This window comes from Pseudomonas sp. GM25, assembly GCF_000282255.1.
Taxonomy (GTDB): domain Bacteria; phylum Pseudomonadota; class Gammaproteobacteria; order Pseudomonadales; family Pseudomonadaceae; genus Aquipseudomonas; species Aquipseudomonas aphyarum.
The window spans coordinates 1-56796 of sequence record NZ_AKJQ01000004.1 but is presented as its reverse complement, the minus strand read 5'-3'; the positions used below and the strand labels follow the sequence as shown (position 1 = coordinate 56796).

Below are 56796 nucleotides of genomic sequence, written 5' to 3'. Positions count from 1 at the left end.
GTTTCGGTGTTTTGCCCGGTGCTGGGCTGGGTGGATTTCGATCCGACGAACAATGTGCAGCCGGCACTGGAGCACATCACCCTGGCCTGGGGCCGGGATTTTTCCGATGTCTCGCCGTTGCGCGGGGTGATTCTGGGGGGAGGGAGCCATGATCCGGAGGTGCGGGTCACGGTGATGCCGCTGGAGTAAGTGCGATCCATCGTGGGAGCCAGTCAGCTCCCACAATGGAGGGTGTTCAATTTCGCGATTCAGCTCAGGCGTCGGGTGCCTGGTCTTTCGGTGCCTCAACATCATCATCGGTCGCCACTTCACCGTCAGGGTTCAGTGCCGCTTCTTCAGCCATCTGTTTCTTGCGCTGAAGCTTTTCCTCTTTCTTCTGTTCCTTGGCCAGGTCACGTTGACGTTTGGCGAAGGAGTAATTGGGTTTGGCCATGGGCGATCCTCTGGGGTCGAAGGTGAGGTTGAGCGGCGCGTATTCTGCCCTGTATCGGTGCCCGGCGGTTAATCGGGTTTCTGGTCGACCCATTTTGGGGTGACGGTGGGCTTCCAGTTGTCGAGGGCTTCGAGCAGCGTTTGCGGCGATTCACTCACTTGCAGCATGTCACGGTGCGGCGCGCGAACGAAGCCTTCGCCGACGATGTGATCGAGAAAAGCAGTGAGTTTGCTGTAGAAACCGTTCACTTCCAGCAGGCCCAGCGGCTTGCCGTGGTAGCCGAGCTGGCCCCAGGTCCAGACTTCGAACAGCTCCTCCAGGGTGCCAAGGCCACCGGGCAGGGCGATGAACGCATCGCTGAGTTCAGCCATCCGCGCCTTGCGCGCGTGCATGCCGTCGACCACTTCCAGACGCGTCAGGCTCTTGTGACCGATTTCCTTGTCCATCAGGCTCTGCGGGATGATGCCGATCACTTCGCCACCGGCCGCTAGCGCGGCGTCCGCGACAATCCCCATCAGGCCGACGGCGCCACCGCCGTAGACCAGCGTCAGCTTACGCTCGGCGAGAGCTGTGCCGAGGGCGATCGCGGCTTCGGTGTACGCCGGGGTGGTGCCGGCGTTGGCACCGCAAAATACACAAACGGATGTGAGAGACATGCCTTCCTCCTGGGTCAATCGGTCACAGGGTAATGGCTGGCACGCCTTGATCCAAGGGCTAGACTTCGCGTTTCGGGGTTTCATAGGTGCCGCTGGCACCACAGGCATAGGCGGCGAGCAGACTGCACCACAGGCTGTTGAAGGACATGACGGATGCTCCAGATGAACGTTGAGCCCTGAAGATACGGCCCGGCCAAACGTCTGGCTGTTAGATTGTTTCGATGAGTGTCATAGCCTGAAAGTTGTATACAATTTTTGACTCAAGTCATAGGAACTTGCGAAGATTTCAGGCAGTCTTCCAACCATTCGTGTTTTTGTTAACCCTGCCTTGGAGATTCACCATGTTTTCCAAAGTTGTTGCGGTATCCCTGCTGGCGCTGGCCAGCAGCCAATTGATGGCTGCCGAGTGCAAAACCACCGTTGATTCCACCGACCAGATGTCCTTCAACACCAAGGCCATCGAAATCGACAAGAGCTGCAAGACCTTCACCGTCGAGCTGACCCACTCCGGCAGCCTGCCGAAGAACGTCATGGGCCATAACCTGGTGATCAGCAAAGAAGCCGACATGCAGCCGATCGCCACCGACGGCCTGGCCGCCGGCATCGACAAGAACTACCTGAAGGACGGTGACGAGCGCGTCATCGCTCACACCAAGATCATCGGCGCCAAGGAAACCGACTCGCTGACCATCGACGTGTCCAAGCTCAAGGCTGACGAGAAGTACGGCTTCTTCTGCTCGTTCCCGGGCCACATCTCGATGATGAAAGGCACCGTGACCCTGAAGTAAGCAACACAAGGTCAAAAAAAAGCGTCCCGAAGGACGCTTTTTTTATGCCTCGGATTCAAGGCGCAAACGGCATGACCCGCTTGTGATGAGTCTTTTTGTAGGTGTTGACGATGATGTCGAACGCTTCCTGACGCACCGGCTCGCCGTGCAGGAACGCGTCGATCTCGGCGTAGGTCACGCCGTGGGACGCCTCGTCCGGCTTGCCTGGCGAAAGGTCTTCCAGATCCGCCGTCGGCACTTTTTCCACCAGCGATTCCGGTGCGCCGAAGCTGCGGGCGATGGCCCGGACCTGGTTTTTCACCAGACCGCTGAGCGGGGCCAGGTCGCAGGCACCGTCACCGAACTTGGTGAAGAAACCCATCACCGCTTCCGCCGCGTGGTCGGTGCCGATCACCAGGCCATGGGCCGCGCCGGCGATGGTGTACTGGGCGACCATGCGCATCCGCGCCTTGGTGTTGCCGAGCACGAAATCCACCGACACCGCGTGCTTGCCTTCGAAGGCCGCGACTTCGCTGGCCAGGGATTTCACCGCCGGGCCGATGTTGACGGTGTGGCGCTCGTCCGGGGCGATGAAGTCCACCGAAGCCTGGGCGTCGTGTTCATCGAACTGCACGTCGTACGGCAGGCGCACGGCGATGAACTTGTAGGCCTCGTCACCGGTGCGCTCGCGCAGTTCACGCATGGCGCGCTGGGCCAGCAACCCTGCGGTCAGAGAATCGACGCCGCCGCTGATGCCCAGCACCAGGGTCTTGAGTCCGGAACTGGTCAGGCAATCCTGGATGAAGGTGATGCGTCGGGCGACTTCCGCTTCGAGGGCCTGGTAATCGGCGAACGGCGGCTGAACGTTGAGCTGTTCAGCAATCTCACGCTGTACGGCTTGCATGAATTCACTCCTTGCTAGAAAGGCTGGAAACGGCAGGAACCTGGAAAACGTGTCGCAAATAGGCGACGAAATTCGGGTCTTTGCAGTGGGTCTTGCCCGGCTCGTCGGAGATCTTCGCCACCGGTTGGCCGTTGCAGGCGGTCATTTTAAGCACGATGCTCATCGGTTCGACACCCGGAATGTCACAGGTCAGGTTGGTGCCGATGCCGAAGCTGACATTGATCCGGCCGCGCAGCGCCCGGAAGATCTCCAGCGACTTGGGCAGCGTCAGGCTGTCGGAGAACACCAGGGTCTTGCTCATCGGGTCAATGCCGAGTTTGTGATAGTGAGCGATGCATTTTTCACCCCACTGCACCGGATCCCCGGAGTCATGCCGCAAACCGTCGAACAGCTTGGCGAAGAACAGATCGAAATCGCCGAGGAAAGCGTCGGTGGTGATGCAGTCGGTCAGGGCGATCCCCAGCAGGCCGCGATATTCGCGGACCCAGCAATCGAGGGCGGCGATCTGGCTGTCGATCAGTCGCGGGCCGAGTTGCTGGTGAGCCATGATCCATTCGTGGGCCATGGTGCCCAGCGGTTTCATGTCCAGTTCGCGGGACAGGTGCACGTTGCTGGTGCCGACGAAACGCCCGGGGAAATCGTGCTTGAGCACATTCACCACTTCTTCCTGCACACGGTAGGAAAACCTGCGACGGGTGCCGAAATCGGCTACTTGCAGTTCAGATAATTCATCGGCTGAGGCGTTGGCGGTCAGCCAGTCGAACTTGCGGTAAAGCTGTTCACGGGCCTGTTCCAGCACCGTTTCACGGTAGCGATAGCGGTTGCGCACTTCGCTGACGATCGCCAGCAGCGGCACTTCAAACAGGATCACATGCAGCCACGGCCCGCGCAGGCGGATGAACAGCTCGCCGTTCTCGATGCCGGTGTGCAGGTAGCGCAGGTTGAAACGGAACAGACCGAGGAAGCGCAGGAAATCCGGCTTGAGGAACGAGATGCGCTCGAGAAAGCTCAACTGATCGGCGCTCAGGCTCAACTCGGCCAGACGCTCGATCTGGAAGCGGATCTCCGCCAGGTACGGGCGCAGATCTTCACTGTTACGGCAACGGAACTCCCATTCGACTTCGACGTTGGGGTAGTTGTGCAGCACCGCCTGCATCATCGTCAGTTTGTAGAAGTCGGTGTCGAGCAGGTTCTGCACGATGCGATCGGCAAACACACTCTCGCTCATAACGGGGTCTCCAGGCGGACCGCGCGTTGGCGCGGTATCAATCAATGGCGCTAGTGGCGCATATCCGGGGTGGGGATTGCCAGCGATTTTTATCCCGGCGCAGCGCCTCAGACCGCGTCGGGACTGTCGATCTGCTCCAGCATCCATTTCACGAAATCGCGCACCTTGGGCACTTCTGCCGCGTGTTCCGGGTAGGCCAGGTAATAGGCGTCGGTGCTGGGCATTGCATGCTGCCAGGGAATGACCAGTTTGCCGTCGGCCAATTCCTCCTCCACCAGAAACCTCGGGAGCAGGGCGACGCCGCAGCCGACCTGCGCGGCGCGGATGCACATATAAAAGGTTTCGAAACGCGGGCCGTGGTAGCTGTGTTCGGTCTGGTAGCCCTGGCTGTCGAACCAGTCGTGCCACGCTTGCGGGCGCGAAGCATTCTGCAGCAGGACCAGATCGGTGAGTTGCGTTGGATCAGTCAACGGAGTGTCCGGCAGGCTGCTCGGCGCGCAGACCGGCACCAGCTCTTCGCCGAACAGCTTCAGGCATTCGGTGCCGGGGCGTGAACCCTGGCCGAAATAGAACGCCAGGTCGCTGCGCCCTTGCAGCAGGTCATCGGCCTCCTGCTCGTTGCACAGGTCCAGATGAATTGACGGATGACGCAGGCGCCAGCCCTTGAGGCGCGGCACCAGCCAGCGAGCGCCGAAGGTCGAGGGCGTGGAGACGCGCAGGACTTCGGTTTCGCCGCCGTAGGAACGCAGGTAATGGGTCGACATCTCGACCTGGGTCAGGATTTTTCTGACTTCCACCAGGTACAGATCGCCGGCCGGGGTCATCTGCAAACGGCGGCGCACCCGGCGGAACAACAAGTGCTGTAACAATTCTTCGAGCTGCGCCACCTGTTTGCTGACAGCGCTCTGGGTCAGGTTCAGTTCCTCGGCAGCCCGGGTGAAGCTCAGGTGCCGGGTCACGGCCTCGAAGCACTGCAACGCGGTGATCGACGGCAAGTGGCGTTTGTTCAGCATGGGCGATCCTTTTCTTGTCTTTCTGCGCAGCATGAATAAACGGAATGATATCTCGCGTAAAGGTCGTTTGTTGCACAGCCTTCCTGACGCTACAACTAAAGGTCTGCCCGGTCGTGAAAACGCGCCCGCACACATTCAGTTTTTTGCTCGAGGAGTGACCCATGGTTGCCGCATTGCTTGATCGTCTAGGTGTGAACCCGGCCCTGTACCAGAACGGCAAAGTGCCGGTGCATTCGCCCATCGACGGCAGCCGCATCGGCGCCGTGAACTGGGAAGGCCCGGCCGAAGTCGAGCAGCACATCAGTCGCGCAGATCATGCGTTCGAACAATGGCGCAAGGTGCCGGCCCCGCGTCGCGGCGAGCTGGTGCGTCAGTTCGGCGAAGTGCTGCGTGAATACAAGACCGAACTCGGCGAACTGGTGTCCTGGGAAGCGGGCAAGATCACCCAGGAAGGCCTCGGTGAAGTGCAGGAGATGATCGACATCTGCGATTTCGCCGTCGGTCTGTCCCGCCAGTTGTACGGCTTGACCATCGCCTCCGAGCGCCCGGGCCACCACATGCGTGAAACCTGGCACCCGCTGGGCGTGGTCGGTGTGATCAGTGCGTTCAACTTCCCGGTCGCGGTGTGGGCGTGGAACACCACGCTGGCGCTGGTCTGCGGCAACCCGGTGGTGTGGAAACCGTCGGAGAAAACCCCGCTGACCGCGCTGGCCTGTCAGGCGCTGTTCGAACGCGTATTGAAGAACTTCAGCGATGCCCCGGCGCACCTGAGCCAGGTGATCATCGGCGGTCGCGATGCCGGCGAAGCGCTGGTCGATGACCCGCGTGTCGCACTGATCAGCGCCACCGGCAGCACCCGCATGGGCCGCGAAGTGGCGCCGAAAGTCGCCGCACGCTTTGCCCGCAGCATTCTCGAACTGGGCGGCAACAACGCAATGATCCTCGGCCCGAGCGCCGATCTGGACATGGCCGTGCGCGCCATTCTGTTCAGCGCCGTCGGCACCGCCGGTCAACGTTGCACCACGTTGCGTCGCCTGATTGCCCATGAATCGGTGAAAGAAGAAATCGTCACCCGCCTCAAAGCCGCGTACTCCAAAGTCCGCATCGGTCACCCGCTGGAAGGCAACCTGATCGGCCCGCTGATCGACAAGCACAGCTTCGAAAACATGCAGGATGCACTGGAGCAGGCGCTGAGCGAGGGCGGTCGGGTGTTCGGCGGCAAGCGCCAACTGGAAGATCAATTTCCGAATGCCTACTACGTGGCGCCGGCCATCGTTGAAATGCCGGAGCAGAGCGACGTGGTGTGCAGCGAGACTTTCGCTCCGATCCTGTACGTGGTCGGCTACAGCGATTTCGAAGAGGCGTTGCGCCTGAACAACGCCGTGCCGCAAGGCCTGTCGTCGTGCATCTTCACCACCGATGTGCGCGAGGCCGAGAAATTCATGTCGGCGGTCGGCAGTGACTGCGGCATCGCCAACGTCAACATCGGCCCGAGCGGCGCTGAGATCGGCGGTGCGTTTGGAGGTGAAAAAGAAACCGGTGGTGGTCGTGAGTCGGGCTCGGATGCATGGCGCGCGTACATGCGTCGCCAGACCAACACCGTGAACTACTCGCTGGAGTTGCCGCTGGCGCAGGGCATTACTTTCGACTGACAGTTGGATATTCCCCCTGTGGGAGCGAGCTTGCTCGCGAATGCGGCGGTTCAGTCGACATCAGTGTTGGCTGAAACGCCGCTTTCGTCGGAGCGCCGCCCGGAGCAGGCTCGCTCCCACATTGTTGAACTGTGTGTTTGTTAGGTTTCTGTTGGAGTCTGGCAATGCCGTTACGCGAAGAATGTCTGTGGGAAAAACTCACGCCGCAACGACCGGATAACTCGGCGCTCAGGGGCGAAGTCAAAGTCGATGTCTGCGTGATCGGCGCCGGGTTTACCGGGCTGTCGGCGGCGCTGCATCTGCTGGAAAAGGGCAAGAGCGTCTGCGTGCTCGAAGCCCATCGCGCCGGGCATGGCGGGTCCGGGCGCAACGTCGGACTGGTCAACGCCGGGATGTGGATTCCGCCGGACGAGATCGAGGCCGGGTTCGGCGAGGCGGTCGGCAGTCAGCTCAACCGCATGCTCGGTGCGGCGCCGGCGCTGGTGTTCAGCCTTGTGGATAAATACAACATCGATTGCCAGTTGCGTCGCGAGGGCACCCTGCACATGGCGCACAACGCCAAGGGTGAGGCGGATCTGCGCAGTCGCGAAGAACAGTGGAAACGCCGCGGTGCACCGGTTGAACTGCTGACCGGCAAGGCCTGTGAACAGGCGACCGGTACACAGAAGATCGCCGCCGCATTGCTCGACCGGCGCGCCGGTACGCTCAATCCGATGGCTTATGTCACCGGGCTGGCCAACGCTGTGATCGGGCTCGGCGGACAGATGTTCGATCACTCCCCGGTCACGCGTCTTGAACGGCAGGGTCAGCAATGGTCGGTGCAGACCGAGCAGGGTTCGGTGCTCGCTGAACAAGTGGTGATCGCCTCCAACGCCTACACCGAAGGCGACTGGACCGAACTCAAGCGCAACTTCTTCCCCGGTTACTACTATCAGGTCGCTTCGGTGCCGCTCACCGAAGACGCCGCCCATGAAATCCTCCCGGGCGGGCAGGGCTCGTGGGATACCCGTCAGGTGCTGAGCAGCATCCGCCGCGACAAGGATGGTCGTCTGCTGCTGGGAAGTCTCGGTAACGGCAATCAGAAACCGACCTGGTTCCTCAAGGCCTGGGCCGACCGGGTTCAGCAGCATTACTTCCCCAACCTCAAACCCGTGGAGTGGGAATGCACCTGGACCGGGCGCATCGCTTTCACTCCCGATCACCTGATGCGCCTGTTCGAGCCTGCACCGGGACTGGTGGCCGTCACCGGCTATAACGGCCGTGGCGTGACCACCGGCACCGTGGTCGGCAAGGCCTTCGCCGATTACCTGTGTAACGGAAATCCTCAGGCGTTGCCGATTCCCTTCGCACCGATGCAGCCCCTGGCGGGTGTGGGCTTGCGCAGTTGTCTGTACGAGGCCGGGTTCTCGCTGTATCACGCGGGCCAGTGCCTGCGGATCGTCATTTGAGTGTTGAAATATGTTGCCGGAAGCGGCGCTTTTCGATGTAGCGACTAGCCTGTAATGGTGCGGGTTGTAGCAGTCCCGCACCAGCAGTGTGCAGTTCGGTGACGCGGGCTGTTACAGGCTGGTTGCACGTCGTTTGGCGCCGCGGTTGCAATGATGGCGCGTGCGGGTTGCGCCTGAAAAAATAATTGGTTTCACCTTCCGCGGTTTAGACGGTTGCACGCCCAATGAAAATGGGAACGAAACAGTCGAAATAACAAGAAAGCAGCGACTTTTTGAAGAATAAAAAACCGATGGCACGGCCCTTGCTCTGAGCATTCAAGTGAAGTCGCAGTGCCAACTAAAAAAAACCTTGGAGCACCACCTCATGTCCCAGACGTTTTACAAGAAAGGCTTTCTGGCCCTCGCAGTGGCTACTGCGCTGGGTGTTTCTGCGTTTGCACAAGCTGATGTGAAAATCGGTGTGGCGGGTCCGATGACGGGCGCCAACGCGGCATTTGGCGAACAGTACATGAAAGGGGCACAAGCGGCGGCCGACGCGGTCAACGCGGCGGGCGGCGTCAACGGGGAGAAGATCGTCCTGGTCAAGGGCGATGACGCTTGCGAACCGAAACAGGCGGTGACGGTCGCCAAGGACCTCACCAACCAGAAAGTCGCCGGTGTGGTCGGCCACTTCTGCTCGTCCTCCACCATTCCTGCGTCGGAGATCTACGACGAAGCCGGCATCATCGCGATCACTCCGGGTTCCACCAACCCGCAAGTGACCGAGCGCGGCCTGAGCGCCATGTTCCGTATGTGCGGCCGTGACGACCAGCAAGGCATCGTGGCCGGCGACTACATCGTCGACGTGCTCAAGGGTAAGAAAGTGGCCGTGCTGCACGACAAGGACACCTACGGTCAGGGCCTGGCCGATGCGACCAAGGCTCAGCTGGAAAAACGCGGCGTGAAGCCGGTGCTGTACGAAGGCCTGACCCGTGGCGAGAAAGACTTCAGCGCCGTGGTCACCAAGATCCGTGCGGCCGGTGCCGACGTGGTCTACTTCGGCGGTCTGCACCCGGAAGCCGGTCCACTGGTCAAGCAACTGCGTACCGAAGGCCTGAAAGACGTGAAGTTCATGTCTGACGACGGCATCGTGACCGACGAACTGGTGACCACCGCCGGTGGCCCGCAATACGTCGACGGCGTGCTGATGACCTTCGGCGCTGACCCGCGCATGCTGCCGGACAGCAAAACCGTGGTGGACGCGTTCCGCAAGGCCGGCACCGAGCCTGAAGGCTACACCCTGTACGCCTACGCCTCGGTTCAGGCACTAGCCGCCGGTTTCAACGGCGCCAAGTCCAACAAGGGCGAAGACGCTGCCAAGTGGCTGAAAGCCAACCCAGTGAAAACCGTGATGGGCGAGAAGACCTGGGACGCCAAGGGCGACCTGAAAGTCTCCGACTACGTGGTTTACCAGTGGGACAAGGACGGCAAATATCACCAGCTGGAAAAACAGAAGTAAGGGCTGACGCGATCGGCTGACCTCTGCAGAACTTCTGTGGGGGCCAGCCCGGTCGTGGCTGACATTGCTCCGACGTAAATCTGTATTTTTCCTAGAAGAACCGCGCGCTCCAGGGTGTGCAGGTTCTCACTGCGTGAGATTGCGTTATGGATGGTATTTTCCTGCAGCAACTGGTCAACGGCCTGACCCTCGGGTCGGTCTATGGCCTGATCGCCATCGGCTACACAATGGTCTACGGCATCATCGGCATGATCAACTTCGCCCACGGCGAGGTTTACATGATTTCCGCTTACCTCGCGGCAATCAGTCTGGCTCTGCTGGCTTACTTCGGTATCGAATCCTTCCCGCTGCTGATGCTCGGCACCCTGGTCTTCACCATCGTCGTCACGGGGGTGTATGGCTGGGTCATCGAACGCATCGCCTACAAACCACTGCGCAACTCCACCCGACTGGCACCGCTGATCAGCGCCATCGGTATCTCCCTGATCCTGCAAAACTATGCCCAGATCAGCCAGGGCGCCCGCCAACAGGGTGTTCCGACGCTGCTCACCGGAGCCTGGCGCATCGACGTCGGCTCGGGCTTCGTCCAGCTGACCTACACCAAGATCTTCATTCTCGTCGCGGCGTTCGTCGGGATGGGCCTGCTGACCTATGTAATCAAGTACACCAAGCTCGGCCGCATGTGCCGCGCCACCCAGCAAGACCGCAAGATGGCCTCGATCCTGGGGATCAACACCGACCGGGTGATTTCCTATGTGTTCATCATCGGTGCAGCGATGGCGGCCCTGGCCGGCGTGCTGATCACCATGAACTACGGCACGTTCGACTTCTACGCAGGCTTCGTCATCGGCATCAAGGCATTCACCGCTGCGGTGCTCGGCGGGATCGGTTCGCTGCCTGGCGCCATGTTGGGCGGGATCATCCTCGGGATCTCCGAGTCGCTGTTCTCGGGCCTGGTCAACTCCGACTACAAAGACGTGTTCAGCTTCTCGCTGCTCGTACTTGTTCTGGTCTTCCGGCCTCAGGGCCTGCTGGGCCGTCCTCTTGTGTCGAAGGTGTAAGCGATGTCTTCAACCACTACAAAATCCATTGATGTCAAAAAAAGCCTGGTTGAGGCGATTCTCGCCGGTCTGATCGCCCTGATCGTGTTCGGGCCGATTGTCGGCGTGGTACTCGACGGCTACAGCTTCAACCTCGAACCGACCCGCGTGGCGTGGATCATCGCCATCGTCATGGCTGGCCGCTTCGCCCTCAGCCTGTTCCTGCAAACCCCCAAGGGCCTGCGCATTCTCGAAGGATTCGAGAGCACCGGTTCCGGTGTGCATGTGTTGCCCGCCGATCACAAATCCCGCCTGCGCTGGATCATCCCGCTGCTGATCGTGCTGGCCGTGGCCGTGCCGTTCGTGTCCAACTCCTACCTGCTGGGCGTGGTCATCCTCGGTTTGATCTACGTGTTGCTGGGTCTGGGGCTGAACATCGTGGTCGGTCTGGCCGGCCTGCTCGACCTCGGTTATGTGGCGTTCTACGCCATCGGCGCCTACGGTCTGGCGCTCGGTTATCAGTACCTCGGGCTGGGCTTCTGGACGGTGCTGCCGCTGGCGGCGATCACCGCCGGGCTGGCCGGTTGCATCCTCGGTTTCCCGGTGCTGCGCCTGCACGGCGACTACCTGGCGATCGTGACCCTGGGCTTCGGTGAAATCATTCGTCTGGTGCTCAACAACTGGCTGTCCCTGACCGGCGGCCCGAACGGCATGCCGGCACCACTGCCGACCTTCTTCGGTCTGGAATTCGGCAAACGGGCGAAGGATGGCGGGGTACCGTTTCACGAGTTCTTCGGTATCGCCTACAACCCGGACGTGAAGTACTACTTCATCTATGCGGTGCTGTTCCTGGTGGTACTGGCCGTGCTGTACATCAAGCATCGTCTGGTGAAAATGCCGGTTGGCCGCGCCTGGGAAGCCCTGCGTGAAGACGAGATCGCCTGCCGCTCGATGGGCCTCAACCACGTGCTGGTCAAGCTCTCGGCGTTCACCATCGGTGCGTCCACGGCAGGTCTGGCGGGTGTGTTCTTCGCCACTTACCAAGGCTTCGTCAACCCGACCTCGTTCACCTTCTTCGAATCGGCATTGATCCTCGCCATAGTGGTACTCGGCGGAATGGGCTCGACCATCGGTGTGGTGATCGCAGCGTTCGTGCTGACCGTCGCCCCGGAACTGCTGCGCGGCTTCGCCGAATACCGCGTGCTGCTGTTCGGGATCCTGATGGTGTTGATGATGATCTGGCGACCTCGCGGGCTGATCCGCATCAGCCGCACCGGGGTCACTCCACGCAAAGGTGCCATTCACTATGAGAGGACTGCGCCATGAGTGAAGTCGTACTCTCTGTTGAAAAACTGATGATGCATTTCGGTGGCATCAAGGCCTTGAGCGATGTCAGCCTGAAGGTCAAACGCAACTCGATCTTCGCCCTGATCGGCCCCAACGGCGCCGGCAAGACCACGGTGTTCAACTGCCTGACCGGGTTCTACAAGGCCTCCGGCGGCAAGATCGAACTCAACGTGCGCGGCCAGCAGACCAACGTCATCCAGCTGCTGGGCGAGTCGTTCAAGCCGACCGACTTCGTCTCGCCGAAAAACTTTGCCAGTCGCCTGTACTACAAGATGTTCGGCGGCACCCATCTGGTAAACCGCGCGGGCCTGGCCCGGACGTTCCAGAACATTCGTCTGTTCAAGGAAATGTCGGTGCTGGAAAACCTGCTGGTGGCCCAGCACATGTGGGTCAACCGCAACATGCTGGCCGGCATCCTTAACACAAAGGGCTATCGCAAGGCCGAAAGCGACGCGCTGGACTGCGCGTTCTACTGGCTGGAAGTGGTGGATCTGGTGGACTGCGCCAACCGTCTGGCCGGTGAGCTGTCCTACGGCCAGCAACGCCGTCTGGAAATTGCCCGGGCCATGTGCACGCGGCCGCAGATCATCTGCCTCGACGAACCGGCCGCCGGCCTCAACCCTCAGGAAACCGAAGCGCTGAGCGCGATGATCCGGCTGCTGCGCGACGAGCACGATCTGACCGTGGTGCTGATCGAACACGACATGGGCATGGTAATGAGCATTTCCGATCACATCGTGGTGCTGGACCACGGCATCGTCATCGCCGAGGGCGGGCCGGATGCCATTCGTAACGATCCGAAAGTGATCGCTGCCTACCTGGGCGCCGACGAAGAGGAAGTCGTATGACGCAACCCATCCTCGAACTCAAGGATCTGGACGTGTTCTACGGCCCGATCCAGGCCCTCAAAGGCGTTTCGCTGCAGATCAACGAAGGGGAAACCGTCAGCCTGATCGGCTCCAACGGTGCCGGCAAATCCACCCTGCTGATGTCGATCTTCGGCCAGCCACGGGCGGCGGGCGGGCAGATCCTCTATCAGGGCGTGGACATTACCCACAAGTCATCGCACTACATCGCTTCCAATGGCATTGCGCAATCGCCGGAAGGGCGGCGGGTGTTCCCCGACATGACCGTCGAGGAAAACCTGCTGATGGGCACCATCCCGATCGGCGACAAGTACGCCAAGGAAGACATGCAGCGCATGTTCGAGCTGTTCCCGCGGCTCGAAGAGCGCCGCACTCAGCGTGCCATGACCATGTCCGGCGGCGAGCAGCAGATGCTCGCCATCGCCCGGGCGCTGATGAGCCGGCCCAAGCTGTTGCTGCTGGATGAGCCGAGCCTGGGCCTGGCGCCGATCGTGGTGAAACAGATCTTCGCCACCCTGCGGGAACTGGCGAAAACCGGCATGACCATTTTCCTCGTCGAGCAGAACGCCAACCATGCGCTGAAACTGTCCGACCGGGCGTACGTGATGGTCAACGGCGAGATCCGCCTGACGGGCACCGGCAAGGAGCTGCTGGTGAACGAGGAGGTGCGTAACGCTTACCTCGGCGGTCACTGATCGCTTGAAGTTGTCCACAAGCCCCGATGCGTGAGTGTCGGGGCTTTTTTGCGTCTGCTCGTTCGCTGAACACCAGGACTTTCGGGAAATTGTGGAAAACAAAATCGCCAACCTGGCAAAGCGCGACATAAAGCCGCTGCAAATGGCTGTTTTTCCACAGTTTTGACTTGTCCCCGTTTGCTGTGGAGCTGGCTGTGAATAACGTGGGTGTAGCTGGCTGAAAGCCTTTGAAACCGTGGCTTTCAGCGCTGTGGTTGTTTTTTGAGCAGTGTGTTTTTGCTGAGGGGAAGGCCTGTTTGTCAACCTTTTTATGGGCGTGCAAAAAGGTGAGGATCCGTGTGGTCAATCCTGTGGATAAGTCTGTGACTAAACTCTGGAAAGACTCGGCTAAGGGCCGTAATTGCTGGCCTCGCGCAATCATGGCCATGACTGGCCGGTCGTGCAAAATGCCCTGCCCGGCACAACTGGTTGTTCAGGGTCAAGCAAAAAACTTTCCAGATCGCCCGCAAAGCCTTGTGTGGCGCGGCTTTGCGCTTTTCCACTTGCCCCCGGAAACTGTGGAAGGGCTTGTGGATAACGTGCGTGCACATGGCTACAGGCCACGGCGCGTCTGGCGTAGCGGCCATTGATCAATTAATGAGCAGGATTCGGTAGTTGCCGGTTAAAGCAGGGCCGGGCATGCTGCCCGCTGATTTTCTATTCCAATGGCTGCCCCGGCGGCCGAAGCAAGGAGAACACGATGTCCAACACCCTGTTTATCACCGGCGCGACCTCCGGTTTTGGTGAAGCCTGTGCCCGTCGTTTTGCCGAGGCCGGCTGGAAACTGGTGCTGACCGGTCGTCGTGAAGAACGCCTCAACGCGCTGTGCGCCGAGCTGTCGAAGCAGACTGAAGTGCATGGCCTGGTGCTGGACGTGCGTGATCGCAAGGCGATGGAGGAGGCGATTGCCAACCTGCCGCCGTCGTTCGCCAAACTGCGCGGCCTGATCAACAACGCCGGGCTGGCGCTGGGCGTGGACCCTGCACCGAAGTGCGACCTCGACGATTGGGACACCATGGTCGACACCAACGTCAAAGGCCTGATGTACAGCACTCGCCTGTTGCTGCCACGCCTGATCGCCCACGGTCGTGGCGCAGGTATCGTCAACCTCGGTTCCATCGCCGGTAACTACCCGTACCCGGGCAGCCACGTTTACGGCGCGACCAAGGCGTTCGTCAAACAGTTCTCGCTGAACCTGCGGTGCGACCTGCAGGGCACTGGCGTGCGCGTCAGCAACATCGAGCCGGGCCTCTGCGAGAGCGAGTTCTCGCTGGTGCGCTTCGCGGGCGATCAGGCGCGTTACGACGCGACCTACGCCGGTGCCGAGCCGATCCAGCCGCAGGACATCGCCGAGACCATCTTCTGGGTGCTGAATGCGCCGGCGCACATCAACATCAACAGCCTTGAGCTGATGCCGGTGAGCCAGACCTGGGCCGGTTTTGCCATCGAGCGTAACAAGGCCTGATACGGTTTTGCCCTCTTCGCCAGTCTGTTGGCGAAGAGGGCAAATCGGCCAAATTTTGGCAGTAAGGTAGACTCACTCCTCAACAACCCCACCGCACCCAGCGGTTTTCAAGGTTTTTCGAGGAGTCAAAGTGAGTAACCGAGGTGAGCAGTCGCTGCTCAAACAATCCACCCTTCTGATGTTGGCCGTGTCGATCGCCGGGATCGTCACCGGTTTTGTTTCGGGTTCCCAGTCCATCCTGTTCGATGGCTTTTTTTCGCTGATCGCCACCTTCATCAAAGTTCTGATGCTGATCACCGCGAAGCTGATCGCCAAGCAAAGCAACCAGCGTTTCCAGTTCGGTTTCTGGCATCTGGAGCCGATGGTGCTGCTGATCGAGGGCAGTTTCCTGTTGCTGATCGCGATCTACGCGTTTCTCAACGGTGTGTTCGGCATCATCAACGGTGGTCGTGAGATCGAACTGGGGCTGGTGATCATCTACGCGGCGGTGTTCACCGTTGTCGAGTTCGCCTACTTCTTCTACGTCCGGCACCGCAATCGCAAGCTCAAGTCGAGCCTGATCCAGTTCGACAACATCAGTTGGCTGGTGGACGCGATGCTGTCCGTGGGCCTGTTGATCAGTTTCCTCGCGGCGTTGCTGCTCAAGTCCCAGGGCTATGGTGAATGGGCGAAGTTTGTCGACCCGCTGATTCTCATCGTGCTGGCCCTGACCATGTTGCCGCCGGCCTTCAAGATCCTCGGCCCGGCGCTGCGGGACGTGCTCGGCATTGCGCCGGACACGCTGGATGAGCAGGTGCGCGAGGTGATGGAGGCGGCGAAGGTCGAGCATGGTTTCGACGACTACGTGTCCTATGTGCAGAAGCACGGGCGGGCGCGGTTCATCGAGATTCATGTGGTGTTGCCGGCGGATTACCGGCTGCAGAGCGTCGGCCAGCTGGATGTGCTGCGGGAAGAGATTTCCGCGAAGCTGGGCAAACCGGACGCGGCGCGCTGGCTGACCATCAGCTTCACTGGCGACAGGAAGTGGATTGCCTGATGTTTGCGGCGAGGAAGCAGGCTCCCTCGCCACGGATGTCAGCTCAGATAGTCGGCGATGCCGCGATAGCAGGTCGCCAAGTGATACGGCGTGGTCGACGGCATGTCCTTGCGGCTGACCTCGCCCTGATCGTCACGGCACTCGTGCCAGCCGCCGGCATGCAGGAAGCGCTGTTGCAGCGCCTGCAACTGGCGCAGCACCGCGCTTTCACTGCCCGGACGCAAGGTCAGGGCGCGCAGGTATTCGGCCTGGGCCCAGATGCGCTGGGTCGAATCCTTCCCGTGTCCTTGCGGATCGAGCATGGCCAGCACCGCACCGGTGTCGCTCTCGACGCCCTGCTGTTCGGTGAAGGCAAACGCACGATCCTGTGCCGCGTGCAGTTTCGACCCTCGCAGCAGCGGTGAGGATTCGAGCAGGAAATACCATTCGAACTGATGCCCCGGCTCAAACCAGTTATCCACAGTACCCAGCGGTTTTTCCATCAGCACGCCTTGTTGCGGTTCGATGAAGCGCTTGTGCATGGCTGTGCATAACTCGCTCAGCGCCTGCTGGGTCTGGGGATCTTCGCGCACGGCCAACGTGGCCAGGAAGGCTTCGGCCAGGTGCATCAGCGGGTTTTGCAGCGGGCCGGTTTCCAGCGTGATCCAGTCGCGGTCGAGGCAGGCTTCGTAGAGGCCGTCGCCCGTTGCGAATCGCCGGCCGATCACTTCCAGCGCGGCGTTGAGCGTCGATTCCACCAACGGTTCGCGAGACTTGTCCCAATAGTGGGCGCAGGCGAACAGGATAAAGGCGTGGGTGTAGAGGTCCTTGCGCTGATCCAGCGGTTTGCCCTGCGGATCGATGCTGTAGAACCAGCCGCCGTGCTCGGCATCGTGGAAGTGCCGTTGCAGGGAGCGAAACAGCGCAGCTGCGCGGGCTTCGGCGTTATCCACAACTCCGATCAGGCTGGAAAACAGGTACAGCTGCCGTGCGCAGGCCATGGCCCGGTAGCGCTGCGGTGGCAGCGGCTGATGCGCGGCGTCCAGCGCCTCGTAAGGCAACGCCATGTCGGCGTTCCAGCCCGGTCCTTGCCAGAGGGGCACGATCACGTTCAGAAAGTGCTGTTGCACTTCACCGAACAGGGCGGTCAGTTCAGGCAGGGAGGTGGAGCGGGAAGCGTGGGGCATGGGCGGACGTCGTCACGGCAGGGGCGATTGCGCGACATGGTAGCAGAGAGTGGCGATCGATCGTTCCCGCGCCATGCGCGGGAACGATCAGAGGTGCAGTTCAGCCGGCCAGCAACCACGCGCCCGTCACCGCCGAAGCCGCTCCGGCCAGTCGGACCAGCGGCGCGGCTGCCTGAGGCAGAAAGCGCACGACCGCATAACCCGCCGCATGCAGCGCAGCCGTTGCGACCACGAAACCGGCGGCATACGCCCAAGGGCTCGACATGTCCGGCAGCTCCAGGCCATGGGCCACGCCATGGAACAGCGCAAACAGCGCCGTCGCCGCCACCGCCATCACCAGTGGCGGACGCACCGCCAGCGCCACCGCCAGACCCAGCGCCAGCACCGAGGCGGCAATCCCGCTTTCCAGCGCCGGCAGATCCAGCCCTTCGAAGCCGAGCAGGCCGCCGATCAGCATGGTGCCGACGAAGGTGCACGGCAGCGCCCAGCGTGCCGCGCCTTGCTGCTGCGCCGCCCACAGGCCGACGGCCACCATCGCCAGCAAATGGTCGAGGCCGCCGATCGGGTGGCTGATGCCAGCCACCAGGCCAGAGTCGCCGTGGCCGGGGTGGGCGAAGGCCAGGGCCGGAGTCAGCAGCAGCGCGACGGCGCCGAGAATGCGTTTGAGTGTCATGGATAAGCTTCCTTGTTGATCAGTGAATCAGGCTGCAGTCAGCAGGCCCTGGCGTTCGATGAAGGCGATGATGTCTTCCAGGCCCTGACCGGTTTTCTGGTTGCTGAACACGAACGGCTTGCCGTTGCGCATACGCTGAGTGTCGCTGTTCATCATCTCCAGCGAGGCACCGACCAGTGGCGCGAGATCGATCTTGTTGATCACCAGCAGGTCGGATTTGCAAATGCCGGGCCCGCCCTTGCGTGGCAGCTTGTCGCCGGCCGAAACGTCGATCACGTAGATGGTCAGGTCGGACAGTTCCGGGCTGAAGGTGGCGGACAGGTTGTCGCCGCCGGACTCCACCAGAATCAGGTCCAGCCCTGGAAAACGCCGGTTCAGTTGATCCACCGCTTCGAGGTTGATCGAGGCGTCTTCGCGGATCGCGGTGTGCGGGCAGCCACCGGTTTCCACGCCGATGATGCGTTCCGGTGCCAGCGCTTCGTTGCGCACCAGAAAGTCGGCGTCTTCGCGGGTGTAGATGTCGTTGGTGACCACGGCCAGGTTGTAGCGCTCGCGCAGGGCCAGGCACAGGGCCAGGGTCAACGCGGTCTTGCCGGAACCGACCGGGCCGCCAATGCCGACGCGCAGGGGTTGTGTGTTCATGTGATTCTCCAGATAAAAGGACCTAGGAACGGAACAGGCGGCTGTACTGGCGCTCATGGGCCATGCACGCCAGGGACAGACCGAACGCGGCGCTGCCGAGGTGTTCGGGATTGATTCGGGTGGCATCCTGCTGCGCCTGCTGCAACAACGGCAGCAATTCGCTGGTCAGGCGCTGGGCGGCTTGCTGGCCCAGCGGCAAGGTTTTCATCAGCACCGCGAGCTGGTTTTCCAGCCAGCTCCACAGCCACGCGGCGAGTGCGTCCTGCGGGCTGATCTGCCAGGCGCGTGCGGCCAGTGCCCAGCACAGGGCCAGGTGCGGCTCGGTGCAGTTTTCGAGAAAGTCCCGCGCGGGCTGATCGAGTTCGGGCAGGCCGTTGAGCAATTGCTGCAACGAGTAGCCCATCTGCCGGCTCTCCAGATGCAGTTCGCGGGTTTCGCGGCTGGCGCGATGGCTTTCGCAGAGCTTGCGCAATTCATCCCAGTGTTCGTCCGCGGCGGCCTGACAATGGGCGAGCAGCATGGGCGCCTCGAACCGCGCGAGGTTGAGCAGCAATTGATCGCTGATCCAGCGGCGGGCGCTGTCCGGGCTGTCGACGCGGCCGTTATCCACAGCCATTTCCAGGCCCTGGGAATAGCTGTAGCCGCCAATCGGCAATTGCGGACTGGCCAGGCGCAGCAGCGCCCAGGCCGGGTTCACAAACGGACGCCGAACTGATGGAGTTTCGGCGCGTAGTTGAAGTCTTCGTCACCGTGCCGCGAATGGTGATGGCCGCCACCGTAGGCGCCGTGTTCCGGCTGGAACGGCGCTTCGATCGATTCCACGGCGGCGCCGAGCTGTTCGAGCATCGCCTTGAGTACGTAATCGTCGAGCAGGCGCAACCAGCCGTCACCGACTTGCAGCGCCACATGGCGATTGCCCAAGTGATAGGCGGCGCGGGTCAGTTCAAAGGCATTGGCGCAGGTGACGTGCAGCAATTGTTCGGGGCGGGCGCAGACCCGGACGATCCGGCCATCTTCGGCTTGCAGGCATTCGCCGTCATACAGCGGCGGCTGGCCGCGCTCCAGAAACAGTCCGACGTCCTCGCCTTCGGCACTGAAACAGCGCAGGCGGCTTTTGCTCCTGGCTTCGAAGGTCAGGTGCAACTCGGCGGCCCAGACGGGTTGGGGGTCGATTCTGCGATGAATCACCAGCATCGGAAAGCTTCCAGCAGTGGACAATGCTCAGGCTAGAGCAAGGGGCTTGCCAACCGGACGAGGCGTAGGAAAACCCTGTCGGAGACTAGTGGATGTTTCAAGATGTTGCAGGATTGTGGGGTGTTTTGGTGCATGAAGTTTTTTACATGCACCAAACCGGAGCCAGTGTGGGAGCGAGCCTGCTCGCGATGGCGTGCGCTCAGTCAGCATCGAGTTGACTGATACACCGCTATCGCGAGCAGGCTCGCTCCCACAGGGTGATTGGGGGGCTGGAGGATTACTCGGTACTGCCGAGCCCTTGCCAGTGCTTCAACCCGATAAAGATGAAGCGCAACTGCTGGGTGATCTTCGCCTGGGGCGTCAGATGCTCGGGCAGGGCTTCGGCCGGCGGGTCGATGATGTCCGGCAGGGTGGCGAACACCGATTTGACGATCAGATCGGCCATCACGCTCAGACCTTCGCGATTGAGGTGCTGGAGCTTGGGCATCAACGCCAGATCCGCCGCCAGGTCGGAGCTGATGTCCTCACGCAAACGGCCGATGGCCTGACGCACCGGCAACGATCCGCCGTACTGCTCGCGGGCCAGAAACAGGAATTGCGAACGGTTGGCGCTGACCACGTCGAGGAAGATCCGCACCGACGCATCGATGATGCCGCCCATGACGAATTCATTGTGGCGTACCAGGCGGATGGTTTCGCGGAAGGTCTGGCCGACTTCGCTGACCAGTACCAGGCCGAGTTCGTCCATATCAGCGAAATGCCGGTAGAAACCGGTGGGCACGATGCCGGCGGTTTTCGTCACTTCACGCAGGCTCAGGCTGCCGAATCCTCGGCCGCTTTCCATCAAGTGGCGGGCAGCGTCCATCAGGGCGTTGCGGGTCTGTTGTTTCTGTTCGGCGCGGGGCAGCATCGCAAGGGTGTGTTCTTAGGCAAGACAAGCGCCGCACTCTAGCAAATCGGCTTTGTCGGCGTCGAACGGCAGCGGGGGAGATGGAACCGGGAAATCGAGACTTCTTTATACAGGCTGCTGAAAAGTCAAAAGCCCAATCCGGGGATTGGGCTTTTTTTCCAGGCCGCCATGAGCTTAGCTCAAAGCGCTGTTGCGTTCGATCACACGGTCACCACCACCTTCGGCCAGCGTTTGACCTTGTGGGGTTTTGTCGTAGCCGTCAGCAGCCAGGGTTTGACCTTGTGGGGTACGGTCGCCGCCGTCAGAAGCCAGAGTCTGGCCTTGTGGGGTACGGTCGCCACCGTCAGATGCCAGGGTTTGACCTTGTGGAGTGCGATCCGAACCGTCTTGAACCAGACCTTTCTCTTCCAGACGATCACGGCCGCCTTCAGCTACGGTTTGACCTTGTGGGGTTTTGTCATAGCCATCTTGAACCAGACCTTTTTCTTCCAGACGGTTGCGACCGTTTTCAGCCAGGGTCTGGCCTTGTGGAGTGCGGTCGGAGCCATCAGCGGCAACAGTCTGGCTGAACACCGAGTAGCTGGATTTCACTTGCGGGGTAGCCTGTTCGGCAGCTGGCAGGGCGAAAGCGGTGCTGGCCAGCATCGAGAGGGTAAGACTGAACAGAAGTTGGCGTTTCATGATGGGTTGCTCCTTGGGAGGGCGATAAAGTGGGTACGAGGGCAATGCTACTCTCGATAAGTCGATATAAAAGTTCATAAACACAATGGTAATAATCAACAGAATTGATTGTTCGCTTGGGAGGCTCTAGCTCGGGCGTTTCAGGCGGGCGGTTTTGCACTGCGGTGGGTATTTTCCACCCACTCGCGCCCCGCAAAAGTGCGGGTCCGGTAACGCCAATTCGACCGATCGGTCAGAATGGCGACCGTTTTTTCCCCTCGATGGGGCTTTGGATTAAACCTGCGGGCTGTTTGTCAGTCACAGATTTCATGAGGGCCATCACGGCCCGTCGTTTCAGCTGCGTCGTGCCAATGGATGCAGTCGTCTTCAGGAGCTTTGTGCAATGACGCGCACGCGTAAAATCTTCGCCTGGACCTTCGCCACCCTCGTGCTGCTTCTGGCAGTGCTGGTGCTGATCATCGTGTTCTTCGACTGGAACCGGATCAAACCGCCGCTCAACGCCAAAGTTTCGGAAGAACTGCATCGACCGTTCGCCATCAACGGCAACCTGTCGGTGGTCTGGCGGCGTGAACTCGACGAGGGTGGTTGGCGCGCCTGGGTGCCGTGGCCGCATGTGGTGGCCGAGGACCTGACGCTGGGCAATCCGGACTGGTCGAAACAGCCGCAGATGGTCACCCTCAAACGGGTCGAGCTGCGCATTTCGCCGCTGGCCTTGCTGGCGCAACGGGTGACGATCCCGCGCATCGACCTGACCGAACCCAACGCGCAATTGCAGCGCCTGGCCGACGGCCGCGCCAACTGGACCTTCAAGTTCGATCCCAAGGACCCGAATGCCGAGCCCTCGAACTGGGTGGTCGACATCGGCGCCATCGGTTTCGACAAGGGCCACGTCATCCTGGATGACCAGACCCTCAAGACCAATCTCGACCTGTTGATCGATCCGCTGGGCAAGCCGATTCCGTTCAGCGACATCGTCGGCGACAAAGCCGCGAAAACCGCACAGGACAAGGGTGGCGCACCGCAGGATTACGCCTTCGGCCTGAAAGTCACCGGCCAGTACCACGGCCAGAAACTCGCCGGCCAGGGCAAGATCGGCGGCCTGCTGGCCCTGCAGGACGCAAGCAAACCGTTCCCGTTGCAGGCCCAGGCGAAGATCGGCGATACCAGCGTCGAACTCGCCGGCACCCTGACCGATCCGCTGAATCTCGGCGCCCTCGACCTGCGCCTGAAACTGGCGGGCGCCAGCCTCGGCAATCTGTATCCGCTGACCGGCGTGACCCTGCCGGACACCCCGCCGTACGCCACCGACGGCCATTTGATTGCCAAGCTGCATGAGCCGGGCGGCGCGCAATTCCGCTATGAGCAGTTCAACGGCAAGATTGGCAGCAGCGACATTCATGGCGATCTGGCCTACGTCGCCAGTCAGCCACGGCCCAAGTTGAGTGGCGCGCTGCTGTCCAATCAACTGCTGTTCGCCGACCTCGCGCCGCTGATTGGTGCCGACTCCAATGCCAAGCAAAAGGCCCGTGGCGGCGAGAGCAAACAGCCGGCGGACAAGGTGTTGCCGGTGGAAGAGTTCAAGACCGAGCGCTGGCGCGACATGGACGCCGACGTCGAATTCACCGGCAAACGCATCGTCCACAGCGAAGAACTGCCGTTCACCGACCTCTATACCCACCTGAAACTCAACGACGGCGAACTGAGTCTGGAGCCGCTGCGCTTCGGCGTGGCCGGTGGCAACCTCGACGCTCAGATTCGCCTCAATGGACGCACCGAGCCGCTGGAAGGCCGGGCCAAACTGACCGCGCGCAAGTTCAAGCTCAAACAGCTGTTCCCGACCTTCGAACCGATGAAGACCAGTTTCGGCGAGCTCAACGGCGATGCCGATATCGCCGGACGCGGCAACTCGGTGGCAAAACTGCTGGGCGGCGCCAACGGCAACCTGAAGATGCTGATCAACGACGGCGCGATCAGTCGCGAGTTGATGGAGCTGGCAGGGCTCAACGTCGGCAACTACGTGGTCGGCAAGATCTTTGGCGACAAGGAAGTGAAGATCAACTGCGCGGCGGCGGACTTCGACATCAAGACCGGCCTGGCGAGTACGCGGCTGTTTGTGTTCGATACCGAGAACGCAATCATCTACATCGACGGCACGGCGAACATGGCTACCGAGCAACTGGATCTGACAGTGACGCCGGAATCCAAGGGCTGGCGTTTGATTTCCCTGCGTTCGCCGTTGTACGTGCGTGGCAAGTTCATCAAGCCGGATGCCGGGGTGAAAGCGGTGCCGCTGATTCTGCGCGGGGCGGGGATGGTGGCGTTGGGCGTGATCGCTGCACCTGCGGCAGGGTTGCTGGCGCTGGTGGCGCCGAGTGGTGGCGAGCCGAATCAGTGCGCGCCGTTGCTGGAGCAGATGAAGGCGGGCAAGGCGCCGGTGACCGTCAAACCCACCAAGTAATCGCTGCAACCCGATCGTTCCCACGCAGAGCGTGGGAACGATCGGTCAGCGGGGGAGCGGGGATTAGAGGTCTTTCAGGATATCGGCCATGTCATCCGCATGCTCTTCTTCCTGAGCCAGGATGTCTTCGAAGATCCGGCGCGTGGTCGGATCCTTTTCACCGATGTACTGGATGATCTCGCGGTAGCTGTCGATGGCGATCCGCTCGGCCACCAGGTCTTCGTAGACCATTTCCTTCAAGGTGTTGCCGGCCACGTATTGCGCGTGGGACATCTTCGACAGCAGGTCAGGGTTGAACTCGGGCTCGCCGCCCAATTGCACGATGCGCTCGGCCAGACGGTCGGCGTGTTCGGCTTCCTGAGTGGCGTGCTCGAGAAATTCGTCGGCGGCGACGTTGGCTTTCAGGCCGTTGGCCATGAAGTAGTGGCGCTTGTAGCGCAGGACGCAGACCAGTTCAGTGGCCAGCGATTCGTTGAGCAGGCGCAGCACTTCTTCACGGTTGGCGCTGTAGCTTTCGGTCACTGCGCCGTTTTCCACGTGCTTGCGTGCGCGCTCGCGCAGGGTTTGAACATCAGACAAATGCAGGTCACTCATTTCAGTCTCCTGGAGGCTAATCCGATTGGCGTCACGTTCTGCTGACGTGATCGTTACCAGGTTGTGAGTGATGAACGCTGCAAAAAGTTTTGTCGGATTCAGCGCGGGACATGCCCGGAAAGTTGCGCCTCTTCACGCAGCCAGGCAAAAAACGCCTTCACCGGTGGATGCCGCTCACGGCCCGGCACACACAGCGCGCTGTAACCGGCACCGTCGACCTGCACCTCGCCCTTGTACGGCACCAGCAGACCGCTGGCGACGCTCTCCGACACCAGAATGTTGCTCGCCAGCACCAGCCCCTGTCCGGCAATGGCCGCTTGCAGGGCGTAATGTTCTTCATCGTATTCGCGGACGGCCGGGTGCTGATTGAGCCAGTTCTCGCCTGACTGCGCGCACCACGCCTCCCAGCCGTGGGCGTACAGTTTCGAGTTGTGCCAGCGCACGCTGATCAAAGCCGGGGTGCGGCGGGCGGCCAGCGCTACCTGTTCCGGCGAGCCGTACACGCCGAACGACTCATCGAACAGGCACAACCCGTAGAGGTTCGGGTAATCGTCAAGGCTGTAGCGCAACACCAGATCGACGCTGGCGTCCTGATGCAGATCGATCACTTCGCAATGGGTGTCGAGTCGCACATTGATGTTCGGATGCTTTGCGTAAAACCGTCCCAGTCGCGGCACCAGCCACAGCGCGGCGAACGCGGCGGTGGTCGACAGCGTCAGGCTGCTGCCGCTGCGTTGCGGGCGCAGGGTGTCGACGCTTTGCGCCACTTCCAGAAATGCGCCGTGCAGGCTGCGAAACAGTCGCTCACCACCCTCGGTCAGGCGCACCTGACGCGGCAGGCGTTCGAACAGCGCCACGCCGAGCCAGTCCTCCAGCGAGCGGATCTGATGGGAAATCGCCGTCGGCGTCACCGCCAGTTCTTCGGCGGCCGCCTTGAAACTCAAAAGGCGCGAGGCGGATTCGAACGCGCGCAGGGCGGTCAGGGGCAAGGCTGCGAACATGAAAGCTCCACGGATGAAATCAATTCATCCCGACTGATTTTTGCTCATTTGAGGCGATGACTGAGTAGCTGCAATCTGGCGCCACACAGTCACTCAAGTCTAGTCCCAAGGAGATTCAGATGAGCAAGATTCTTGCAATCCATGCCAGCCCACGCGGTGAGCGCTCCCATTCGCGTCGTCTGGCGGAAAATTTTCTCAGCGCCTGGCAAGTCCGTCATCCACAGGCTCAGGTTACTCGCCGTGAAGTCGGGCGGGCGTTGATTCCGGCCGTGAATGAAGCGTTTGTCGCGGCGGCGTTTTACCCGGAGCCTGATGCACGGCCGCTGACGATGCAGGCCGATCTGGCGCTCAGCGATCAACTGGTGGGCGAGTTGTTCGATCACGACCTGCTGCTGATTTCCACGCCGATGTACAACTTCAACGTGCCCAGCGGCCTCAAGGCCTGGGTCGATCAGATCGTGCGGTTGGGCCTGACGTTCGATCACACCCTGGACAACGGCATCGCCCAGTACACGCCGCTACTGCGCGGCAAGAAGGCGCTGATCGTCACCAGTCGCGGCGGTTTCGGGTTCGGCCCGGGCGGTGAGCTGGAGGCGCTTAACCACGCCGATCCATGGCTGCGCACGGCATTGGGTTTTATCGGCATCAACGACGTCACGGTGGTCGCGGCCGAGGGCGAGGAATCCGCCGAGCGCACCTTCGCGGTGTCGGTGGCCGAGGCCGAGCAGCGCCTGCTCAACCTCGCCCGGGAGTTCTAGGTGGCCTGGCTGTTTCTGCTGATTGCAGCGGGGTTCGAGGTCACCTTCGCCATGGGCATGAAGTACGCCGAAGGTTTCACCCGGCTGTGGCCGTCGCTGATTACCGTGGTCGCGGCGGTGGGCGGGATCTATTTCCTGACCCTGGCGATGCGCGAGTTGCCGGTGAGCATCGCCTATCCAATCTGGACCGCCATCGGCTCGCTCGGCACGGTGTTTCTCGGTTTCGCCCTGCTGGGCGAGAGCCTGACGCTGGTGAAGTTGTTGTCGGTGGGGCTGATTGTGGCGGGGGTGGTGGGGCTGAAGTAGGCTGGTCGTGGAGTTGTCATCATCGAGGAGGATGCTTGGCGGGCGTTTTGCACGCCCTGCATCCACTCACCGACCACAAGGATGTTTGCCCATGTCGCAAGATTCGGCCACACGTTATCCACTGGTGCTGGTGCCGGGAATGCTCGGTTTCATCCGTCTGGTGCTGTACCCGTACTGGTACGGGATCATCAAAGCGTTGCGTCGGGGTGGTGCGACGGTGATTGCGGTGCAGGTGTCGCCGCTCAATTCCACCGAAGTGCGCGGCGAGCAGTTGCTGGCGCGCATCAATGAAATCCTGCGTGAGACCGGTGCGGCCAAGGTCAATCTGTTCGGCCATAGCCAGGGTTCGCTGACGGCGCGTTACGCGGCGGCCAAGCGTCCGGATCTGGTGGCCTCGGTGACGTCGGTGGCCGGGCCCAATCATGGTTCGGAACTGGCCGACTATCTGGCGAAACACTATCCGGCGGACAGCGCCAAGGGCCGAATCCTCGAGGCGCTGTTGCGTTTTGTCGGCTGGCTGATGGCGCTTATGGAGACCGGTTACCACGGGCCGAAACTGCCGGTGGATATCCACGCCTCGCACCATTCCCTCACCACTGAAGGCGTGGCGCTGTTCAACCAGCGTTATCCACAGGGCTTGCCTGATAACTGGGGCGGGCACGGGCCGGAAGAGGTCAACGGTGTGCGTTATTACTCGTGGTCCGGCACGTTGCAGCCGGGTAAGACTGATCGCGGTGGCAACCTGTTTGACGGCACCAACCGCAGTTGCCGGTTGTTCGCCAAAACCTTCGTGCGTGAGCCGGGGCAGTGCGACGGCATGGTCGGACGCTACAGCTCGCACCTGGGCACGGTCATTGGCGATGACTACCCGATGGATCACTTCGACATCGTCAACCAGTCGCTGGGACTGGTCGGCAAAGGCGCGGACCCGGTGCGGCTGTTCGTCGAGCATGCCGCGCGGTTGAAAGCCGCCGGGGTCTAGGCGGCGCTCGGAGTGCGGGAGCGACCGAGGACGGTGGTCCAACGCTCGGAAAGAATCACCCCGCCCAGCGTCAGCAAGCCACCGACCAGGTGATACATCGCCAGCTGTTCCTTCAATACCACCGCAGCAATCAGCGCGGTGATCAACGGCAGCAGGTTGAAGAACAGCGTGGTCCGGCTCGGCCCCAGGCGCTGCACGGCCTGCATCCAGGCCAGCGGCGCAAGCATCGAGGCCAGCAGGCACGCATACAGCACCAGCGGAATGTTCTGCAGGGTCAGGCCGGTTTTCGGTGAAGTCGCGTACAGCGGAAACAGCACCGCCACCGCCACCAGTACCTGCAAATACAGCAACACCAGCGGCGGCAGGCGCAGTTGCCATTTTTTCAGCAGGGTGCTGTAGATCGCGTAGGCGAGGGTGGCGACCAGCATCATCGCGTCACCCAGGTTCACCCCGTGTTGCAGCAGTGCGCCGAGGCTGCCGGACGACACCACCACCAGCACGCCGGCGAACGACAGCACCGCACCGACCAGCGCACCGGCGGTCAGGCGCTGGCCGAGGCTGATGATCGCCATGGCCAGCGACATCAGCGGCATCAGCGAGAGGATGATGCCCATGTTGGTGGCGCTGGTCATGGTCGCGGCGAAATAGGCCAGGCTCTGGTAGACCGCCATGCCGAGCACGCCGAGGATGAAAATCTTGCCCAGGTTCGGGCGGATCTGCGGCCAGTGCGCAATTACTTTTTTGAGCATGAACGGCGTGAACAGCAGGCCGGCGAGCAGCCAGCGGTAGAAGCCGATCTCGGCGGGGAAGATCGCGCCAACGGCCAGCTTGTTGATCACGGTGTTGCCGGCCCAGATGAAAATCGCCAGCAGGGGAAACGCGTATTGCATGGGAGGAGAAACCAGTACGTTGATGAACGGTGATTATCCCCTGTCTGGATGCAGGCCTATACTGCGAACCGGACAACCCGCCCCTGATTCCGGACAGCATGAACAGTAAACACATCGATCTGCTGGATTTCAGTGAACTGCCTTCAGCGGTGTATTTCCGCTATGCCGACTTCAACGCCCATGAATACGCCGCGCCGCACCGCCATCCGTGGGGCACGCTGGAGTACGCGGCCCACGGCGTGTTGCACATGGATGTCGACGGCAGCCGTTTCATGTCGCCGCCGCAATACGCGGTGTGGGTGCCGCCGCAGGTGGAGCACAGTTTCTACAGCCATCAACCGGTCAACTACCGGGCGGTGTGCCTGGCGCCCGATGTCTGTTCTGACTTGCCGGCGCAGGCCTGCACCCTGGCGATCAGCGACATTCTCAAGGCGATTCTCAAGGACTTCGCCGCCCGTGATGTGAAGATCCCGGCGTTCGAAGCCGACCAGCGTCTGGCCCAGGTGTTGGTGGATCAATTACGCCAGGCGCCGGTTCACCAATGCTATTTGCCTTACGCCAGCAGCCCCGGATTGCTGACCATCCTCGAAACCCTGCAGGCCGAGCCCGGCAACAACGAGCCGCTGGCGCACTGGGCGGCGCAGGTACATGTCAGCGAGCGCACCCTGGCCCGGCAATTCGTGCGGGAGCTGGGGATGAGTTTCGGCGAGTGGCGTCAGCGGTTGCGTTATCTCGCGGCGATCGAGGCGCTGGAGTCGGCGCGCAGCGTGCAGGAAATCGCTTTCGACCTCGGTTACAGCAGCGGCTCGGCCTTCATCGCCATGTTCGCCCGGCAGGCCGGATGTACCCCCGAGCAATACCGGCGCAGCCACCTTGAAGGCAGGAAGGTGTAACAAGCTTTGACTACACTCAGCCGGAGGCCGCTTCCATCGAGGCGGCGCCAAGGAGAAAACTCCATGAAGATGCTGCGTGTCCCTTTGTTGATGATCGGTCTGCTGCTGTGTTCCCAGGGTTTCGCCGCCACGGCGCAACAGAACAAGATGACCACCTGCAACGCCGACGCCACGGCCAAGAGCCTCAAGGGCGACGAGCGCAAGACCTTCATGAGCACCTGCCTCAAGGCAGCACCGGCAGCCAATGACGCCAAGGCGTTGACCCCGCAGCAGGAAAAGATGAAAACCTGTAATGCCGATGCCAAGACCAAGGCGCTGACGGGGGATGCGCGCAAGACGTTCATGAGTGATTGTCTGAAGAAAAAATAAGATCGACAGATCGCAGCGAGCGGCAGGGCATCCGCTCGCTTCGGCGCCGGATCGCTGGCAGACTGCCAATCCTTTTACGCCGTTCGTTTTGAGGCTGTATGCCAACGTTTTCTGAGCGTCATGTAGTGTTCTGGGTCAGTTGCATCATCATTTTCGGCGGTCTGTTGCTGGTGTTGCCATTGCGTTTGCTGCCCAGCCTGCTGGCCGGGTTGCTGGTGTTCGAACTGGTCAACATGCTCACCCCGCAACTGCAACGTCTGATCGAAGGCCGGCGCGCGCGCTGGCTGGCGGTGGCGCTGCTCGGCACGCTGGTGGTGAGTGTGCTGGCGCTGATCTTTGCCGGGGCCATCAGTTTCCTGCTGCACGAGGCGGAAAACCCCGGGGCTTCCCTCGATAAATTCATGGGCGTGGTTGACCGCGCGCGCGGGCAACTGCCGCCGTTTCTCGACAGCTACCTGCCGGCCAGTGCCGCCGAGTTCCGTGTGGCCATCGGTGAATGGGCGAGCAAACACCTGTCCGACCTGCAACTGGTCGGCAAGGACGCGGCGCACATGTTCGTGACGCTGCTGATCGGCATGGTGCTGGGCGCGATCATCGCCTTGCAGCGCGTGCCGGACGTCACCAAGCGCAAACCGCTGGCGGCTGCGCTGTTCGACCGTCTGCACCTGCTGGTTCAGGCGTTTCGCAACATCGTGTTCGCGCAGATCAAGATTTCCCTGCTCAACACCTTCTTCACCGGGATCTTTCTGGCGGTGATCCTGCCGATGTTCGGGATCAAGCTGCCGCTGACCAAGACCCTGATCGTGCTGACCTTCCTGCTCGGCCTGCTGCCGGTGATCGGCAATCTGATGTCGAACACGCTGATCACCATCGTCGGCCTGTCGCTGTCGATCTGGGTGGCGATTGCGGCGTTGGGTTATCTGATCTTTATCCACAAGCTGGAATACTTTCTCAACGCGCGCATCGTCGGCGGGCAGATCAGTGCCAAGTCCTGGGAGTTGCTGCTGGCAATGCTGGTGTTCGAGGCCGCGTTCGGCTTGCCGGGGGTGGTGGCGGGGCCGATCTATTACGCGTATCTGAAGAGTGAGTTGAAGCTGGGCGGGATGGTTTAGTAGGTGATCGTTCCCACGTCGAGGCGTCGAACCGTCTGCGTGGGAATGCATCCCGTGACGCTCCGCGTCACAGCTTCAACAGCGGACGCAGAGCGTCCATTGCGGCATTCCCACGCAGAGCGTGGGAACGATCATCAGTGCAGTGTCAGTTCACCGAGCCATAGCGTTTCATGGCTTCAATCGCCAGACCGCTACCGATACTGCCAAAGATATTCCCTTCCACATGCCGCGCGTTCGGCAGCATCGCCGAGACGCTGTTGCGCAGTGCCGGAATACCGCTCGAACCACCGGTGAAGAACACCGTATCAACCTGACCCACCGCCACATTGGCGTCCGCCAGCAACCGGGTGACGCTGCCGCGCACGCGCTCGAGCTGCGACTCGATGGCCGATTCGAACAACGCCCGGGTCAGTTCCACGCTCAGGCCCGACTCGATGCGATCCAGCGGCACATGGCGGCTGTCGTTGTGGGTCAACTGAATCTTGGTTTCTTCCACTTCCATCGCCAGCCAGTGCCCGGCGCGCTGTTCGATCAGCTTGAACAGACGGTCGATGCCGCCGGTGTCCTCGATGTCGTAGCGCATGCTGCCCAGAGCCAGGGTCGATTTCTGCGAGTACACCGAGTTGATGGTGTGCCAGGTCGCCAGGTTCATGTGGTGGCTGGTCGGCATGAACGCGCCGCTTTTCATCCGGCTGCCGTAGCCGAACAGCGGCATCAGGCCTTGCAGGCTCAACTGTTTGTCGAAGTCGGTCCCGCCGATGTGTACGCCGCCGGTGGCGAGAATGTCATCGTGACGGTTATCCACACCGCGACGCTCGGGCGAGAGGCGCACCAGCGAGAAGTCCGACGTACCACCGCCGATGTCGACGATCAGTACCAGCTCTTCCTTCTCGATAGTCGACTCGTAGTCGAAGGCCGCAGCGATCGGTTCGTACTGGAACGAAACGTCCTTGAAGCCGAGCTTGCGCGCCACTTCCACCAGGGTGTCTTCGGCTTCCTGGTCGGCCAGCGGATCGTCGTCGACGAAGAACACCGGACGACCCAGCACCACTTGCTCGAACTCACGACCGGCGGCAGTTTCCGCGCGGCTCTTGAGCTGGCCGATGAACAGCCCGAGCAAGTCCTTGAACGGCATCGCCGTGCCGAGGACGCTGGTGTCGTGCTTGATCAGCTTGGAACCGAGCAGGCTCTTGAGCGAGCGCATCAGGCGGCCTTCGTAGCCTTCCAGGTACTCGTGCAGCGCCAGCCGGCCGTAAACCGGGCGGCGTTCTTCGATGTTGAAGAAGACCACCGACGGCAGGGTGATCTTGTCGTCTTCCAGCGCGATCATCGTTTCCACGCCGGGGCGCAGCCAGCCGACGGTGGAGTTGGACGTGCCGAAGTCGATGCCGCAGGCACGGGCTGGAGAGGCGTCTTTCATGGTCTTTCGGTTCCGGTCAAAAAAACGGCCGCGCAGTGTATGTCAGTGCGCGACAGATTCGAAGGCCGGTCATCTGCTATTTCACGACTAAGCTTGCTTGAAACTCGCCGCTTTGCCCCAAACTTGCTGGCATGGGCCGGCAGACATACCGGCGGTCGCAAGAACCGCCGTCCACTGCCGATAAACTTCTGCTGCGCCACCCGGTCACAACCTTGAGATCGGTCAACCAACCTTGCGCGAATCGGCGCATGCTGGCATCGGCGCGAAATCGATAACGGATGGTGATTCCTTCGATGGACTTCAAAGACTATTACAAGATACTCGGCGTGGAGCCGACGGCTGACGACAAGGCAATCAAGGCTGCCTATCGCAAGCTGGCGCGCAAATACCACCCCGATGTCAGCAAGGAAAAGGACGCCGAGGCCAAGTTCAAGGACGCCTCGGAAGCCTATGAAGCGTTGAAAAGCGCTGACAAACGCGCCGAATATGACGACCTGCGCCGTTACGGCCAGCACGGTCAACCGTTCCAGGGCCCACCGGGCTGGCAGAGCCGTGGCGGCTTTGGTGGCGGCGGTGGCGACACCGGTGACTTCTCGGACTTCTTCAGTTCGATCTTCGGCAATCGCGGCCCCGGTTTCGGTGGCGGCGCTGGCCGGCAATCCCGCAGCGCCGGACGGCGAGGGCAAGACGTGGAACTGGAACTGCCGATCTTTCTGGAAGAGACGCTTTCGAACGAATCGAAAAAGATCAGCTTCCAGGTGCCGCAATACAACGGTTCGGGCCAGCACGTCAGCAACACCAGCAAGAGCCTGAACGTGAAGATCCCGGCGGGCGTGACCGACGGCGAGCGTATTCGCCTCAAGGGCCAGGGCGCACCGGGCATCGGTGGCGGCGCCAATGGCGATCTGTACCTGACCATCCGTTTCGCGCCGCACCCGAAATTCGACGTTGAAGGCGAAAACCTGATCATCACCTTGCCGCTCGCTCCCTGGGAGCTGGCGCTGGGCGCCGAAGTGGCCGTGCCGACCCTGACCGGCAAGATCAACCTCAAGGTCCCGGCCGGCAGCCAGAACGGCCAGCGCATGCGCGCCAAGGGCCACGGCCTGCAGAACAAGGCCGGCGAACGCGGTTATCTGTTCGTCCAGCTGAAGGCCGTGATGCCGAAAGCCAACGGCGATGACGTCAAGGCGCTGTGGCAGGAACTGGCGAAGAAGGCCGCCTTCAATCCGCGAGAGAACTTCTGATACTGACGACGGAGTAGCCCATCATGAGCAGCCCCCTGATCGTTCAACTGGACATGGCAGAATTCTGTGAGGCGGCCGACCTGTCGGACGTCTACGTGATCGAAATCGTCGAACACGGCATCCTCGAACCTCAGGGCGCGCAGCCCCGGGAATGGCGCTTCACCGACTACGAACTGGCCCTGGCCAAACGCGCCGCCAAGCTGCGGCGCGACCTTGACCTGGAATGGGAAGGCGTCGCCCTGGCGCTGGACCTGCTGGAAGAAGTGCAGGAGCTGCGGGCCGAGAACCGCATGCTCCGTCAGCGTCTGGCGCGGCTGGTGGTCGAGTAGCGCTTCAAACCTGTCTGGGCAGCGTCACGCTGAACAGCGTTCCGTCGGCTTCGCTCGAACTGACTTCGATCGCCCCGCCGTGGGCGGTCACCACTTCCTTGACGATGAACAGGCCCAGACCGAGGCTGGTCGACGGCTGGCCGAGTTCTTCGTCGGCGCTGCGCACCAATGGATCGAAAATGGTGCCGATGGCCTCTTCGGGGATGGGGTTGCCGTAGTTGTGCACAGTCAGCAGCACGTGCCTGGCTTCTCCCTTCAACGTCACGTTCACTTCGCGCGGATCGGAACCATGCTGCAAGGCATTGCCGATCAGATTCTGCAGCAGTTGATCGATTCGTCCGGCATCCCAGACGCCACGGGTGTCGCCCTCGGTTTTCAATGTCGGATCACATTCCGGATTGCCGGCGCAGGCTTCGGCGATCGCCGCTCGCGCCGCGTCGGCCAGGTCCATCGCTGCCGGTTCGATCGGCAGGCTCCTGCCCAGGCGGCTGCGCACCAGTTCCAGCAGGTCGCTGACCATCGCCGCCATGTGCCGCGCGCCTTGCTTGATGTTGAGCACGCAGGTCAGCGCATCACCTTCCAGCGCTGTTTTGCGCATCAGCAATTCGGTGGACATGCTGACCGCTTGCAACGGTGCGCGCAGGTCGTGACCGAGGATCGCGAGGAAAATGTCCCGCGAGCGGTTCACCTGCTCGGCATAGGCCGCCGTCGATTCGGCGAGGGCTTCATCGATGGCTTCGTTGAAGCGGATCATGTCCTGAAAGTACGCCATGTCCGGCGATTCCAGACTGTTGACCCAGAGGCGAATCACGCAGGCCCGCAGGTGGCGGAATTCCGAAGTCATCTGTACCAGATCGAAGCCGACGGTGTGTCGCAGCTCGCCATGGCTGGCACCGGCCTTGTCCAGACTCGGGGTTTTCTCCGGGCCTTCGCCCTTGGCCTTGGCGATTTGCTCGCTGGCGGTCTGTGCGGTGTCCATGTCGCGCGCGGCGGCCAGCAGAATCGCCCGGGCATGATCGCGCAGTGCTACCCGATCCATGGTGTCGGCCGCCGGAGTGATGGTCCTGGCGAACTGTTCCCATTCCTCGACGATGTGATCCGCGTGTTGCCGGATGAATTCGGATAAACGCATGTCCGGGTTCCTGGAAATTCAAGGCGGGGCGTTCGAATATTAGCCCCTTTGCACGGGAATGAAAGTGCCGCTCGGATCTGAAATTTTCGCTGACAACCCGCCGTGCCACGATACATATCTACCGCAGCCACAGAGGCTTGGCATGGTCTGCTTTCGCTCCATTTCAAGGAGTGAAACCATGCCCGAAATCCCTGTCACCCGATCATCACCCGATTACGCCCCCCTCCCGCCAGTTCCGCTCGCGACGCAGAGTCTGCACGCCGATTTCCTGCACAAGGCCAGCCCGGACTGGTTGGTCAACGCAACGGCTCAACAGCGGGACGGGTTGAAAAATGCCAATGCCGCCGCACCGGACTGGTACAGGCGCGCATCGCGCGAACAGCGCAAAGCCGTGGGCGATGCCGTGACCGCCAGCATTGCCGCCCAGACCCGTCTGGACAAGGCCATGTCAAACTTTCAGGACATCGACAGCTTCGCCGCGCCGTTGCTGGCCAAGGCCCTCAAGGACCGCTTCAACGTGACGCTGGACGTCAGCAAGACGTGGCTGGTGCTGAACAAACCGGTAGAGATCGGGATTTTTGCCATCGACATCGATTTTTTCGAAGTCCTGAAGCTGCCCTTGCTGCAAGCGGCGCTGCACAACTTCGAAGCCCGAGAATGCAAAAACGGGGCTTTTCATGAAACATCGGGATTTCGCAGTGAAACCTCGACACCCGGCACGCTTGCGCCGTTGAACACGCACCTGACCGTCCAGCAATTCACCGGCCTGTGCCGCTCGCTGGACATCGGGGCGAAATATCAGGCTTACCTCAAGGATTTCCTGCACCCCAGAGACGCGGTGGCCGAGCACGTGCTGCGCGATAAATTCATCGACGCCCATAAAACCGCATTGCATGCAGCTGCAGAACTGGCGTTGGTCAAGGGTGATATCGGCCATGAGGACTACGCCTCGATTCGCTCGATCCTCAACGGTGAGCTGGCACCGCGTCAGGGCCAGCGGCAGATCTGGTTCCGTGATCTGGGCCTGATGGGCCGGCGCATGACCGGCTGTGTGATGTTCACGATCTGCGAGAAGTATCGCTACAGCGACGACGCGATCCTGTACATCCCGGGTGATCCCTACCACCCGCTCAAACGCTACAAGGGGCGGGAAATCGCGACGATGTTCAAGCAGCGGTTCACCGCACCCGATGCGACTCAGGCTCATCCTGCAGACCCCAATAGCTACCAGCGGTTTTTCAGCCAGTTCGTCGCGTATGCCGACCGACCGCGCTACTTCGGCCAGTTCACCGACGACACACCGAACCGCACGTTTTCGCAAAGACTCGCTCCTTACGAGCCGCTGCTCAATGAGCTTTTCAAGGCACTCAATCCGATCAACGCGGCACTGATCGGCATTCACGAGTTACCGCCTGCGCCGCCGGTCGAACAGGTGCCCAACGCAGATCCGTATCTGAACCCGGTTGACCTGTCGCGCAAGGGCGGCGGGATCTGGTCGGACAACATCGATCTGTGGGCTTACGAGTTCGAGCAGCATCGCGACCGGCTGATCGCCGATGCTCGCAACCACGCCGTGCCCACGGCGGATGTCGACGCCAAGGTGCGCTCGGAGAAGCTCGCCACATTGTTGAACATCGGCATGCTGGTGCTGATGGGCGTCTCGATGTTCGTGCCGGTACTGGGCGAAGTGATGATGGTGGTGATGGCCGGGCAACTGCTCGAAGAAACCCTTGAAGGCGCCATCGAGTGGAGCGAGGGTGATCGCAAGGCCGCCAAGGCGCATCTGATCGATGTCGCGCAGAATCTGGCGTTGATTGCCTTGATGGCGGGCGCCGGCAAAGGGCTCGCCCGGCTGACCGCCGCCCGATCGACACCGGTCATCGAGAACCTGCACCAAGTGGAAATGCCGGACGGCACGACTCGCTTGTGGAAGCCTGATCTGAGTGGCTACGAGAGTCCGGTCACACTGGACGAGAATGCTGTACCGAATGCGCTGGGGCAGTACGAGTCGGGAGAAAAAACCTGCATACGCCTCGATGGCAAGACTTATCAGCAGACTTACGACGAGTCGCTCAAAGCCTGGCGCATCCAGCATCCGAGCGATCCGCAGGCCTATCAGCCGCCCTTGACGCACAACGGCGCCGGCGCATGGCGGCATACCCTGGAGCGCCCGCAGGTCTGGGACCGGTTGACGCTGTTGCGGCGTATCGGCCACCGCACTGCCCCGTTCTCTGACGAGCAATTATTGACGATGGCCGATGTCGCCGATGTAAGCGACAACGTCTTGCGCAAGATGCACCTGGACAACGCCTTGCCGCCGCCGGAACTGGCGGATGCCATGCAACTGTTCAACGCCGAGCGCGATGCCGGATTGGTCGTCGAACAGGCAGCCGGCACTCAGGCCGTCGACAGTCGCTTCATGCATTTGTTGCCGCTGCTTCCCGACATGCCACGCTGGCCGTTCGGGCGCAGGCTGCAGATCTTCGACAGCCCGGACTTCTCGGGGCGGGCAATCGGTTACGGGACGAAACGCGGCGGCAAGGCGCCGATCCGGATCAGCCGGGCCGAGGTGCTGAACGGTGAGCTACCGGCCCGGATACTCGCGGCACTGGATGAGGCAGAGACGGTGCGTCTGCTGGGTGGCGAGCCTGCACGGGTTCGCGCATCGAGGGCACAGGAGTTCTCCAGACAGATTGCCGACTACGCCAGCGCTCACCAGCCTGCGTTGTTCGACAGACTTCTCAAGGCAGCCGAGCCCGTCGATCCCCGGACGGCGAAGCTGCAACGAGTCGTCCCCGGGTTGACCGGGCGAGAGGCAACGGCAGCATTGGGACAGGCCGATGCCGAAGAGCTGGCGCGACTGGACAGCGCCGCGAAGGTCCCGTCGCATTTGCAGGAACTCGGTCGCTGGTATCGCCAGCAGGGACGTCTGACCCGGGCTCTGGCCGGGTTGCGCAGTGAAACCATGGCCTCGCCCGACAGTCGTCATCTCGCGTTGCAGACATTGGGGCGGCTGCCGGGCTGGTCCGATGATGTGCGTCTGGAAATCCGCGAGGGCAGTATCAGCGGGCCGATGCTGGATGCCATCGGCAGCGAAACGGCCTCTGCGCACAAGTATCTGGTCAAGTATGGAGATGCCTTTCAAGCCGACAATGAGCGTGGTGAGCCGCTCAATAGTATTCCCCACACGGGTGATAACTTTTTCAGCTCGTTGATGCATGCCTTGCCCGATCCGGCACGTCATGCGTTGGGTTTTCCGAGTGTCGGGCAGAGCATCGAGTTGCAAAACGCGATCATTGAGCGAGCGCTCGTCGAGCGCAGTCAGTCGGCCTGGATTCTGCGTGCGGGCGCGGCAGAAAAACCATGGTTCAAACCGCCGCAACGCATTGCCCCCAAACTGCTCGGTTATCCCGCCAGCGGCGATGGGCCGGGGCCGACCCCGGCGCTGACCGGTCATGTCCAGAGCGTCTACACGGGGCTGACCGATGTTCAGGCTCGCGGCTTCGTTCTCGAGCAATGGCGGCTGGGCAAGACCGACCAACAGATCTTTCATCTGCTCAACAACCGGTTGAGCGAGTGGCGGGAGCTGGAAACAACACTCGATCAGTGGATGATGTCGCAGAACCTGCGCCTGCGCAGTGCCCGCGACGAGTTCGTCAGCGTGGTGCAAAACATCAAGGACTGTTGGCGCAATGCACCGTTGGCCGAACACGATCCGCGAGCGGCCCGCCTGACGCTGATCAGTGACGCGCCGCTGCCGTCATTGGCGGCGGACTTCTCCCATGTTCGCGAACTGACGTTGCGCGTTCCGGTCGTGGGCGACACGCTTGCGGCGTTTCCCAATGTCGAGAAACTGGCACTGACCGCGCGCGTTGCGGAATTCGACAAAGTGCTCGCGACCTTGAAAACCCTGCGTCACATGACCCGTCTGAAACTCTCCACTCCGATTACCGGGCAAGTGGCGACACGGCTTCGGGAGCTGACCCGGCTCGAAGAGCTGGAGCTGCACTGTTCCTCTGGAGGCATGAATCCGGTGGTACCCATGACGCTCGACGTCGGCGGCCTGCGCCAACTGCGCAGGCTGGAAATCGGCAGTCCGCATATGCACCAATGGCCACACGGTGTTCTGGATTTGCCACGGCTGGAGCGCCTGAACCTGCGATCAACGGCAATCAACACCCTGCCGATGGAAATCTATGAGGGCCATCAGCGGCTGTTGTCCGGCCTGTCACTGGACTGGTCGAAGTTCCCGCGTCGGGTGTTCAAACCGATCTACGAATTTGTCCGCAACCAGCCCCGGCATCTGCTCGATCTGGACGAAATGGTCGCGGATTATTGCCGCGGCGAACTCAAGCGTTTTGTCGGCATGGAGCCGAGCCTGTTCGATGTCTTGAGTACGGGTTTCAAGGCGCAATGGGCTGACGTCGGCAGCCGCTTTGCGGCGATCGAAACCTTGAGTGAACAGTTCAGTGAACTCAACCGTCTGGACGGGTGGGTCGGCGCCGAACCGACGCTTCAAAATGGCGGGACCGCGCGGTTGGCGGTTGCCGATGCGCTGAAGGCCAGTTGGCGCAGCGGATTGTTCCAGCGTTACGGCGCGCGGACCGAAAGTATATTTTTCAACCTGTACGTCAGCTTGCCCAACGATGCGTCGGTGCTGGATATTCTCGGCTCGCCGGTGGACAGTCTGCCGACGCTTTCGGCAGAAGGATTCACTCACGTCAGAAGTCTGCATCTGGCCGGATTGCAGGCACCGGTCGAGCAGTTGCGTGGTTTCATCAGCACCTTTCGCGGGGTCGATACCCTCGATCTGAGCCATTGTGGCTTGAGTGAATTGCCGTTGGATGCAGATACCCTGCCGGCACTCGAAACCCTGAACCTGCACGACAATCCGCTGAGCAGTATCGACGTGCGCGGGATGAATCGCCTGATGGCGCTGGATCTCAGCGCGACGGCCCTGCGCGAATGGCCGGTGGGGGCAGAGCTTCTGCCGGAGCTGACCTGGCTGGATCTCAGCAACAGTCAGTTGACCTCGCTGCCGGAGGCGTTGCTGGCGCGTGACGCGTTGTTGCTCGATACCAGCCTGGTCGGAACACCGCTGACCGAGCAGGCCAACCTGTTGCTGGTCATCGCACGTCAGCGCATCGAACAGGCCAGAGGCCTGCTGCCAGGATCGTTGCAGCGCTTTGCGCTGGAAGAACCGCGCCATCGCACGCCGCCCGTCGAAAGTGGCTCGGTGATCGCTCGACGTTTGTTGCCGCTGCCCCCGCTGTCGACAGGCGAAGGTCCGCCCGGGTGGGTTGCACGTATCCAGCGCCTGCGCTCGCGGTACGACAGCGCTCAGGCGCAACTGGCGATTGAACGGCTGCAAGGCGCGGGGCTGACCGAAGTTGAGATCGGTGCACGAATCGACGCTTGGGAGCAGACATTCGAGTCGCTGACGCGACGTCTGAACGATTGGTTGTTCACCCATGAAACCCGGGGCATGGATTGGGTCGTGTCATCGCGCACTCGTCAGCTCGCCGCACAGCGGATCATCGAATGCTGGCGTGAGGGCACGGTCGACTGGAATGGCGTGGTTGACCGAGAGCTGAATCTCGACGGCCTGCAGGTGGGCAACCTGCCCGCACTGGACGCAACGTTCGCGGCGGTGCGAACCCTGAATCTTGCGGGAGTGAAGCTCACCACCGATGGCTCCAATGGTTTTCTCAGCGCCTTCCCGCGGGTGCGAAGGCTCAACATCGGCGGCAATCACTTGCCGGCAATTCCCGAGCCAGTGGGGCACATGCTGCAAATTGAGCGACTGGAGCTGTCATTCACCGGGCTTGTGGATTCCGCAGCGCTGGATCAAACGCTGGCGGGCCTGCCGCAGCTGCGGCGGCTGGACCTGAGCCACAACGGCCTGCGCACGTTCAGCGTCGCCCGACTGGAGCGACTGGAGCGGCTGAACCTGCGTGACAACCTGCTCACGGCATGGCCGGAAGGGGTGCTCCAAGCTCCCCGATTGCAAGCGATCGATCTGAGCAACAATGAAATCTCGTCGATTCCCGTCGAGTTGTACGACAGCGACCATGCCGGTTTGCTAGCCGGCAGCAATCTGTCGGAGAACTACGAAATGTCGCAACAAAGTCTGATCCAGCTGCGTGATTACGCCGATACCCATGGGCGTGGCGACGTGCTGGGCCTGACGTATGCCGACATCGACCGGATGATCGATGACTTGGACAGTACGACCGAAAGTGACGGTGATGGCGCGGGCTTCGAAAGTGATGCAGAACCGGATGAAGTGGTTCCGACACTTGCTGAAAGCGTTCTTGAACTCCAGGCCACACCCTGGATTGAAAACATTCCTCATGAGGATGCCGCTCGCTGTCGGGCGATGTGGCAGCGGTTGGCCGCCGAGCCCGACAACGCCGCCTTCTTCCATCTGCTTTCGCAGATGCCGCATACGGAGGAGTTCCGGGTGTTTCGCGCCGATCTGACACGACGCATCTGGGAAATCGTCGAAGCGGCCGATGGCAGTCAGGAGCTGCGCGACACACTGTTTTCCATGGCGACCACGCACACGACATGCGTCGATGGCCGCACCCTGGCGCTCAGTGAAATCGAGGTCAAGGTGTTCGAGTACAACGCCTTGCGACATTTGCAACCCGGCCTCTTGGTGAAGGGGCGCGCCCTGCTCGAATTGTCGCGGCAGCTGTTCCGCCTGGGCGAGGTGGAAAAACTTGCTGCCCGCAACATGGGGCGTCATGCCGATCCTGCGGAAGTACGATTGCAATATCGGATCGGTCTGACTTCAGGTTGGGAAGACGGTCTGCAACTGCCCGGCCAGCCAAGGCACATGCGATTTGCCCGACCCATCAGGGGCGAGGAGCTGGCGACGGCGCGTGACGCCGTCGTGACGGCGGAAAAAAGCGAGCGGTTCTATGAAGAACTGATCAGCCGCGATTACTGGGTGCAGTACCTGACCGAGAAGTACCCGGACGAACTCGGCGCACTCAAGCGCAGCGCGGATGAAAAGCTGCAACGACTCGAGGATGAATATGAAGACGTGACCAGCACGGCGTACCAGGAGGCGGTGCAGATGCTCGAGATCGAGCGCGGTATCGAGCGCAATCAGCAACTGATAGCTCTGTCGCACCTGGAAACAGGCGAGCCGTTGACGGTCGGGCTCGACGAGGAGCAGCCCGGCCCTTCACGTTATTTGATGGACACTTCAACCCGCTGAAGTGTCGGCAGTCCCGGTCGTCGAAAGCCTCGACGACCGGGGCGCTGACTCAGAACAGAAAGTAACGCTGCGTCATCGGCAGGGTTTCGGCCGGTTCACACCAGAGCAACACGCCGTCGGCCTTGACCTGATAGGTCTGCGGGTCGACGTCGATGTTCGGCAGGTAGTCGTTGTGGATCAGGTCGGTTTTCTGCACGTCGCGGCAGCCTTTGACCACCGCGATTTTCTTCTTCAGACCCAACGCTTCGGGCAGTCCCGATTCCTGCGCCGCCTGACTGATAAAGGTCAGGCTGGTGGCGTGCAGCGAGCCGCCATAGCTGGCGAACATCGGGCGGTAGTGCACCGGTTGCGGGGTCGGGATCGACGCGTTGGCATCGCCCATCAGGCTGGCGGCGATGGCGCCGCCCTTGAGGATCAGCGTCGGTTTCACGCCGAAGAATGCCGGGCGCCACAGCACCAGATCGGCCCACTTGCCGACTTCCACCGAACCCACTTCATGGCTGATGCCGTGGGTGATCGCCGGGTTGATCGTGTACTTGGCGATGTAGCGTTTGGCGCGGAAGTTGTCGTTGCCTTCGCCGTCCTGAGGCAGTGGGCCGCGCTGCTTTTTCATCTTGTCGGCGGTCTGCCAGGTGCGGGTGATGACTTCGCCGACGCGGCCCATGGCCTGACTGTCGGAGCTGATCATCGAGAACGCGCCGAGGTCGTGGAGGATGTCTTCGGCGGCAATCGTTTCGCGGCGGATGCGGCTTTCGGCGAACGCCACGTCTTCGGCAATGCTCGGGTCGAGGTGGTGGCAGACCATCAGCATGTCGAGGTGTTCGTCGATGGTGTTACGGGTGAATGGCCGGGTCGGGTTGGTCGAACTCGGCAGCACGTTGGCGAAACCGCAGGCCTTGATGATGTCCGGCGCATGGCCGCCACCGGCACCTTCGGTGTGATAGGTGTGGATGGTCCGGCCCTTGAACGCGCCGAGGGTGGTTTCGACGAAACCGGACTCGTTGAGGGTGTCGGTGTGGATCGCCACTTGCACGTCGTACTGGTCGGCGACGCTCAGGCAGTTGTCGATGCTCGCCGGGGTGGTGCCCCAGTCTTCATGCAGCTTGAGGCCGATGGCGCCGGCCTTGACCTGTTCGATCAACGGCTCCGGCAGGCTGGCGTTGCCCTTGCCGGTGAGGCCGATGTTCATCGGGAACGCATCCGCTGCCTGGAGCATCCGCGCCAGGTGCCACGGCCCCGAGGTGCAGGTGGTGGCGTTGGTGCCGGTGGCTGGCCCGGTGCCGCCGCCGATCATGGTAGTGACGCCGCTCATCAGCGCTTCTTCGATCTGCTGCGGGCAGATGAAGTGGATGTGGGTGTCGATGCCGCCGGCGGTGAGGATCATGCCTTCACCGGCGATCACTTCGCTGCTGGCGCCGATGGCAATGGTCACGCCGGGCTGCACGTCCGGGTTGCCGGCCTTGCCGATGGCGGCGATGCGCCCGTCCTTGAGGCCGACGTCGGCTTTGACGATGCCCCAGTGGTCGATGATCAGCGCGTTGGTGATGACGGTGTCGACCACTTCGGCCGCCAGCAACTGGCTCTGGCCCTGGCCGTCGCGGATCACTTTGCCGCCGCCGAATTTCACTTCTTCGCCGTAGGTGGTGAAGTCTTGCTCGACTTCGATCCACAGCTCGGTGTCGGCCAGGCGCACCTTGTCGCCGACGGTGGGGCCGAACATGTCGGCGTAGGCTTGACGCGAGATCTTCATGTGTTCGCCTTGGAATTCAATTGGTTTTGAGATCGTTCGCTGCGCTCACAGATTCGCGAGCAAGCTCGCTCCCACAGTGGGAATGCGATCACCTGTGGGAGCGAGCTTGCTCGCGAAGGGGCCCACGCAAACGGTATAAATTCAGAGGTCACCCATGACCCGCCCGGCAAACCCGAACACCCGCCGGTGCCCGGCGTAATCCACCAGTTCCACCTCGCGGCTCTGGCCCGGCTCGAAGCGCACGGCCGTGCCCGCCGGGATGTTCAGGCGCATGCCACGGCTGGCGGCGCGGTCGAAGGTCAGGGCGTCGTTGGTTTCGAAAAAGTGATAGTGCGAGCCGACCTGGATCGGCCGGTCGCCGCTGTTCGCCACTTTCAGGCTGACAGTGCGACGACCGACGTTGAGTTCGATGTCGCCGGGCTGGATTTTGTATTCGCCGGGAATCATCAGTTCGCTCCTTGCAGGACTTTGTAATAGAGGGCCGTCGGGCGATAGGTGCCGTTCGGGTCGCAGGCGTAGTCGGGGATTTCCCCGGCGCGGGTGTAACCCAGAGCCTTGTAGAAATCTTCGGCGGGGGAGCCGGCCTCGGTGTCGAGGTAAAGCATGCCGCGCTTGTATTGGCGGGCTGCCAGCTCAAGCGCTTCCATCAACTGCTGGCCGAGGCCGCGCCGCCGGGCGTGTTCGCGCACCAGCAGTTTCTGCACCTCGGCGCGGTTCAGGCCGTTGGCCTTCTGGCACAGACTCAACTGGACGCTGGCCTGCACCTGTTCGTCCTTGACCACCACCCACAGCAAGACGCTGCCCTTGTTCAGGTTGTCCTGCACGTCGTCGAAATAGGTGCGGGCCTGCGCGGCATCGAGGTCGGCCATGAAGCCGACGCTGGCGCCATAACCCACGGCGTCGAGCAGCAGGTCGATCAGGCCCTGACGATAGTGCGCAAAACTTTCAGCATTGACGCGTCGCAGTTGGGCGGGGTTCATCAGTGTCACTCCTTGTGGGCGGGCGGCGGCTCCGCGCCAGGATTGAGGGTCAGTTGCATGAAGGTCAGGTCGAGCCAGCGGCCGAACTTGGTGCCAACTTGCGGCATCTGCCCGGTGGTGATGAAACCGGCGCGTTCGTGGAGGCGGATCGATGCGGCGTTGCCGCTCTCGATGGCGGCGACCATGACGTGCTTGTCGCAGGTCTTCGCGCGTTCGATCAGCGCGGTCATCAGTTGCGGGCCGAGGCCGTTGCCGCGCTGGTCGCTGCGCACGTAGACCGAGTGCTCGACGGTGTGGCGGAAACCGTCGAACGGCCGCCAGTCACCGAACGAAGCGTAGCCGAGGGTGGTGTTGTCGGCGTCGACGATCACCAGGATCGGATAACCCTGGGCCTGGCGCGCGCTGAACCACGCCTGACGGTTGCCGAGGTCGACGGCGGATTCATTCCAGATCGCCGTGGTGTTGAGCACGGCGTCGTTATAGATGTCGCGGATCGCCGGCAGGTCGGCGTGCAATGCATCGCGGATGGTGTAAGTCATGGCGCGGCCTCAGACGATCGGTTGGTGGACGGTGACCAGTTTGGTGCCGTCGGGAAACGTCGCTTCGACCTGAATCTCCGGGATCATTTCCGGGATGCCTTCCATCACCTGATCGCGGGTCAGCAGGGTGGTGCCGTAGTGCATCAGCTCGGCCACGGTCTGGCCGTCACGGGCGCCTTCGAGCAGCGCCGCCGAGATGAAAGCCATGGCTTCCGGGTAGTTGAGCTTCACGCCACGGGCCAGTCGCCGCTCGGCAACCAGGCCGGCAGTGAAGATCAGCAGCTTGTCTTTTTCGCGTGGGGTCAGGTCCATCGTTTGAAATCCATTGTCGGCAGTTGAAGAAAAATCAGGTATTCCAGATTCGGGGAGGCAGGGCTTCGCGGCCGAGCAACACAGGCCTGAGCAATCGCCACAGATCGATCAGCCACGCCCGCGCCAGCAACGCTTCACTGGCCAGGCAACGGGCGACCAACAGACCGGGCAATTGCGTCAGATCCCCGCGCACCTCGTGGCCCAGCGAGCGGCAGCGCTCCAGCAGTTCAGCATCAATCTCACCGGTGACCAGCAACGTCGCAAACACCGGATTGCCATCCAGTCCGATCGGCGAATCAAGCAAGCCGTCATCGCCGACGATGCGCTGGCGCTCATGCCACAACAACCGCCCATCACGGCGAATATCCAGATGCGCCTGGAAGTGCCCGAGGTCGAAACGCTCGCCACTGGCCGGGCGACCCAGCGCCACCACGTCCCAGTAGAACAGCCGTGCATCGCCTTCAAGATCGATCGAGGTCGTGAGTTCTGCCTGGGCGGCGCTGTAGACGATGGTTTCCTGGGGCAGCCATTCCAGTGTCGCGCCATCAGCGACATGCAGGTTCAGCGACTGATAAGCGGGCCCCGCCGCGCGATACCACTTGGCCGCGCCGGGGCTGGTGATCTGTGCCCAGGCGCCTTGTTCGACGCGGGCGCTGATGTCCAGCCGGTCACCGCCGGCAATCCCGCCCGGCGGGTGGACGATGATGTGCTGGCAGACCTCGGGCCCTTCGGCGTACAGATGCTTTTGCACCCGCAACGGGCCGAGGTGCCGGCGTCGGGTCGGCCGCGTGCAATCGCCGAAGCGGGCGTAGGCCAGCTCGAGCTCGGCGTGCCAGCTCGGGGTAAACAGGGCAGTCGCAACAGGTAAGTTCATGTTTTCTAATTATCGTTAGGACGCTACAGATTAGACCGTAACCTCAAATAGTCACCAGCCCGCGCACACCTTCGGCTTCCATATTTTCGCCACGGCCCTGCTGCACGATCTCGCCCCGGGACATCACCAGGTACTGATCGGCCAGTTCGGCGGCGAAATCGTAGAACTGCTCCACCAGCAGAATCGCCATGTCGCCACGGGCTGCGAGCTTTTTGATCACCGCGCCGATTTCCTTGATCACCGACGGCTGAATGCCTTCGGTGGGTTCGTCGAGAATCAGCAGACGCGGACGGCTGGCCAGTGCGCGGCCAATCGCGAGCTGCTGTTGCTGACCGCCGGACAAGTCACCACCGCGGCGCTGCTTCATTTGCAACAGCACCGGGAACAGCTCGTAGATAAACGCGGGAACCTCTTTGGCTTCGCTGCCGGGGAAGCGCGACAGGCCCATCAGCAGGTTTTCTTCCACTGTCAGCCGGCCGAAAATCTCCCGGCCCTGCGGCACGTAGGCGATCCCGGCGTGCACCCGTTGATGCGGCTTGAACGTGGTGATCGGTTTGCCTTCCCAGTTCACCGCGCCTTCCTTGGCCGGCAACAGGCCCATCAGGCATTTGAGCAACGTGGTCTTGCCCACGCCGTTACGCCCGAGCAGGCAGGTCACTTCGCCGACCTTCACGTCAAAGCTCAGGCCGCGCAGGATGTGGCTTCCGCCGTAGTACTGGTGCAGCTTGTCGACTTGCAGCATGTTCAAATTCTCCCCGGTGATCGTTCCCACGCTCTGCGTGGGAATGAATCCCGTGACGCTCCGCGTCACATAACGGCGGACGCGGAGCGTCCATGGCGGCATTCCCACGCGGAGCGTGGGAACGATCTGAATCACAGGACTAACGGCCGAGATAGACTTCGATCACGCGCTCGTTGTCCTGCACCTGTTCCAGTGATCCTTCGGCGAGCACGCTGCCCTGGTGCAATACGGTGACGTGGTCGGCAATCGATCCGACGAAACCCATGTCGTGTTCCACCACCATCAGCGAGTGCTTGCCCGCGAGCGACTTGAACAGCTCGGCGGTGAATTCGGTTTCGGCGTCGGTCATGCCCGCGACCGGTTCATCGAGCAGCAGCAATTGCGGGTCCTGCATCAGCAACATGCCGATTTCCAGAAACTGTTTCTGCCCGTGGGACAGCAGCCCTGCCGGACGATTGACCGAAGTGGTCAGGCGAATCGTGTCGAGCACTTCGCTGATCCGGTCTTTCTGCTCGCCGCTCAATTTCGCCCGCAGACTGGCCCACACCGACTTGTCGGTTTTCTGCGCCAGCTCCAGGTTCTCGAACACGCTCAGCGCTTCGAACACCGTCGGTTTCTGGAACTTGCGACCGATGCCGGCCTGGGCGATCTGTACTTCGCTCATCTGCGTCAGGTCGAGGGTTTCACCGAACCACGCCTTGCCGTGGCTCGGCCGGGTCTTGCCGGTGATCACGTCCATCAGCGTGGTCTTGCCCGCGCCGTTGGGGCCGATGATGCAGCGCAGTTCGCCGACGCCGATGTACAGGTTCAGGTTGTTCAGCGCCCGGAAGCCGTCGAAGCTGACGCTGATGTCTTCCAGGGTCAGGATCGTGCCGTGACGGGTGTCGAGGCCCGGACCGACGCGTTGCCCGAGGCCGATCGAGTCGCGGCTGGTGCCTTCGTCCTTGTTCGGCTCCACCGGGAAAAAGGCCGGTTCCAGCATGAATTCAGCGCTCGCCGTGACTCTCATGATTCACCTCGTTTCTTCAGCAGACCGATCACGCCTTTGGGCAGGTACAACGTCACGACGATGAACAGCGCGCCGAGGAAGAACAGCCAGTATTCGGGGAAGGCCACGGTGAACCAGCTCTTCATGCCGTTGACCACGCCGGCCCCGAGCAGCGGGCCGATCAGGGTGCCGCGCCCGCCAAGGGCCACCCACACGGCGGCTTCGATCGAGTTGGTCGGCGACATTTCGCTCGGGTTGATGATCCCCACTTGCGGCACGTACAACGCACCGGCCAGACCACACAACACCGCGCTCAAGACCCAGACGAACAGCTTGAAACCGCGCGGGTCGTAGCCGCAGAACATCAGGCGATTTTCCGCATCACGCAGCGCGGTCAGCACCCGGCCGAACTTGCTGCGGGCCAGGCGCCAGCCGATGAACAGGCTCGCCACCAGCAACAGCACCGTCGCCAGAAACAGCACCGCACGAGTGCCGGGTTCGGTGATGCCGAAACCGAGGATCGTGCGGAAATTGGTGAAGCCGTTGTTGCCGCCGAAGCCGGTCTCGTTGCGGAAAAACAGCAACATCCCGGCGAAGGTCAGGGCCTGGGTCATGATCGAGAAATACACGCCCTTGATCCGCGAACGGAAGGCGAAGAAACCGAACACCAGTGCCAGCAACCCCGGCGCCAGTACCACCAGGCACATCGCCCAGAGGAAGTTGCCGGTGCCGCTCCAGTACCACGGCAACTCGGTCCACGACAGGAAGGTCATGAACGCCGGCAGACCATCACCAGCGGCCTGACGCATCAGGTACATGCCCATCGCATAACCGCCGAGGGCGAAGAACAGGCCGTGCCCCAGCGACAGCAGACCGGCGTAACCCCAGACCAGATCCAGCGCCAGGGCGACGATGGCGTAGCAGAGGATTTTGCCGACCAGCGTCAGGGTGTAGGCCGAAACGTGCAGCGCACTGTCCGCCGGCAACAGCGACAGCAGCGGCAGGGCGATCAGTAAGGCGAGAACCACCGCGCCGACAGCGAGGGTGACTTTCGGGCCGGCCTTTTGTGTGGCCGTGACTAGTAGAGGCTGGTTCATCAGTCGATCACCCGTCCTTTCAGTGCGAAGAGGCCTTGCGGACGTTTCTGGATGAACAGAATGATCAGCGCGAGGATCAGGATTTTGCCGAGCACCGCACCGATCTGCGGTTCGAGAATCTTGTTGGCGATGCCCAGGCCGAATGCGGCGAACACACTTCCCGCCAGTTGGCCGACGCCGCCGAGCACCACCACCAGGAACGAGTCGATGATGTAGCTCTGGCCGAGGTCCGGGCCGACGTTGCCGATCTGGCTCAGCGCCACGCCGCCGAGCCCGGCGATGCCCGAGCCGAGGCCGAAGGCGAGCATGTCGACGCGCCCGGTGGGTACGCCGCAGCAGGCGGCCATGTTGCGGTTCTGGGTGACGGCGCGCACGTTCAGACCCAGGCGAGTCTTGTTCAGCAGCAGCCAGGTCAGCACCACTACGAACAGCGCGAAGGCGATGATCACGATGCGGTTGTACGGCAGCACCAGATTCGGCAACACCTGAATCCCGCCGGACAGCCACGCCGGGTTCGCCACTTCAACGTTCTGCGCACCGAACACCAGACGCACCAACTGAATCAGCATCAGGCTGATGCCCCAGGTGGCGAGCAGGGTTTCCAGTGGGCGACCGTAGAGGTGACGGATCACCGTGCGCTCCAGGGCCATGCCGATGGCGGCGGTGACGAAGAACGCCACCGGCAGCGCGATCAGCGGATAGAACTCGATGGCATTCGGCGCGTAGCGCTGGAACATCAACTGCACGACGTAGGTCGAGTAGGCGCCGAGCATCAGCATCTCGCCGTGGGCCATGTTGATCACACCCAGCAGGCCGAAGGTGATCGCCAGCCCCAGCGCCGCGAGCAACAGAATCGAGCCGAGGGACATGCCGCTGAAGGCCTGGCCGAGCAGTTCGCCGATCAGCAGTTTGCGCTTGACCTGGGCGAGGCTGGTTTCGGCGGCGGTGCGCACGTTGGCATCGGTTTCGACGCCGGGTTCGAGCAAACCTTCGAGACGAGTGCGGGCCAGCGGGTCGCCGGTTTCACCAAGCAGACGCACGGCCGCGAGGCGCACTGCCGGGTCGGTGTCGACCAGTTGCAGATTGGCCAGCGCCAGGCTCAGAGCGGCGTGAACGCTTTCGTCTTGTTCGCCAGCCAGTTGCTGGTCGAGGAATTTCAGCTGCGCCGGTTTGGCGCTTTTCTGCAATTGCTGCGCGGCGGTCAGACGGGTTTTGGCGTCGGCGGCGAGCAATTGGTGGCTGGCCAGTGCGGTGTCGATCAGACCCCGCAGGCGATTGTTCAGGCGCAGGGTTTTGGGTTGGCCGTCGACGGTCAGCTCGCCTTGTTGCAGGGCGTTGATCAGTTCGACACGGGCCGGATCGGGCTGCGCGGCCCAGGCTTCCAGCAATTTGGCCTGTTGCGTGGGGTTGGCGGCGACGAAGTCTTCCGCATCGCTGGCGTGGGCGGCTATCGGCAGCAAAAATGCGAGGGCCAGGAGCAAACGGTAAAGGGCAGTGGGCATAACGGGCGTTCCTGTATTGATCGTTCCCACGCTCTGCGTGGGAATGCCTCAACGGACGCTCCGCGTCCGCTCTTGGGACGCAGAGCGTCCCCGGCTGCATTCCCACGCAGAGCGTGGGAACGATCAGGTTGAGCGGGTTAACTCAGTTGCTCTTCACCGCATACTCCGGCTTCTTGTCATTACCCGGAATGAACGGACTCCACGGCTGCGCCCGAATCGGCCCCTCGGTCTGCCACACCACGTTGAACTGACCGTCGCTCTGAATCTCGCCGATCATCACCGGTTTGTGCAGGTGGTGATTGGTCTTGTCCATGGTCAGGGTGTAACCGGACGGCGCGGCGAAAGTCTGGCCGCCGAGCGCTTCGCGGACCTTGTCGACGTCGGTCGATTTGGCTTTTTCCGCCGCCTGTGCCCACATGTGGATGCCGACATAAGTGGCTTCCATCGGGTCGTTGGTCACCGCTTTGTCGGCGCCCGGCAGGTTGTGTTTCTTCGCGTAGGCTTTCCAGTCGGCGACGAATTTCTTGTTCGCCGGGTTATCCACCGACTCGAAGTAGTTCCACGCCGCGAGGTTGCCCACCAGCGGTTTGGTGTCGATGCCGCGCAGTTCTTCTTCGCCCACCGAGAACGCCACCACCGGTACGTCGGTCGCCTTCAGGCCCTGGTTGGCCAGCTCTTTGTAGAACGGCACGTTGGAGTCGCCATTCACGGTCGAGATCACAGCGGTCTTGCCGCCGGCCGAGAATTTTTTGATGTTGGCGACGATGGTTTGATAGTCGCTGTGGCCGAACGGGGTGTAGACCTCTTCGATGTCTTTATCCGCTACGCCTTTGGAATGCAGGAACGAACGCAGGATCTTGTTGGTGGTGCGCGGGTACACATAGTCGGTGCCCAGGAGGAAGTAGCGCTTGGCGCTGCCGCCTTCTTCGCTCATCAGGTATTCAACCGCCGGGATCGCTTGCTGGTTTGGCGCGGCGCCGGTGTAGAACACGTTCGGCGACATCTCTTCGCCTTCGTATTGCACCGGGTAGAACAGCAGACCGTTGAGTTCTTCGAACACCGGCAGCACCGATTTACGTGACACCGAGGTCCAGCAACCGAACACCACCGCGACCTTGTCCTGGGTCAGCAACTGCCGGCCCTTTTCCGCGAACAGCGGCCAGTTCGACGCCGGGTCGACCACCACCGGTTCGAGCATCTTGCCGTTCACCCCGCCCTTGGCGTTGATCTCGTCGATGGTCATCAACGCCATGTCCTTGAGCGACGTTTCGGAGATCGCCATGGTGCCGGACAACGAATGCAGAATCCCGACCTTGATGGTCTCGGCGGCCTGTACGGTCCAGGTCATGCCCATCGCGGCAATGGATGCCGTGAGTGTGAAAGCCTTGATCAAACTGCGACGCTTCATTGTGCGATCTCCATGAACGTTAAAGTTTTTTATGGTTGGCAGATGCGAACGACTGAAGGCTGTTTTGCAAGGGCTGTGCCCGGTCGGGTTTGGGCAGGGAAATGTCGGTTTAGAGCGGTTGCGCGCAGAGTCGGCGCACCATGAGGGGACGTGTTGCATGCAAAGGTGCAGCGGGGTGCGCCAGATTGGGGCGCACCCGGAGGATTCAGCGGCGGCGCATCAGGCCGATGAAGAACAGCCCGCCGAGGGCAGCGGTGGCGACGCCGATGGGCAGGTCTTCGGGGGCGATCAGCGTCCGCGCGGCGACGTCGACCCAGACGAGGAAAACGCTGCCGAGCAGCACGCACACCGGCAACAGACGCCGATGCTCGGCACCGATCAGGCGCCGGGCAATGTGCGGCACCATCAGCCCGACAAAACCGATGGAGCCGCTGATCGACACCAGCACCCCGGTCATCAGCGAAGCAATCACGAACACCCGCAGACGCACCGCCCGGGCATTCAGGCCGAGGGTGACGGCGGTCTGTTCGCCGGCCATCAAGGCGTTCAGCGGACGGGCCATGCCGATCAGCAGAATCAAGCCAAGCAACACACTGAGCGCCGGCACCGCCAGCAACTCCCAGCGCGCCAGACCGAGGCCGCCGAGCATCCAGAACATCACCGCCGAACTGGCGCGGTGATCGCCCATGAACAGCAGCAGATTGGCGATCGCCATCATCACGAACGACACCGCCACGCCGCACAGCAGCAGACGATCACTGTCCAGCCGACCCTGCCGGTTGGCGATGCCCAGCACCAGAAACATGCTCAACAATGCGCCGATGAACGCGGCGATCGGCAAGGTCAGCAGGCCGACAATTTCACCGACATGCAGTACCACGATCACTGCGCCGAGGGTTGCGCCGGAAGTGACGCCGAGCAGGTGCGGATCGGCCAGCGGATTACGCGTCACCGCTTGCAGCACCGCGCCGATCAACGCCAGACCGGCGCCGACCAATGCACCGAGCAACATGCGCGGCACGCGGATCAACCAGACGATGTGTTCCTGGCCGGCGCTCCAGTCCGGCACGCCGAGGCCGAACAGTTTGTGCAGCAGAATCCGCCACACCACGTCCACCGGCACCCGCGCCGGGCCGAAGCCCAGCGACACCACGCACGACACCAGCAGCACCGCGCCGAGGGCAATCAGCAGCCAGGCGTAACGACGATTGATCATTCGCCGTGAAACCCTTTGGCCAGGGTTTCAACCGCCAGCACGTTGTCGATCCCCGGTGTGGCCTGCACGTAAGGGATGACGATGAAGCGCTGGTTCTTGATCGCGTCCACCGATTGCAGCGCCTTGTTCTTCAGCAGGAATTCAATCTTCTGCTCGGCGGTGATTTCGCTGTAGTCGACGATCACGATCACCTGCGGATTGCGCTCGACCACGGTTTCCCAGTTGACCCGGGTCCAGCTCGCTTCGACGTCATCGAGAACGTTGCGCCCGCCAGCGGCGTCGATCAGCGCTTGCGGCATGCCGAGGCGGCCGGAGGTCATGGCGCGGTCTTCGCCGCTGTCGTACAGGAACACTCGTGGTTTCTCGGCGGGCAGGTCTTTGCGGATGTCCGCGACCTGACTTTGCATGTCGGCGATCAGCGCGTTGGCGCGGTCCTGCACGTCGAAAATCTTTCCGAGGTTGCGCAGGTCGTTGTAAGTGTCGTCCAGCGTGGCGGCCGGGCGCTTCATCACGAAGGCGCAGGATTCGGTCAGCTCATAGACGTTGATGCCCAGCGGTTGCAAGGTCTGCGGCGTGAGATCGCCACCGACGCGCATGCCGTAATCCCAGCCGGCGAAGAAGAAATCGACGTTGGCGTTGAGCAGGGTTTCCACCGACGGGTACTTGGCTGCCAGCTCCGGCAGACCGTCGAGCAGCGACTGCATTTCGGGTGTTACCGACTTCCAGCCACTGACGCCGCTGTAGCCGGCCATCTTCGATTTGAGGCCGAGGGCGAGCATCATCTGGGTCATGTTGATGTCGTGGCTGACCGCGTGCTTCGGCGCTTCCTTGAAGGTGACTTCACGATTGCAGCTCTGGATCGTCAGCGGGTACTTGGTGGCCTCGGCAAAGGCGTGGGTGGTGCCCAGCAGCAGAGCGAGGCAAAGCAGGGAGCGCACAGTCATGGTCGGGTTATCCAGGTGATTCGCGGGTAGCCGTGGAGGGGGTGGGAGTCGATCAATGCTTCGACGCCGAACACGTCGCGCAGCAGCTCGACGGTCAGGACTTGTTGCGGCGTGCCGCTGGCGACGATGCGACCGTGGTTGATCACATACAAACGGTCGCAGAACGCGGCGGCCAGGTTCAGGTCGTGAATGCTTGCCAAGGTGCCGATCTGCAAACGCTTGACCAGTTGCAGCAGTTCCAGCTGATAGCGCGGGTCGAGGTGGTTGGTCGGCTCGTCGAGGATCAGCAGTTGCGGTTGCTGGGTCAGTGCCCGGGCGAGGATCACGCGCTGTTTTTCACCGCCGGACAGCGTGGCGAATGCGTGGTCTTCGAAGCCGTCGAGGCCCACGGATTTGAGGGCCTGGGTGGCGAAATTGCGGTCTTCAAGGGTGTCGCCATCGAACAGGCCCTTGTGCGGCGTGCGGCCCATGGCGACCACTTCTTCGACGGTCAGGCCGAAGGCGTCGGGGAATTCCTGCAAGACCACGGCGATGCGTTGCGCGCACCAGCGTGAGGATTGTTTCCAGACATTGTGGTGATCGAGTCTGACCTCACCGTGCTCCGGCTGACTGAAGCGATAGGCGCAGCGCAACAGGCTGGTCTTGCCGCTGCCATTGGGCCCGATCAGCCCGACGAACTCACCGGCGGCCACTTGCAGCGAAGCGTCACGCAGCTGGAACTGGTGATGGCAGTGGCCGTGGCCCAGGGGTGTCCAGGCGAGATCGGTGAGGGACAGTGAGGTCATTTCGTTCCTGTTCTAGAAGGTGTAGTCAGCCGTGACAAAGAACGAACGAGGCTCACCCAGAATCCACTGCTGGCCCTCATTGTATTGGCTTTGCGCGTACGTCCGGTCAAACAGATTGTTCACCTGCAACCCCAGCGTGGTGTTGCGCAGGGCTTTCCACGACAGCGTCGCATCGACCACGGTGTAGCTCGGCAGCTCGTTGCGGTTGGCCATGTCGGCGTAGCGCGCATCGACGTAACGCACACCAGCGCCGGCCTTCAGGTCATCGGTCAGCGCCTTGCTCAGCCAAAGATTGGCGGTGCGCCGTGGCACGTCCACCGGACGATTGCCATTGCGCGACACCGGCACGCCGCCGACCACCTCTTCAAAATCGTCGTACTTGGCTTTAACGATGGCGGCGTTGGCTTGCAGTTGCCAGGCGTTCGGCAGTTGCAGATCGAGGCTGGCTTCCAGGCCGTTCGACGATTGCTGGCCGACCTGCTGCTTGAGCGTCGGGTTGCCCGGATCGTCGGTCAGCAGCTTCTTCTTCACGATGCGATACGCCGCCAGCGTGAACTCGCCGCGCTGATCCCAGAACAGCTGCTTCAGGCCGATCTCGGTTTGCCGGGCGGTCGACAGGTCATATTGCTGCTGGCTCGGGCTCAGGGAAATCAGGCCGCCGATGCCATCGGTGCTGGTGGCGACCTGGCCGTAGAACGAGGTGTCCTGCGTCAGCGCGAACACCAGGCCGGCCTTCCAGTTGTTGCCGGTCAGGGTCTTGTCGCTCTGGCTGCCGTCGACCAGGCTGTTGCGATCCACGTGTACGTAGTCGCGGCGCACACCGGTCACCAGCGACCAGCGCTCGCTCAGTTGCGTGCGGTTCTCGGCGAACACCGACATCTGTTTGGTGGTGCTGTCGAACTGATCGCGATACGGATCGGCGCTCTCGAAATAACCGGTTTGCGGGTGATACCGATCCAGCGGCTGGCCGTTCGGCAATACGTCGTTGAATGGCGAGTTGCTGTCGAGCTGAAAGCGGATGCGGTTGTAATCGACACCGGTCACGGTCTGGCTGTCGAGGCCGAACAGCGAATGCTTGAAGGTGAAGGTCTGGCGGTCGCCGACCTGTTCCTGTTTGTGGCCGATGCCAAAGTAGCCGCTGCGGCTGAGCTGCTGGCTGTCAGCATCGAAGTTGTAGTTCTCGGCGTTCTGCCAGCGGCGCTGGGCTTTCAGGTAGTACAGCTCGTTGCTGGCGCTGACCGCATCGTTGATCTGCCAATCCGTGGTCAGGCGCGTCCATTGATCGTTGTAGTGCTGCTTGTCGTCGCGCACGTTGTAGTTCTTGTTACGCAGGCTGTCTTTCAACTGGCCGTTGATCAGTGGCGTGCCGAAGTAGTTCTGCGGGCGTTGGTCGCCGTAATCGTGGGCGAGGGTGAAGGTCAGGTCGTCCGTGGCCTGCCAGCGCAGGGCGGCGCTGATGAAGTCGCTGGATGAGTCACCGCGATCAACCCAGCCGTTGCTGCGCAGGCGGTTGAGGTTGAGGCGATAGCTCAGGGTATCCGTCAGCGAACCGCCGCTGTCGAACGCCTGCTGCTGGCGGTCGAACGAGCC

The 56796-nt window shown here is 61.8% G+C and carries 53 protein-coding genes (1 of these 53 only partly in view); 21 read left to right on the top strand and 32 right to left on the bottom strand.

Translation table 11 applies throughout. From position 1 onward, the window contains the following. A protein-coding gene (locus tag PMI24_RS01255) for a transglutaminase family protein (RefSeq protein ID WP_007950695.1) crosses the window boundary here: on the top strand, positions 1-189 show its 3' portion. It extends 702 nt beyond the left edge of the window; the window shows 189 of its 891 coding nt (coding positions 703-891); its start codon lies off the left edge, out of view; it ends in the stop codon at positions 187-189. A gap of 64 nt (positions 190-253) precedes the next feature. Here the strand turns inward: PMI24_RS01255 and PMI24_RS01250 are convergent, their stop codons facing one another. Then, entirely contained in the window at positions 254-433 is a 180-nt protein-coding gene (locus tag PMI24_RS01250) for a hypothetical protein (protein WP_007950694.1), read from the bottom strand. 68 nt (positions 434-501) lie between these two features. Continuing rightward, positions 502-1089, bottom strand: coding sequence for a TIGR00730 family Rossman fold protein (locus tag PMI24_RS01245; protein WP_007950693.1), 588 nt, complete (start codon positions 1087-1089; stop codon positions 502-504). A 341-nt stretch (positions 1090-1430) separates the two neighbouring features. On the opposite strand from PMI24_RS01245, the gene azu reads away from it, so the two are divergent. After that, entirely contained in the window at positions 1431-1877 is a 447-nt protein-coding gene (azu, locus tag PMI24_RS01240) for an azurin (RefSeq protein WP_007950684.1), read from the top strand. Positions 1878-1932: 55 nt separating this feature from the next. On the opposite strand, the gene nadE is transcribed toward azu, so the two are convergent. The 3 genes from nadE to PMI24_RS01225 form a co-directional block, all read right to left on the bottom strand. Further along, positions 1933-2760, bottom strand: coding sequence for an ammonia-dependent NAD(+) synthetase (nadE, locus tag PMI24_RS01235; RefSeq protein ID WP_007950678.1), 828 nt, complete (start codon positions 2758-2760; stop codon positions 1933-1935). A gap of 4 nt (positions 2761-2764) precedes the next feature. Further along, positions 2765-3988, bottom strand: a complete 1224-nt coding sequence (gene pncB, locus PMI24_RS01230; RefSeq protein ID WP_007950671.1) for a nicotinate phosphoribosyltransferase — start codon at positions 3986-3988, stop codon at positions 2765-2767. 107 nt (positions 3989-4095) lie between these two features. Continuing rightward, the gene (locus PMI24_RS01225; protein ID WP_007950669.1) at positions 4096-5001 is read right to left on the bottom strand and encodes a LysR family transcriptional regulator; all 906 of its coding nucleotides are present in this window, start codon (positions 4999-5001) and stop codon (positions 4096-4098) included. A 161-nt stretch (positions 5002-5162) separates the two neighbouring features. Here PMI24_RS01225 and amaB point away from each other — a divergent pair, with 161 nt between their 5' ends. From amaB to PMI24_RS01180, 9 genes are all read left to right on the top strand, one after another. Further along, the gene (amaB, locus tag PMI24_RS01220) at positions 5163-6653 is read left to right on the top strand and encodes an L-piperidine-6-carboxylate dehydrogenase (RefSeq protein ID WP_007950668.1); all 1491 of its coding nucleotides are present in this window, start codon (positions 5163-5165) and stop codon (positions 6651-6653) included. Positions 6654-6817: 164 nt separating this feature from the next. After that, the gene (gene amaA, locus PMI24_RS01215; RefSeq protein WP_007950665.1) at positions 6818-8101 is read left to right on the top strand and encodes an L-pipecolate oxidase; all 1284 of its coding nucleotides are present in this window, start codon (positions 6818-6820) and stop codon (positions 8099-8101) included. A gap of 364 nt (positions 8102-8465) precedes the next feature. Next, on the top strand, positions 8466-9599 hold the full coding sequence (locus PMI24_RS01210) for an ABC transporter substrate-binding protein (protein ID WP_007950664.1): 1134 nt from the start codon (positions 8466-8468) through the stop codon (positions 9597-9599). Positions 9600-9745: 146 nt separating this feature from the next. Continuing rightward, positions 9746-10660: an ABC transporter permease subunit gene (locus tag PMI24_RS01205; RefSeq protein ID WP_007950661.1), complete on the top strand. Its 915-nt coding sequence runs from the start codon at positions 9746-9748 to the stop codon at positions 10658-10660. Between the two features lie 3 nt (positions 10661-10663). After that, positions 10664-11965, top strand: coding sequence for a high-affinity branched-chain amino acid ABC transporter permease LivM (gene livM / locus PMI24_RS01200; protein WP_007950660.1), 1302 nt, complete (start codon positions 10664-10666; stop codon positions 11963-11965). After that, the gene (locus PMI24_RS01195; protein WP_007950657.1) at positions 11962-12834 is read left to right on the top strand and encodes an ATP-binding cassette domain-containing protein; all 873 of its coding nucleotides are present in this window, start codon (positions 11962-11964) and stop codon (positions 12832-12834) included. The genes livM and PMI24_RS01195 overlap by 4 nt, the downstream gene beginning before the upstream one ends. Beyond that, positions 12831-13547: an ABC transporter ATP-binding protein gene (locus PMI24_RS01190; RefSeq protein ID WP_007950655.1), complete on the top strand. Its 717-nt coding sequence runs from the start codon at positions 12831-12833 to the stop codon at positions 13545-13547. The genes PMI24_RS01195 and PMI24_RS01190 overlap by 4 nt, the downstream gene beginning before the upstream one ends. A 739-nt stretch (positions 13548-14286) precedes the next feature. Further along, on the top strand, positions 14287-15051 hold the full coding sequence (locus PMI24_RS01185; RefSeq protein WP_007950653.1) for an SDR family oxidoreductase: 765 nt from the start codon (positions 14287-14289) through the stop codon (positions 15049-15051). A 130-nt stretch (positions 15052-15181) separates the two neighbouring features. Continuing rightward, positions 15182-16087: a cation diffusion facilitator family transporter gene (locus PMI24_RS01180; RefSeq protein WP_007950651.1), complete on the top strand. Its 906-nt coding sequence runs from the start codon at positions 15182-15184 to the stop codon at positions 16085-16087. A 38-nt stretch (positions 16088-16125) separates the two neighbouring features. Here PMI24_RS01180 and PMI24_RS01175 read toward each other — a convergent pair whose 3' ends face one another. The 7 genes from PMI24_RS01175 to PMI24_RS01145 all read right to left on the bottom strand — a co-directional run bounded on the left by PMI24_RS01175 (position 16126) and on the right by PMI24_RS01145 (position 21353). Then, positions 16126-17253, bottom strand: coding sequence for an AGE family epimerase/isomerase (locus PMI24_RS01175; protein ID WP_007950649.1), 1128 nt, complete (start codon positions 17251-17253; stop codon positions 16126-16128). 100 nt (positions 17254-17353) lie between these two features. Then, entirely contained in the window at positions 17354-17926 is a 573-nt protein-coding gene (locus tag PMI24_RS01170) for a HupE/UreJ family protein (RefSeq protein ID WP_007950647.1), read from the bottom strand. A 27-nt stretch (positions 17927-17953) separates the two neighbouring features. Further along, positions 17954-18568: an urease accessory protein UreG gene (gene ureG, locus PMI24_RS01165; protein WP_007950645.1), complete on the bottom strand. Its 615-nt coding sequence runs from the start codon at positions 18566-18568 to the stop codon at positions 17954-17956. A gap of 22 nt (positions 18569-18590) precedes the next feature. Beyond that, a complete protein-coding gene (locus PMI24_RS01160; RefSeq protein ID WP_007950643.1) occupies positions 18591-19265 on the bottom strand; it encodes an urease accessory protein UreF in 675 nt (224 codons plus the stop codon). Further along, positions 19262-19762, bottom strand: coding sequence for an urease accessory protein UreE (ureE, locus tag PMI24_RS01155; protein ID WP_007950631.1), 501 nt, complete (start codon positions 19760-19762; stop codon positions 19262-19264). The genes PMI24_RS01160 and ureE overlap by 4 nt, the downstream gene beginning before the upstream one ends. A gap of 277 nt (positions 19763-20039) precedes the next feature. Further along, on the bottom strand, positions 20040-20672 hold the full coding sequence (locus PMI24_RS01150) for a TetR family transcriptional regulator (protein ID WP_007950628.1): 633 nt from the start codon (positions 20670-20672) through the stop codon (positions 20040-20042). Positions 20673-20846: 174 nt separating this feature from the next. Beyond that, positions 20847-21353: a hypothetical protein gene (locus tag PMI24_RS01145; protein WP_007950626.1), complete on the bottom strand. Its 507-nt coding sequence runs from the start codon at positions 21351-21353 to the stop codon at positions 20847-20849. A 382-nt stretch (positions 21354-21735) separates the two neighbouring features. Here PMI24_RS01145 and PMI24_RS01140 point away from each other — a divergent pair, with 382 nt between their 5' ends. Next, entirely contained in the window at positions 21736-23811 is a 2076-nt protein-coding gene (locus PMI24_RS01140) for an AsmA family protein (protein WP_007950624.1), read from the top strand. 63 nt (positions 23812-23874) lie between these two features. Here the strand turns inward: PMI24_RS01140 and PMI24_RS01135 are convergent, their stop codons facing one another. Then, positions 23875-24405, bottom strand: coding sequence for a ferritin-like domain-containing protein (locus tag PMI24_RS01135; RefSeq protein WP_007950623.1), 531 nt, complete (start codon positions 24403-24405; stop codon positions 23875-23877). A 98-nt stretch (positions 24406-24503) separates the two neighbouring features. Continuing rightward, a complete protein-coding gene (locus PMI24_RS01130) occupies positions 24504-25406 on the bottom strand; it encodes a LysR substrate-binding domain-containing protein (protein WP_007950621.1) in 903 nt (300 codons plus the stop codon). Positions 25407-25525: 119 nt separating this feature from the next. Here PMI24_RS01130 and PMI24_RS01125 point away from each other — a divergent pair, with 119 nt between their 5' ends. The 3 genes from PMI24_RS01125 to PMI24_RS01115 all read left to right on the top strand — a co-directional run bounded on the left by PMI24_RS01125 (position 25526) and on the right by PMI24_RS01115 (position 27452). Beyond that, on the top strand, positions 25526-26164 hold the full coding sequence (locus PMI24_RS01125) for an FMN-dependent NADH-azoreductase (protein WP_007950619.1): 639 nt from the start codon (positions 25526-25528) through the stop codon (positions 26162-26164). Next, positions 26165-26470: a DMT family transporter gene (locus PMI24_RS01120; RefSeq protein WP_007950617.1), complete on the top strand. Its 306-nt coding sequence runs from the start codon at positions 26165-26167 to the stop codon at positions 26468-26470. It abuts the gene before it with no gap. Between the two features lie 91 nt (positions 26471-26561). After that, complete coding sequence (locus tag PMI24_RS01115; protein WP_007950616.1) at positions 26562-27452, top strand: esterase/lipase family protein; 891 nt, start codon at positions 26562-26564, stop codon at positions 27450-27452. Here PMI24_RS01115 and PMI24_RS01110 read toward each other — a convergent pair. Further along, entirely contained in the window at positions 27449-28342 is an 894-nt protein-coding gene (locus PMI24_RS01110; RefSeq protein WP_007950615.1) for a DMT family transporter, read from the bottom strand. The genes PMI24_RS01115 and PMI24_RS01110 overlap by 4 nt on opposite strands. Before the next feature lie 98 nt (positions 28343-28440). Here PMI24_RS01110 and PMI24_RS01105 point away from each other — a divergent pair, with 98 nt between their 5' ends. From PMI24_RS01105 to PMI24_RS01095, 3 genes are all read left to right on the top strand, one after another. Continuing rightward, complete coding sequence (locus PMI24_RS01105) at positions 28441-29235, top strand: AraC family transcriptional regulator (RefSeq protein WP_045121624.1); 795 nt, start codon at positions 28441-28443, stop codon at positions 29233-29235. Between the two features lie 63 nt (positions 29236-29298). After that, positions 29299-29604, top strand: coding sequence for a PsiF family protein (locus PMI24_RS01100; RefSeq protein WP_007950613.1), 306 nt, complete (start codon positions 29299-29301; stop codon positions 29602-29604). Positions 29605-29702: 98 nt separating this feature from the next. Next, on the top strand, positions 29703-30716 hold the full coding sequence (locus PMI24_RS01095) for an AI-2E family transporter (RefSeq protein ID WP_007950612.1): 1014 nt from the start codon (positions 29703-29705) through the stop codon (positions 30714-30716). A gap of 145 nt (positions 30717-30861) precedes the next feature. On the opposite strand, the gene PMI24_RS01090 is transcribed toward PMI24_RS01095, so the two are convergent. Then, entirely contained in the window at positions 30862-32136 is a 1275-nt protein-coding gene (locus tag PMI24_RS01090) for an Hsp70 family protein (RefSeq protein ID WP_007950611.1), read from the bottom strand. A gap of 293 nt (positions 32137-32429) precedes the next feature. Between PMI24_RS01090 and PMI24_RS01085 the strand changes: the two genes are divergently transcribed. Together PMI24_RS01085 and PMI24_RS01080 are read left to right on the top strand one after the other, a co-directional pair. After that, positions 32430-33380, top strand: a complete 951-nt coding sequence (locus PMI24_RS01085) for a DnaJ C-terminal domain-containing protein (RefSeq protein ID WP_007950610.1) — start codon at positions 32430-32432, stop codon at positions 33378-33380. A 23-nt stretch (positions 33381-33403) separates the two neighbouring features. Continuing rightward, positions 33404-33709: a chaperone modulator CbpM gene (locus tag PMI24_RS01080; RefSeq protein WP_007950609.1), complete on the top strand. Its 306-nt coding sequence runs from the start codon at positions 33404-33406 to the stop codon at positions 33707-33709. A gap of 4 nt (positions 33710-33713) precedes the next feature. Here the strand turns inward: PMI24_RS01080 and PMI24_RS01075 are convergent, their stop codons facing one another. Then, on the bottom strand, positions 33714-34841 hold the full coding sequence (locus PMI24_RS01075; protein ID WP_007950608.1) for a sensor histidine kinase: 1128 nt from the start codon (positions 34839-34841) through the stop codon (positions 33714-33716). A 178-nt stretch (positions 34842-35019) separates the two neighbouring features. Here PMI24_RS01075 and PMI24_RS01070 point away from each other — a divergent pair, with 178 nt between their 5' ends. After that, positions 35020-42069 (top strand): NEL-type E3 ubiquitin ligase domain-containing protein, encoded by a 7050-nt coding sequence (locus tag PMI24_RS01070; RefSeq protein ID WP_007950607.1) that lies wholly within the window; start codon positions 35020-35022, stop codon positions 42067-42069. Between the two features lie 49 nt (positions 42070-42118). On the opposite strand, the gene ureC is transcribed toward PMI24_RS01070, so the two are convergent. The 15 genes from ureC to PMI24_RS00995 form a co-directional block, all read right to left on the bottom strand. Next, positions 42119-43819, bottom strand: a complete 1701-nt coding sequence (gene ureC, locus PMI24_RS01065; RefSeq protein ID WP_007950606.1) for an urease subunit alpha — start codon at positions 43817-43819, stop codon at positions 42119-42121. Positions 43820-43960: 141 nt separating this feature from the next. Then, positions 43961-44266, bottom strand: a complete 306-nt coding sequence (locus PMI24_RS01060; protein ID WP_007950605.1) for an urease subunit beta — start codon at positions 44264-44266, stop codon at positions 43961-43963. Continuing rightward, complete coding sequence (locus PMI24_RS01055; protein WP_007950604.1) at positions 44266-44799, bottom strand: GNAT family N-acetyltransferase; 534 nt, start codon at positions 44797-44799, stop codon at positions 44266-44268. Before PMI24_RS01055 ends, PMI24_RS01060 begins: the two co-directional genes overlap by 1 nt. A 5-nt stretch (positions 44800-44804) precedes the next feature. Then, positions 44805-45338, bottom strand: coding sequence for a GNAT family N-acetyltransferase (locus tag PMI24_RS01050; protein ID WP_007950603.1), 534 nt, complete (start codon positions 45336-45338; stop codon positions 44805-44807). Between the two features lie 9 nt (positions 45339-45347). Next, a complete protein-coding gene (gene ureA, locus PMI24_RS01045) occupies positions 45348-45650 on the bottom strand; it encodes an urease subunit gamma (RefSeq protein WP_007950602.1) in 303 nt (100 codons plus the stop codon). 34 nt (positions 45651-45684) lie between these two features. Then, positions 45685-46524, bottom strand: coding sequence for an urease accessory protein UreD (locus PMI24_RS01040; protein WP_007950601.1), 840 nt, complete (start codon positions 46522-46524; stop codon positions 45685-45687). Positions 46525-46567: 43 nt separating this feature from the next. Beyond that, positions 46568-47266 (bottom strand): urea ABC transporter ATP-binding subunit UrtE, encoded by a 699-nt coding sequence (gene urtE, locus PMI24_RS01035; protein ID WP_007950600.1) that lies wholly within the window; start codon positions 47264-47266, stop codon positions 46568-46570. Positions 47267-47405: 139 nt separating this feature from the next. Next, positions 47406-48275: an urea ABC transporter ATP-binding protein UrtD gene (gene urtD, locus PMI24_RS01030; RefSeq protein WP_007950599.1), complete on the bottom strand. Its 870-nt coding sequence runs from the start codon at positions 48273-48275 to the stop codon at positions 47406-47408. Next, positions 48272-49351, bottom strand: a complete 1080-nt coding sequence (urtC, locus tag PMI24_RS01025; RefSeq protein ID WP_007950598.1) for an urea ABC transporter permease subunit UrtC — start codon at positions 49349-49351, stop codon at positions 48272-48274. The genes urtD and urtC overlap by 4 nt, the downstream gene beginning before the upstream one ends. Further along, positions 49351-50853, bottom strand: a complete 1503-nt coding sequence (gene urtB / locus PMI24_RS01020) for an urea ABC transporter permease subunit UrtB (RefSeq protein ID WP_007950597.1) — start codon at positions 50851-50853, stop codon at positions 49351-49353. The genes urtC and urtB overlap by 1 nt, the downstream gene beginning before the upstream one ends. A gap of 142 nt (positions 50854-50995) precedes the next feature. Then, positions 50996-52261 carry an urea ABC transporter substrate-binding protein gene (urtA, locus tag PMI24_RS01015; RefSeq protein WP_007950596.1) on the bottom strand — a complete coding sequence of 422 codons (1266 nt, stop codon included), beginning with the start codon at positions 52259-52261 and terminating at the stop codon, positions 50996-50998. Between the two features lie 205 nt (positions 52262-52466). Beyond that, positions 52467-53477, bottom strand: a complete 1011-nt coding sequence (locus tag PMI24_RS01010; RefSeq protein WP_007950595.1) for a FecCD family ABC transporter permease — start codon at positions 53475-53477, stop codon at positions 52467-52469. Further along, positions 53474-54421 carry an ABC transporter substrate-binding protein gene (locus PMI24_RS01005; protein ID WP_007950594.1) on the bottom strand — a complete coding sequence of 316 codons (948 nt, stop codon included), beginning with the start codon at positions 54419-54421 and terminating at the stop codon, positions 53474-53476. Before PMI24_RS01005 ends, PMI24_RS01010 begins: the two co-directional genes overlap by 4 nt. Then, positions 54418-55206 carry an ABC transporter ATP-binding protein gene (locus PMI24_RS01000; protein ID WP_007950593.1) on the bottom strand — a complete coding sequence of 263 codons (789 nt, stop codon included), beginning with the start codon at positions 55204-55206 and terminating at the stop codon, positions 54418-54420. The genes PMI24_RS01005 and PMI24_RS01000 overlap by 4 nt, the downstream gene beginning before the upstream one ends. Positions 55207-55218: 12 nt before the next feature. Further along, positions 55219-56796 (bottom strand): TonB-dependent receptor (locus PMI24_RS00995; protein ID WP_007950592.1); only part of this gene is annotated, 1578 nt, incomplete at its 5' end.

Bases quoted from the DNA above. Each gene is read 5' to 3' on its own strand.
- PMI24_RS01150 (WP_007950628.1), bottom strand. From the start codon at position 20,672: ATGCTGCCCCGCGCCGAACAGAAACAACAGACCCGCAACGCCCTGATG.
- urtB (WP_007950597.1), bottom strand. From the start codon at position 50,853: ATGCCCACTGCCCTTTACCGTTTGCTCCTGGCCCTCGCATTTTTGCTG.
- PMI24_RS01000 (WP_007950593.1), bottom strand. From the start codon at position 55,206: ATGACCTCACTGTCCCTCACCGATCTCGCCTGGACACCCCTGGGCCAC.
- PMI24_RS01115 (WP_007950616.1), top strand. From the start codon at position 26,562: ATGTCGCAAGATTCGGCCACACGTTATCCACTGGTGCTGGTGCCGGGA.
- PMI24_RS01090 (WP_007950611.1), bottom strand. From the start codon at position 32,136: ATGAAAGACGCCTCTCCAGCCCGTGCCTGCGGCATCGACTTCGGCACG.
- urtE (WP_007950600.1), bottom strand. From the start codon at position 47,266: ATGCTGCAAGTCGACAAGCTGCACCAGTACTACGGCGGAAGCCACATC.
- PMI24_RS01110 (WP_007950615.1), bottom strand. From the start codon at position 28,342: ATGCAATACGCGTTTCCCCTGCTGGCGATTTTCATCTGGGCCGGCAAC.
- PMI24_RS01050 (WP_007950603.1), bottom strand. From the start codon at position 45,338: ATGACTTACACCATCCGCGATGCATTGCACGCCGACCTGCCGGCGATC.
- ureA (WP_007950602.1), bottom strand. From the start codon at position 45,650: ATGGACCTGACCCCACGCGAAAAAGACAAGCTGCTGATCTTCACTGCC.
- amaA (WP_007950665.1), top strand. From the start codon at position 6,818: ATGCCGTTACGCGAAGAATGTCTGTGGGAAAAACTCACGCCGCAACGA.
- PMI24_RS01225 (WP_007950669.1), bottom strand. From the start codon at position 5,001: ATGCTGAACAAACGCCACTTGCCGTCGATCACCGCGTTGCAGTGCTTC.
- urtA (WP_007950596.1), bottom strand. From the start codon at position 52,261: ATGAAGCGTCGCAGTTTGATCAAGGCTTTCACACTCACGGCATCCATT.
- PMI24_RS01040 (WP_007950601.1), bottom strand. From the start codon at position 46,524: ATGAACTTACCTGTTGCGACTGCCCTGTTTACCCCGAGCTGGCACGCC.
- PMI24_RS01185 (WP_007950653.1), top strand. From the start codon at position 14,287: ATGTCCAACACCCTGTTTATCACCGGCGCGACCTCCGGTTTTGGTGAA.
- nadE (WP_007950678.1), bottom strand. From the start codon at position 2,760: ATGCAAGCCGTACAGCGTGAGATTGCTGAACAGCTCAACGTTCAGCCG.
- PMI24_RS01205 (WP_007950661.1), top strand. From the start codon at position 9,746: ATGGATGGTATTTTCCTGCAGCAACTGGTCAACGGCCTGACCCTCGGG.
- PMI24_RS01055 (WP_007950604.1), bottom strand. From the start codon at position 44,799: ATGAACCCCGCCCAACTGCGACGCGTCAATGCTGAAAGTTTTGCGCAC.
- PMI24_RS01095 (WP_007950612.1), top strand. From the start codon at position 29,703: ATGCCAACGTTTTCTGAGCGTCATGTAGTGTTCTGGGTCAGTTGCATC.
- PMI24_RS01245 (WP_007950693.1), bottom strand. From the start codon at position 1,089: ATGTCTCTCACATCCGTTTGTGTATTTTGCGGTGCCAACGCCGGCACC.
- urtC (WP_007950598.1), bottom strand. From the start codon at position 49,351: ATGAACCAGCCTCTACTAGTCACGGCCACACAAAAGGCCGGCCCGAAA.
- amaB (WP_007950668.1), top strand. From the start codon at position 5,163: ATGGTTGCCGCATTGCTTGATCGTCTAGGTGTGAACCCGGCCCTGTAC.
- PMI24_RS01005 (WP_007950594.1), bottom strand. From the start codon at position 54,421: ATGACTGTGCGCTCCCTGCTTTGCCTCGCTCTGCTGCTGGGCACCACC.
- PMI24_RS01145 (WP_007950626.1), bottom strand. From the start codon at position 21,353: ATGAAACGCCAACTTCTGTTCAGTCTTACCCTCTCGATGCTGGCCAGC.
- PMI24_RS01250 (WP_007950694.1), bottom strand. From the start codon at position 433: ATGGCCAAACCCAATTACTCCTTCGCCAAACGTCAACGTGACCTGGCC.
- PMI24_RS01060 (WP_007950605.1), bottom strand. From the start codon at position 44,266: ATGATTCCCGGCGAATACAAAATCCAGCCCGGCGACATCGAACTCAAC.
- PMI24_RS01195 (WP_007950657.1), top strand. From the start codon at position 11,962: ATGAGTGAAGTCGTACTCTCTGTTGAAAAACTGATGATGCATTTCGGT.
- PMI24_RS01130 (WP_007950621.1), bottom strand. From the start codon at position 25,406: ATGTTCGCAGCCTTGCCCCTGACCGCCCTGCGCGCGTTCGAATCCGCC.
- pncB (WP_007950671.1), bottom strand. From the start codon at position 3,988: ATGAGCGAGAGTGTGTTTGCCGATCGCATCGTGCAGAACCTGCTCGAC.
- ureG (WP_007950645.1), bottom strand. From the start codon at position 18,568: ATGAACACACAACCCCTGCGCGTCGGCATTGGCGGCCCGGTCGGTTCC.
- PMI24_RS01190 (WP_007950655.1), top strand. From the start codon at position 12,831: ATGACGCAACCCATCCTCGAACTCAAGGATCTGGACGTGTTCTACGGC.
- PMI24_RS01135 (WP_007950623.1), bottom strand. From the start codon at position 24,405: ATGAGTGACCTGCATTTGTCTGATGTTCAAACCCTGCGCGAGCGCGCA.
- PMI24_RS01085 (WP_007950610.1), top strand. From the start codon at position 32,430: ATGGACTTCAAAGACTATTACAAGATACTCGGCGTGGAGCCGACGGCT.
- PMI24_RS01075 (WP_007950608.1), bottom strand. From the start codon at position 34,841: ATGCGTTTATCCGAATTCATCCGGCAACACGCGGATCACATCGTCGAG.
- ureC (WP_007950606.1), bottom strand. From the start codon at position 43,819: ATGAAGATCTCGCGTCAAGCCTACGCCGACATGTTCGGCCCCACCGTC.
- PMI24_RS01125 (WP_007950619.1), top strand. From the start codon at position 25,526: ATGAGCAAGATTCTTGCAATCCATGCCAGCCCACGCGGTGAGCGCTCC.
- PMI24_RS01170 (WP_007950647.1), bottom strand. From the start codon at position 17,926: ATGACACTCAAACGCATTCTCGGCGCCGTCGCGCTGCTGCTGACTCCG.
- livM (WP_007950660.1), top strand. From the start codon at position 10,664: ATGTCTTCAACCACTACAAAATCCATTGATGTCAAAAAAAGCCTGGTT.
- PMI24_RS01100 (WP_007950613.1), top strand. From the start codon at position 29,299: ATGAAGATGCTGCGTGTCCCTTTGTTGATGATCGGTCTGCTGCTGTGT.
- PMI24_RS01010 (WP_007950595.1), bottom strand. From the start codon at position 53,477: ATGATCAATCGTCGTTACGCCTGGCTGCTGATTGCCCTCGGCGCGGTG.
- PMI24_RS01105 (WP_045121624.1), top strand. From the start codon at position 28,441: ATGAACAGTAAACACATCGATCTGCTGGATTTCAGTGAACTGCCTTCA.
- azu (WP_007950684.1), top strand. From the start codon at position 1,431: ATGTTTTCCAAAGTTGTTGCGGTATCCCTGCTGGCGCTGGCCAGCAGC.
- PMI24_RS01080 (WP_007950609.1), top strand. From the start codon at position 33,404: ATGAGCAGCCCCCTGATCGTTCAACTGGACATGGCAGAATTCTGTGAG.
- PMI24_RS01140 (WP_007950624.1), top strand. From the start codon at position 21,736: ATGACGCGCACGCGTAAAATCTTCGCCTGGACCTTCGCCACCCTCGTG.
- ureE (WP_007950631.1), bottom strand. From the start codon at position 19,762: ATGCTGGTGATTCATCGCAGAATCGACCCCCAACCCGTCTGGGCCGCC.
- PMI24_RS01175 (WP_007950649.1), bottom strand. From the start codon at position 17,253: ATGCCCCACGCTTCCCGCTCCACCTCCCTGCCTGAACTGACCGCCCTG.
- urtD (WP_007950599.1), bottom strand. From the start codon at position 48,275: ATGAGAGTCACGGCGAGCGCTGAATTCATGCTGGAACCGGCCTTTTTC.
- PMI24_RS01070 (WP_007950607.1), top strand. From the start codon at position 35,020: ATGCCCGAAATCCCTGTCACCCGATCATCACCCGATTACGCCCCCCTC.
- PMI24_RS01210 (WP_007950664.1), top strand. From the start codon at position 8,466: ATGTCCCAGACGTTTTACAAGAAAGGCTTTCTGGCCCTCGCAGTGGCT.